The 56,508-nt window shown below is 74.3% G+C and carries 50 protein-coding genes and 3 riboswitches (1 of these 53 only partly in view); of the genes, 29 read left to right on the top strand and 21 right to left on the bottom strand.

Annotated features, from left to right (window positions below):
* The 6 genes in view from hpnC to hpnH are tightly spaced (each overlapping or abutting the next) and all read left to right on the top strand, a layout consistent with a single transcriptional unit that may run on beyond the window.
* A protein-coding gene (gene hpnC, locus FLW16_RS09425; RefSeq protein WP_142559615.1) for a squalene synthase HpnC crosses the window boundary here: on the top strand, positions 1 to 54 show its 3' portion. It extends 798 nt beyond the left edge of the window; 54 of the gene's 852 nt are visible here — the last part of the coding sequence; its start codon lies beyond the left edge, outside the window; it ends in the stop codon at positions 52 to 54.
* Positions 29 to 1,027, top strand: a complete 999-nt coding sequence (locus FLW16_RS09420; RefSeq protein WP_260615102.1) for a squalene/phytoene synthase family protein — start codon at positions 29 to 31, stop codon at positions 1,025 to 1,027. Before hpnC ends, FLW16_RS09420 begins: the two co-directional genes overlap by 26 nt.
* Positions 1,024 to 2,412, top strand: coding sequence for a hydroxysqualene dehydroxylase HpnE (gene hpnE / locus FLW16_RS09415; protein ID WP_142559614.1), 1,389 nt, complete (start codon positions 1,024 to 1,026; stop codon positions 2,410 to 2,412). The genes FLW16_RS09420 and hpnE overlap by 4 nt, the downstream gene beginning before the upstream one ends.
* Entirely contained in the window at positions 2,409 to 4,331 is a 1,923-nt protein-coding gene (gene shc / locus FLW16_RS09410; protein WP_142559613.1) for a squalene--hopene cyclase, read from the top strand. The genes hpnE and shc overlap by 4 nt, the downstream gene beginning before the upstream one ends.
* A complete protein-coding gene (gene ispH, locus FLW16_RS09405; RefSeq protein ID WP_142559612.1) occupies positions 4,328 to 5,866 on the top strand; it encodes a 4-hydroxy-3-methylbut-2-enyl diphosphate reductase in 1,539 nt (512 codons plus the stop codon). The genes shc and ispH overlap by 4 nt, the downstream gene beginning before the upstream one ends.
* Positions 5,866 to 6,870: an adenosyl-hopene transferase HpnH gene (gene hpnH / locus FLW16_RS09400; RefSeq protein WP_142559611.1), complete on the top strand. Its 1,005-nt coding sequence runs from the start codon at positions 5,866 to 5,868 to the stop codon at positions 6,868 to 6,870. The genes ispH and hpnH overlap by 1 nt, the downstream gene beginning before the upstream one ends.
* A 3-nt stretch (positions 6,871 to 6,873) precedes the next feature.
* Here the strand turns inward: hpnH and FLW16_RS09395 are convergent, their stop codons facing one another.
* On the bottom strand, positions 6,874 to 7,623 hold the full coding sequence (locus FLW16_RS09395) for an SDR family oxidoreductase (protein WP_142559610.1): 750 nt from the start codon (positions 7,621 to 7,623) through the stop codon (positions 6,874 to 6,876).
* 102 nt (positions 7,624 to 7,725) lie between these two features.
* Here FLW16_RS09395 and FLW16_RS09390 point away from each other — a divergent pair, with 102 nt between their 5' ends.
* Both FLW16_RS09390 and FLW16_RS09385 read left to right on the top strand, forming a co-directional pair.
* Positions 7,726 to 7,959, top strand: coding sequence for a hypothetical protein (locus FLW16_RS09390; protein ID WP_142559609.1), 234 nt, complete (start codon positions 7,726 to 7,728; stop codon positions 7,957 to 7,959).
* Positions 7,956 to 8,405, top strand: a complete 450-nt coding sequence (locus FLW16_RS09385; RefSeq protein ID WP_142559608.1) for a hypothetical protein — start codon at positions 7,956 to 7,958, stop codon at positions 8,403 to 8,405. Before FLW16_RS09390 ends, FLW16_RS09385 begins: the two co-directional genes overlap by 4 nt.
* Here FLW16_RS09385 and FLW16_RS09380 read toward each other — a convergent pair.
* Genes FLW16_RS09380 through FLW16_RS09365 form a run of 4 tightly spaced genes read right to left on the bottom strand, consistent with a single transcriptional unit; the run spans position 8,402 to position 11,512 of the window.
* Positions 8,402 to 8,998, bottom strand: coding sequence for a response regulator transcription factor (locus FLW16_RS09380; RefSeq protein WP_142559607.1), 597 nt, complete (start codon positions 8,996 to 8,998; stop codon positions 8,402 to 8,404). The two genes, FLW16_RS09385 and FLW16_RS09380, sit on opposite strands and share 4 nt — an antisense overlap.
* Positions 8,998 to 10,107, bottom strand: a complete 1,110-nt coding sequence (locus FLW16_RS09375) for a sensor histidine kinase (protein WP_142559606.1) — start codon at positions 10,105 to 10,107, stop codon at positions 8,998 to 9,000. Before FLW16_RS09375 ends, FLW16_RS09380 begins: the two co-directional genes overlap by 1 nt.
* Before the next feature lie 5 nt (positions 10,108 to 10,112).
* Positions 10,113 to 10,802: an ABC transporter permease gene (locus FLW16_RS09370; RefSeq protein WP_142559605.1), complete on the bottom strand. Its 690-nt coding sequence runs from the start codon at positions 10,800 to 10,802 to the stop codon at positions 10,113 to 10,115.
* Positions 10,799 to 11,512, bottom strand: coding sequence for an ABC transporter ATP-binding protein (locus FLW16_RS09365; RefSeq protein ID WP_142559604.1), 714 nt, complete (start codon positions 11,510 to 11,512; stop codon positions 10,799 to 10,801). Before FLW16_RS09365 ends, FLW16_RS09370 begins: the two co-directional genes overlap by 4 nt.
* Positions 11,513 to 11,648: 136 nt before the next feature.
* Here FLW16_RS09365 and ligD point away from each other — a divergent pair, with 136 nt between their 5' ends.
* Positions 11,649 to 12,617: a non-homologous end-joining DNA ligase gene (gene ligD, locus FLW16_RS09360; protein ID WP_142559603.1), complete on the top strand. Its 969-nt coding sequence runs from the start codon at positions 11,649 to 11,651 to the stop codon at positions 12,615 to 12,617.
* A 321-nt stretch (positions 12,618 to 12,938) separates the two neighbouring features.
* Positions 12,939 to 13,523, top strand: coding sequence for a DUF1062 domain-containing protein (locus FLW16_RS09355; RefSeq protein WP_142559602.1), 585 nt, complete (start codon positions 12,939 to 12,941; stop codon positions 13,521 to 13,523).
* Here the strand turns inward: FLW16_RS09355 and FLW16_RS09350 are convergent.
* Together FLW16_RS09350 and FLW16_RS09345 are read right to left on the bottom strand one after the other, a co-directional pair.
* Entirely contained in the window at positions 13,520 to 14,521 is a 1,002-nt protein-coding gene (locus FLW16_RS09350; protein WP_142559601.1) for a hypothetical protein, read from the bottom strand. The two genes, FLW16_RS09355 and FLW16_RS09350, sit on opposite strands and share 4 nt — an antisense overlap.
* Positions 14,508 to 14,741, bottom strand: a complete 234-nt coding sequence (locus FLW16_RS09345; RefSeq protein ID WP_142559600.1) for a hypothetical protein — start codon at positions 14,739 to 14,741, stop codon at positions 14,508 to 14,510. Before FLW16_RS09345 ends, FLW16_RS09350 begins: the two co-directional genes overlap by 14 nt.
* Before the next feature lie 180 nt (positions 14,742 to 14,921).
* Between FLW16_RS09345 and FLW16_RS09340 the strand changes: the two genes are divergently transcribed.
* The 3 genes from FLW16_RS09340 (at position 14,922) to FLW16_RS09330 (ending at position 17,824) form a co-directional block, all read left to right on the top strand.
* The gene (locus FLW16_RS09340; protein ID WP_142559599.1) at positions 14,922 to 16,130 is read left to right on the top strand and encodes a sensor histidine kinase; all 1,209 of its coding nucleotides are present in this window, start codon (positions 14,922 to 14,924) and stop codon (positions 16,128 to 16,130) included.
* The gene (locus tag FLW16_RS09335) at positions 16,127 to 16,819 is read left to right on the top strand and encodes a response regulator transcription factor (protein WP_142559598.1); all 693 of its coding nucleotides are present in this window, start codon (positions 16,127 to 16,129) and stop codon (positions 16,817 to 16,819) included. The genes FLW16_RS09340 and FLW16_RS09335 overlap by 4 nt, the downstream gene beginning before the upstream one ends.
* Positions 16,820 to 17,107: 288 nt before the next feature.
* Positions 17,108 to 17,824 (top strand): TNT domain-containing protein, encoded by a 717-nt coding sequence (locus tag FLW16_RS09330; RefSeq protein ID WP_185949336.1) that lies wholly within the window; start codon positions 17,108 to 17,110, stop codon positions 17,822 to 17,824.
* A 147-nt stretch (positions 17,825 to 17,971) separates the two neighbouring features.
* On the opposite strand, the gene FLW16_RS09325 is transcribed toward FLW16_RS09330, so the two are convergent.
* Entirely contained in the window at positions 17,972 to 19,060 is a 1,089-nt protein-coding gene (locus FLW16_RS09325; protein ID WP_260615095.1) for an enolase C-terminal domain-like protein, read from the bottom strand.
* A gap of 103 nt (positions 19,061 to 19,163) precedes the next feature.
* On the opposite strand from FLW16_RS09325, the gene FLW16_RS09320 reads away from it, so the two are divergent.
* The 3 genes from FLW16_RS09320 to FLW16_RS09310 are packed head-to-tail and all read left to right on the top strand — an operon-like array spanning position 19,164 to position 24,491.
* Complete coding sequence (locus FLW16_RS09320) at positions 19,164 to 20,930, top strand: thiamine pyrophosphate-dependent enzyme (RefSeq protein WP_142559595.1); 1,767 nt, start codon at positions 19,164 to 19,166, stop codon at positions 20,928 to 20,930.
* A 4-nt stretch (positions 20,931 to 20,934) separates the two neighbouring features.
* Entirely contained in the window at positions 20,935 to 23,961 is a 3,027-nt protein-coding gene (locus FLW16_RS09315) for an FAD-binding and (Fe-S)-binding domain-containing protein (protein ID WP_142559594.1), read from the top strand.
* Positions 23,962 to 23,987: 26 nt separating this feature from the next.
* The gene (locus FLW16_RS09310; RefSeq protein ID WP_185949335.1) at positions 23,988 to 24,491 is read left to right on the top strand and encodes a MarR family winged helix-turn-helix transcriptional regulator; all 504 of its coding nucleotides are present in this window, start codon (positions 23,988 to 23,990) and stop codon (positions 24,489 to 24,491) included.
* Here FLW16_RS09310 and FLW16_RS09305 read toward each other — a convergent pair.
* On the bottom strand, positions 24,488 to 25,528 hold the full coding sequence (locus FLW16_RS09305) for a family 2 encapsulin nanocompartment cargo protein polyprenyl transferase (protein ID WP_260615092.1): 1,041 nt from the start codon (positions 25,526 to 25,528) through the stop codon (positions 24,488 to 24,490). The genes FLW16_RS09310 and FLW16_RS09305 overlap by 4 nt on opposite strands.
* Positions 25,529 to 25,629: 101 nt before the next feature.
* On the opposite strand from FLW16_RS09305, the gene FLW16_RS09300 reads away from it, so the two are divergent.
* On the top strand, positions 25,630 to 26,565 hold the full coding sequence (locus tag FLW16_RS09300; RefSeq protein WP_142559592.1) for an aldo/keto reductase: 936 nt from the start codon (positions 25,630 to 25,632) through the stop codon (positions 26,563 to 26,565).
* Between the two features lie 2 nt (positions 26,566 to 26,567).
* Here the strand turns inward: FLW16_RS09300 and FLW16_RS09295 are convergent, their stop codons facing one another.
* The 4 genes from FLW16_RS09295 to FLW16_RS09280 are packed head-to-tail and all read right to left on the bottom strand — an operon-like array spanning position 26,568 to position 33,408.
* Positions 26,568 to 27,236 carry an ABC transporter ATP-binding protein gene (locus tag FLW16_RS09295; RefSeq protein WP_142559591.1) on the bottom strand — a complete coding sequence of 223 codons (669 nt, stop codon included), beginning with the start codon at positions 27,234 to 27,236 and terminating at the stop codon, positions 26,568 to 26,570.
* Positions 27,229 to 28,224, bottom strand: a complete 996-nt coding sequence (locus FLW16_RS09290) for an ABC transporter ATP-binding protein (protein WP_185949334.1) — start codon at positions 28,222 to 28,224, stop codon at positions 27,229 to 27,231. The genes FLW16_RS09295 and FLW16_RS09290 overlap by 8 nt, the downstream gene beginning before the upstream one ends.
* Positions 28,208 to 30,733 (bottom strand): FtsX-like permease family protein, encoded by a 2,526-nt coding sequence (locus FLW16_RS09285; RefSeq protein WP_142559589.1) that lies wholly within the window; start codon positions 30,731 to 30,733, stop codon positions 28,208 to 28,210. Before FLW16_RS09285 ends, FLW16_RS09290 begins: the two co-directional genes overlap by 17 nt.
* Entirely contained in the window at positions 30,730 to 33,408 is a 2,679-nt protein-coding gene (locus FLW16_RS09280) for an FtsX-like permease family protein (RefSeq protein WP_185949333.1), read from the bottom strand. Before FLW16_RS09280 ends, FLW16_RS09285 begins: the two co-directional genes overlap by 4 nt.
* Positions 33,409 to 33,530: 122 nt before the next feature.
* Between FLW16_RS09280 and FLW16_RS09275 the strand changes: the two genes are divergently transcribed.
* From FLW16_RS09275 to FLW16_RS09250, 6 genes are all read left to right on the top strand, one after another.
* Positions 33,531 to 34,973, top strand: coding sequence for a serine/threonine-protein kinase (locus FLW16_RS09275; RefSeq protein ID WP_142559587.1), 1,443 nt, complete (start codon positions 33,531 to 33,533; stop codon positions 34,971 to 34,973).
* A gap of 62 nt (positions 34,974 to 35,035) precedes the next feature.
* Positions 35,036 to 35,159: riboswitch (cobalamin riboswitch) on the top strand.
* A gap of 52 nt (positions 35,160 to 35,211) precedes the next feature.
* Positions 35,212 to 36,723 (top strand): cobyric acid synthase, encoded by a 1,512-nt coding sequence (locus FLW16_RS09270; protein WP_142559586.1) that lies wholly within the window; start codon positions 35,212 to 35,214, stop codon positions 36,721 to 36,723.
* Positions 36,717 to 37,289: a histidine phosphatase family protein gene (locus tag FLW16_RS09265; RefSeq protein WP_142559585.1), complete on the top strand. Its 573-nt coding sequence runs from the start codon at positions 36,717 to 36,719 to the stop codon at positions 37,287 to 37,289. The genes FLW16_RS09270 and FLW16_RS09265 overlap by 7 nt, the downstream gene beginning before the upstream one ends.
* Entirely contained in the window at positions 37,286 to 39,283 is a 1,998-nt protein-coding gene (locus FLW16_RS09260) for a VWA domain-containing protein (RefSeq protein WP_142559584.1), read from the top strand. Before FLW16_RS09265 ends, FLW16_RS09260 begins: the two co-directional genes overlap by 4 nt.
* Before the next feature lies 1 nt (position 39,284).
* A complete protein-coding gene (cobO, locus tag FLW16_RS09255; RefSeq protein WP_142559583.1) occupies positions 39,285 to 39,887 on the top strand; it encodes a cob(I)yrinic acid a,c-diamide adenosyltransferase in 603 nt (200 codons plus the stop codon).
* Complete coding sequence (locus FLW16_RS09250; RefSeq protein ID WP_221890969.1) at positions 39,884 to 41,230, top strand: cobyrinate a,c-diamide synthase; 1,347 nt, start codon at positions 39,884 to 39,886, stop codon at positions 41,228 to 41,230. The genes cobO and FLW16_RS09250 overlap by 4 nt, the downstream gene beginning before the upstream one ends.
* On the opposite strand, the gene cobN is transcribed toward FLW16_RS09250, so the two are convergent.
* A complete protein-coding gene (gene cobN, locus FLW16_RS09245) occupies positions 41,188 to 44,787 on the bottom strand; it encodes a cobaltochelatase subunit CobN (protein WP_142559581.1) in 3,600 nt (1,199 codons plus the stop codon). The genes FLW16_RS09250 and cobN overlap by 43 nt on opposite strands.
* Before the next feature lie 53 nt (positions 44,788 to 44,840).
* Positions 44,841 to 44,963, bottom strand: a riboswitch (cobalamin riboswitch).
* Positions 44,964 to 45,035: 72 nt separating this feature from the next.
* Between cobN and cobG the strand changes: the two genes are divergently transcribed.
* Genes cobG through FLW16_RS09230 form a run of 3 tightly spaced genes read left to right on the top strand, consistent with a single transcriptional unit; the run spans position 45,036 to position 48,336 of the window.
* Positions 45,036 to 46,190, top strand: coding sequence for a precorrin-3B synthase (gene cobG / locus FLW16_RS09240; protein ID WP_142559580.1), 1,155 nt, complete (start codon positions 45,036 to 45,038; stop codon positions 46,188 to 46,190).
* A 16-nt stretch (positions 46,191 to 46,206) separates the two neighbouring features.
* Positions 46,207 to 46,833 (top strand): precorrin-8X methylmutase, encoded by a 627-nt coding sequence (locus FLW16_RS09235; RefSeq protein ID WP_221890968.1) that lies wholly within the window; start codon positions 46,207 to 46,209, stop codon positions 46,831 to 46,833.
* 6 nt (positions 46,834 to 46,839) lie between these two features.
* The gene (locus FLW16_RS09230) at positions 46,840 to 48,336 is read left to right on the top strand and encodes a precorrin-2 C(20)-methyltransferase (RefSeq protein ID WP_142559578.1); all 1,497 of its coding nucleotides are present in this window, start codon (positions 46,840 to 46,842) and stop codon (positions 48,334 to 48,336) included.
* Here FLW16_RS09230 and FLW16_RS09225 read toward each other — a convergent pair.
* Genes FLW16_RS09225 through cobF form a run of 4 tightly spaced genes read right to left on the bottom strand, consistent with a single transcriptional unit; the run spans position 48,324 to position 51,788 of the window.
* Entirely contained in the window at positions 48,324 to 49,076 is a 753-nt protein-coding gene (locus FLW16_RS09225) for a cobalt-precorrin-6A reductase (protein ID WP_142559577.1), read from the bottom strand. The genes FLW16_RS09230 and FLW16_RS09225 overlap by 13 nt on opposite strands.
* Positions 49,064 to 49,816: a precorrin-4 C(11)-methyltransferase gene (gene cobM / locus FLW16_RS09220; protein ID WP_142559576.1), complete on the bottom strand. Its 753-nt coding sequence runs from the start codon at positions 49,814 to 49,816 to the stop codon at positions 49,064 to 49,066. The genes FLW16_RS09225 and cobM overlap by 13 nt, the downstream gene beginning before the upstream one ends.
* The gene (gene cbiE, locus FLW16_RS09215) at positions 49,813 to 51,033 is read right to left on the bottom strand and encodes a precorrin-6y C5,15-methyltransferase (decarboxylating) subunit CbiE (protein ID WP_142559575.1); all 1,221 of its coding nucleotides are present in this window, start codon (positions 51,031 to 51,033) and stop codon (positions 49,813 to 49,815) included. Before cbiE ends, cobM begins: the two co-directional genes overlap by 4 nt.
* A complete protein-coding gene (cobF, locus tag FLW16_RS09210) occupies positions 51,030 to 51,788 on the bottom strand; it encodes a precorrin-6A synthase (deacetylating) (protein ID WP_142559574.1) in 759 nt (252 codons plus the stop codon). Before cobF ends, cbiE begins: the two co-directional genes overlap by 4 nt.
* A 24-nt stretch (positions 51,789 to 51,812) precedes the next feature.
* Positions 51,813 to 52,017: riboswitch (cobalamin riboswitch) on the top strand.
* Positions 52,018 to 52,047: 30 nt separating this feature from the next.
* On the opposite strand from cobF, the gene FLW16_RS09205 reads away from it, so the two are divergent.
* Both FLW16_RS09205 and FLW16_RS09200 read left to right on the top strand, forming a co-directional pair.
* Positions 52,048 to 52,260, top strand: coding sequence for a CbtB domain-containing protein (locus tag FLW16_RS09205; protein ID WP_139572278.1), 213 nt, complete (start codon positions 52,048 to 52,050; stop codon positions 52,258 to 52,260).
* A 10-nt stretch (positions 52,261 to 52,270) separates the two neighbouring features.
* Complete coding sequence (locus tag FLW16_RS09200) at positions 52,271 to 53,017, top strand: CbtA family protein (RefSeq protein WP_260615085.1); 747 nt, start codon at positions 52,271 to 52,273, stop codon at positions 53,015 to 53,017.
* Here FLW16_RS09200 and FLW16_RS09195 read toward each other — a convergent pair.
* Positions 53,014 to 53,817: an NAD-dependent protein deacetylase gene (locus FLW16_RS09195; RefSeq protein WP_142559858.1), complete on the bottom strand. Its 804-nt coding sequence runs from the start codon at positions 53,815 to 53,817 to the stop codon at positions 53,014 to 53,016. The two genes, FLW16_RS09200 and FLW16_RS09195, sit on opposite strands and share 4 nt — an antisense overlap.
* 72 nt (positions 53,818 to 53,889) lie before the next feature.
* On the bottom strand, positions 53,890 to 54,498 hold the full coding sequence (locus FLW16_RS09190) for a YceI family protein (RefSeq protein ID WP_260615084.1): 609 nt from the start codon (positions 54,496 to 54,498) through the stop codon (positions 53,890 to 53,892).
* Positions 54,499 to 54,531: 33 nt separating this feature from the next.
* Here FLW16_RS09190 and tsaA point away from each other — a divergent pair, with 33 nt between their 5' ends.
* The gene (tsaA, locus tag FLW16_RS09185) at positions 54,532 to 54,975 is read left to right on the top strand and encodes a tRNA (N6-threonylcarbamoyladenosine(37)-N6)-methyltransferase TrmO (protein ID WP_142559573.1); all 444 of its coding nucleotides are present in this window, start codon (positions 54,532 to 54,534) and stop codon (positions 54,973 to 54,975) included.
* Between the two features lie 68 nt (positions 54,976 to 55,043).
* Here tsaA and FLW16_RS09180 read toward each other — a convergent pair.
* Positions 55,044 to 56,508 (bottom strand): DUF222 domain-containing protein (locus FLW16_RS09180; protein ID WP_142559572.1); only part of this gene is annotated, 1,465 nt, incomplete at its 5' end.

Here is a 56,508-nt window from a genome sequence, read left to right as displayed (position 1 = left end):
TGGGTGCGCGTGCTGAAGGAGGTGAACGGTGACGGTTCCCGGCGCGATTCCTGATCCCGTTCCCGATCGCCCGCCCGGCCCCGCCCCGCTTCGCATGGGCGACGACACGCCCGGCCCCGCGCTGCGCCCCGTCACGCCCATATCCGTGCCGGTGCCCGTGGCCTACCGGTACTGCGAGCGGATCGTCCGCACCCGGGCCCGCAACTTCGCCTACGGCATCCGCCTGCTCGCCCCGCCCAAGCGCCGTGCCCTCAGCGCGCTCTACGCCTTCGCCCGGCGGATCGACGACATCGGCGACGCGGCCGGGCCGGTGGACGCGCGCCTGTCGGCCCTGGAGGAGGCGCGGGCGGGACTGCGTGCTCCGCGGCCGAATCCCGCCGACCCCGTCCTCGTGGCCCTGCGCGACACCGCCACGCGTTTCCCCGTCCCGCTGGACGCGTTCGAGGAGCTCATCGACGGGTGCGCCGCCGACGTCGCGGGCGCGCGCTACCAGTCCTACGAGGACCTGGTCGGCTACTGCCGGGAGGTCGCCGGGTCGATCGGGCGGCTGTCGCTGGGCGTGTTCGGCCTCGCCGACGAGGCGGCGCGCGATGACGGGGCGCTGCGGCGGGCGGCGCGGCTCGCGGACTCCCTGGGGGTGGCGCTCCAGCTCACCAACGTGCTCAGGGACCTGCGCGAGGACCGGTGCGCGGGCCGCGTGTACCTGCCCGCCGACGACCTGCGCAGGTTCGGCTGCACGCTCGATCTGGACGCGTCGGGGGCGTTCACCGACCCGCCGGAGCGGCTGGCGCGGCTCATCCGGTACGAGGCCGGGCGGGCGCTCGGCTGGTACGCCGAGGGGGTGAGCCTGATCCCGCTGCTCGACCGGCGCAGCGCGGCCTGCACCGCGGCGATGGCGGGCATCTACCGCCGACTGCTCGCCCGCATCGCCGCCGACCCCGGCCGGGCGCTGGCCGAGCGCGTGTCGCTCACGCCGTGGGCGAAGGCGACGGTGGCGGCGCGGGCGATCATGGGAGCGGCCAGATGAACGGCCGGACGAACGGCACGCGGAGCGTCGGAGAGGGCGCGACGGTCCCGCCCGTGGCCGTGGTGGGCGGCGGCCTCGCCGGCATCACCGCGGCCCTCGCGCTCGCGGAGGCCGGGTGGCCGGTGACCCTGTACGAGGCCAGGCCCCGGCTCGGCGGGGCCACCCACTCCTTCGCCCGCGGCGGCCTGACGGCCGACAACGGGCAGCACGTCTTCCTGCGCTGCTGCACGGCCTACCGGGGGCTGCTGGACCGGCTCGGCGGCACCGGGCGGGTGCGCCTGCAGGAACGCTTCGACGTGTGCGTGCTCACCCCGCACGGCGGGCGGGGACGGCTGCGCCGGGCCGCGCTGCCCGGGCCGTTCCACCTGCTGCCCGCGCTCGCGGGCTATCGCCTGCTGTCCCCCGCCGACCGGCTGCGCGCGGTGCGCGGCGCGCTCGCGCTGCGCGGGCTCGACCCGGCGGAGCCCGCCCTCGACCGGGCCGCGCTCGGCGGCTGGCTGGCGGAAAACGGCCAGCGGGAGGCCGTGCGGCGGGCGCTGTGGGACCTGTTCGCGGTGGCCGCGCTCAACATCCCGTCCGACGAGGCGGCGCTGGGGCCGGCGGCGATGGTCTTCAGGACGGCCCTGCTCGGCCGCGCCGACGCCGCCGACATCGGCGTGCCGTCCGTCCCGCTCGGCGACCTGCACGGCGGCGCCGCGCTTTCCGCGATCGCCCGGCTGGGCGGCGAGGTGCGGCTGGCGGCGAAGGTCGACAGGGTGCTGCCGTGTCTGCCGGGCCTGAGCGGGCCTTCGATCCTCGTGGGCGGCGCGCGGGTCGGCGCGTCGGCCGTCGTCGTCGCCACCCCGCACGGCCAGGCCGCGCGGCTCGTGCCGGCGGAGGCCGCGCCGGACCGGGACGCCTGGGCGGGCCTCGGCGCGAGCCCGATCGTCAACGTGCACGTCGTCTACGACCGGCCCGTCACCCGGCTGCCGTTCGCCGCCGTCGTCGGCTCGCCGGTTCAGTGGATCTTCGACAGGACCGCCTCTGGCGGACTCACCCGGGGCCAGTACCTGACGGTCTCGGTGTCGGCGGCGCGGCACTGGATCGACGTGCCCACGGCCGTGCTGCGGGAGGTGTTCCTGCCCGAGCTGGAGCGGCTGCTCCCGGCCGCGCGGGCGGCACGGGTCGTGGACCTGTTCATCACCAGGGAACGGCGGGCGACCTTCCGGCAGGTCCCGGGCAGCGGGGGGTTGCGTCCCGGCGCGGCCACCCGGTGGCCCGGGCTGTTCCTCGCCGGCGCGTGGACCGACACGGGCTGGCCCGACACCATGGAGGGAGCCGTGCGCAGCGGACTCCAGGCGGCCCGCCTCGCCAGGCGGCATCTCGAACGGGAGCAGGCGCGGTGACCGGCGTCACCACCGGCGTCACCACCGGCGTCACCACTGGGGTCGCCACCAGCGCCGCCCGCGCCGCGACCGCCCTGAAGGCGGCCCGCGACCACCTGCTCGGCCTGCAGGCGCCCGAGGGGTGGTGGAAGGGCGAACTGCAGACCAACGTGACCATGGACGCCGAGGACCTCCTGCTGCGCGAGTTCCTGGGCGTGCGTACCGAGGAGGAGACCGCCGAGGCAGCCCGGTGGATCAGGTCCCAGCAACGCCCGGACGGCACGTGGGCCAACTTCCACGACGGGCCCGCCGACCTGTCCACGACGATCGAGGCGTACGCCGCGCTGCGGCTCGCGGGCGACCCGCCCTCGGCTCCGCACATGCGCGCCGCGGCGGCCTACGTGCGCGGGGCCGGCGGCATCGAGTCGGCCCGGGTCTTCACCCGCATCTGGCTCGCCCTGTTCGGCCAGTGGCGGTGGGAGGACCTGCCGGTCATCCCACCGGAGATCATGTTCCTGCCGCCGTGGTGCCCGCTGAACGTGTACGACTGGGCCTGCTGGGCGCGGCAGACGATCGTCCCGCTCACGATCGTGACCGCGCACCGGCCGGTCCGGCCCCTGCCGTTCGGCCTGCCCGAACTGCGCACAGGAAGGCCCGCGCGGCGGGCGCCGCGCACCGGCTGGGACGCGGCGTTCGCGGCCCTCGACCGCGCCCTGCACCGCTACGAACGGCGGCCGGTCGCCGGGCTGCGCCGCGCCGCGCTGAGGCGGGCCGCCGAGTGGGTCGTGGCCCGGCAGGAGGCCGACGGCTCGTGGGGCGGCATCCAGCCCCCCTGGGTCTACTCGCTGATCGCGTTGCACCTGACCGGGTACGGCATCGGCCATCCCGTCATGCGCGCCGGCCTGGCCGGACTGGACAGGTTCACCATCAGGGAGGACGGCACGCGCAGGCTGGAGGCGTGCCAGTCGCCGGTCTGGGACACCGCGCTCGCGATGACCGCCCTCCTGGACGCCGGACTGCCCCGCGACCATGCCGCCCTGGCGCGGGCGGGTGAGTGGCTGCTGCGCGAGGAGATCCGGGGACCGGGCGACTGGATGGTGCGGCGCCCCGGTCTCGCGCCGGGCGGCTGGGCGTTCGAGTTCGACAACGACGGCTATCCCGACGTCGACGACACGGCCGAGGTGATCCTCGCGCTGCGCCGGTTGGGCCGGCCCGAAGCCCGGCCTGCGCTGGAGCGAGGGCTGCGGTGGATGGCCGGGATGGCCTCCCGCGACGGCGGTTTCGCCGCCTTCGACGCCGACAACACCCGCGAGCTGTGCCTGCGGCTGCCGTTCTGCGACTTCGGCGCGGTCATCGCCCCGCCGTCGGCCGACGTGACCGCGCACGTGGTCGAGGCGCTCGCCGTCGAGGGCATGGCCCGCTCCCCCGCCGTACGGCGGGCCGTGGTGTGGCTGCTGCGGGCGCAGGAGCCCGACGGCTCGTGGTTCGGCCGGTGGGGGGCCAACCACGTGTACGGCACCGGGGCGGTGCTGCCCGCCCTCGCGGCGGCCGGGGTGCGGCCGGGAGCCCCCTGCGTACGGCGGGCCGTGGCGTGGCTGGAGGCGCACCAGCATCCCTGCGGCGGCTGGGGCGAGGACATGCGCTCCTACCGCGACCCCGCCTGGATCGGGCGGGGCGAGCCGACCGCCTCGCAGACGGCCTGGGCCCTCATCGGCCTGCTCGCGGCCGGGGAGCGAGGACCGTCGGTGGACAGGGGGGTGGCCTGGCTGGCCGACAGCCAGCGCCCCGACGGCACCTGGGACGAGCCGCACTACACCGGGACGGGCTTCCCCGGCGACTTCTTCATCAACTACCACCTCTACCGCCTCGTCTTCCCGCTCAGCGCGCTCGGCCGCTACCTGCGCCTGCACGAGACGGCCGGACCGGAGGCGACGCCATGACCGATCTGATCGTGTGCACCGCGCTGGGGATGGAGGCCCGGGCCGTCGCCCGCGGCCTGCGGACTCGGCCGGATCTCGGGAGCGGCCATCCGCGTGTCCGGGTCGTGCGGATCGGGATGGGGCCCGACCGGGCGGCGCGCGCGGCGGCCCTGCTCCCGCCCGCCGCCGCCCTCGCCGTCACCGGGTTCGGCGGGGCCCTCCACGACGGGCTGCGCCCCGGGGACGTGCTCGTCGCCACCGAGGTCCGCTCCGGCGACCGGGTCTGGCCGTGCCCGTCGGCCCCGCTGCTCGCCGGAGAACTGGTCCGCGCCGGACTGCCGGCCCGCTTGGGCCCGCTCGTCACCTCCCCTCGCGTCGTCACGGGCCGCGGCCGCCACGCGCCGGCCCGCGAGGGCGCGTACGCCGTCGACATGGAGAGCGCGCCGCTGGCCGAGGCCGCGGGAGCCCGGCCGTTCGCGGCCGTGCGGGTCATCGTGGACACCCCCGACGCGCCCCTGCTGAACCTCGCCACGATGGGCGGCGCGGTCGCCGCGCGGCGCACGCTCGCCCGGATAGGCCCGGTGCTGGCGCGGTGGGCGGCGGCCACGGGCCCGCGGCGGGTCCTGCTGGCCTCGCCCCGCTCGTTCTGCGCCGGGGTCGATCGGGCCATCGAGATCGTGGAGCGCGCGCTGGACCGGTTCGGCGCGCCCGTGTACGTGCGCAAGCAGATCGTGCACAACATCCACGTCGTACGCGACCTGGAGCGGCGCGGCGCGGTGTTCGTCGACGACCTGGCCGAGGTGCCGGAGGGCGCGCTCACGGTCTTCTCCGCGCACGGGGTCGCGCCCGCCGTGCGGGAGGAGGCGCGGCGGCGCGGGCTGCGCGTCGTCGACGCGACGTGCCCGCTGGTCGCGAAGGTCCACGCGGAGGCCCGCAGGTTCGCCGCGCGGGGCGACCTCGTCGTGCTGATCGGCCACGCCGGGCACGAGGAGGTCGAGGGCGTGCTCGGGGAGGTGCCCGGCGCGGGCGTGCTGGTCGAGGACGAGGCCGGGGTGGCGGACGTGGTGGAGAACGTGCCGCGGGGGCGCGGGGTCGCCTACCTGACCCAGACCACGCTGGCGGCCGACGAGGCCGGGCGGGTCGCGGCGGCGATACGGCGGCGCTTCCCGGACGCCGAGGGCCCGCGCGGCGACGACATCTGCTACGCGACGACCAACCGGCAGCACGCGGTGCGGGCCGTCGCCGCGGAGGCCGACCTGGTGCTGGTCGTCGGCTCGGCCAACTCCTCCAACGCCCTGCGCCTCACCGAGGTCGCCGCCCGCTCCGATCACGACGGCGCCCCGCTCGCCCGCCTGGTCGACGGCCCCGGCGACGTCGCGCTCGACTGGCTGCGGGGAGCGCGGACGGTCGGACTGACCGCCGGGGCGTCCACCCCCGGCGCGATGGTGGCCGCCGTCGTGGCCGCCCTCGGCGGGCTCGGCCCGCTGGAGGTGGAGGAACGGCGGGTGACCGAGGAGAACGTCGAGTTCACGTTGCCGAAGGAGGTGCGGCCCTGATGCCGATGCCCGTACGCCAGAGTCTGCGCGTCGGCGCGTACATCCTGGCCCAGCGGCTGCGCCGGCGGGAGAGGTTCCCGCTGCTGGTCGAGCTTGAGCCGTTGTTCGCGTGCAACCTGAAGTGCGCGGGCTGCGGGAAGATCCAGCACCCGGCCGGCGTGCTGAAGCAGCGCATGCCGGTCGAGCAGGCGGTGGCCGCCGTCGAGGAGTGCGGCGCCCCGATGGTGTCGATCGCCGGCGGGGAACCGCTCATGCACCCCCAGATCGGGGAGATGGTCGAGGAGCTGGTGGCGCGCAGGAAGTACGTCTTCCTGTGCACCAACGCGCTGCTGATCCCGCGCAAGATCGACCGGTTCGCGCCGTCGCCGTACTTCGCCTGGGCGGTCCACATCGACGGCCTGCGCGAGCGGCACGACGCGTCGGTGTGCAAGGAGGGCGTGTTCGACGAGGCGGTCGCGGCGGTGCGCGAGTGCCGGCGGCGCGGCTTCCGCGTCACCACCAACACCACGTTCTTCGCCGGGGACAGCCCGCGCACCGTGATCGAGGTGCTCGACTTCCTCAACGACGACCTGTGCGTCGACCAGATGATGATCTCGCCGGGGTACGCGTACGAGAAGGCGCCCGACCAGGACTGCTTCCTGGGGGTGCGGCAGACGCGGGAGCTGTTCCGCGCCGCGTTCGCGGGCGGCAACCGCAAGCGCTGGCGGTTCAACCACTCGCCGCTGTTCCTCGACTTCCTGGAGGGGAAGACCGACTTCCCCTGCACGGCCTGGGCGATCCCGTCCTACTCGGTGTTCGGCTGGCAGCGGCCCTGCTACCTGATGGCCGACGGGTACGCGCAGACCTACCGGGAGCTGGTCGAGGAGACCGACTGGAGCTCCTACGGCCGGGGGCGGGACCCGCGCTGCGCCAACTGCATGGCGCACTGCGGCTACGAGCCGACGGCGGTCTTCGCCACCCTCGGCTCGCTGCGCGAGTCCCTGCGCGCGCTGCGCGGCACCTGAGTCTCAGGGCCGGCCGAAGCGGCGGGCGAGGACGCGGAACGCACCGGGCGCGGCCCCGTGCAGGCGGGCGGGCAGCCGCAGCCAGGCCGGGACGTACACCTCGGCGCGGTCGCGCTCGACGGCGACCGCGATGGCCCGGGCCACCCGCTCCGGCGGGACGGGCGCCGGTCTGCGGCGCGTGTACGGCCTGCCGCGCCGGGCGAAGAACGGCGTGTCGACCACCCCGGGCACCACGGCCGTCACGCCGACCCCGTTTTCCTTGACGGCGCGCAGCTCGTACCGCAGGCTCTCGGCGAAGGCCAGCAGGCCCGCCTTGGTCGCGGCGTACACCGCCTCCTCCCGCACGCCCACCACGCCGGCGATCGACGCGACGTAGACGAGGTGACCCCGGCCACGCTCCAGCATCCCGGGCAGCAGCAGCCGGGTGAGCTGCACGTGCGCCGTCAGGTTGACCGCGATCATGCGTTCGGCCGTGCCGCCGGACATCCGCACGAGCGGCCCGCTCCAGCCCTCGCCCGCGCACGCCACCAGCATGTCCACCCGCCCGGCGCGTACGGCGAGGTCGGCCGAGGGGTCGGACAGGTCGGCGGGCACGACCTGTCCGCCGGTCCTGGCGGCGACGCCTGCGAGCGCCTCCTGGTCTCGCCCGGACAGCACCAGCCGCGCGCCGCGCGCCGACAGCTCCAGCGCCGTGGCCGCGCCGATGCCCGACGACGCCCCCGTGACGAGCACCCGCGCCCCCGCGAGCCGCATGGGCCCCACCCCCTCGCCCCGGGTTGTACCCCGTGGTCTGCCGCGAAGTGGTTTCCGCGAACCGGTGGACCGCCGACGGTATGACTGGGTAACCTCCTGAGTATGACCAAGAAGATTACGATCTCCTTGCCGGACGAACTCGCCGACGAGGCGCAGGCGTCCGGCAACGCCTCGGCGTACATCGCCGCGGCGCTGCGGGAGCGGCGGCGCATCCAGGGCGACCTGGCCATCATGGCCGATTTATGGGGGCCGGGCTGGCAGGACGGGATCACCGATGACGACAGCGCCCGCGCGGCGCGCCTTATGACCGGCGACGCCAAGGCGGACGCCGCGTGACCGACCCCGTCCCACCGGCCGGCGTCCTGTCCGGCCACGTGCTGGACCTCGACGCCGTCGTCCACCTGATCGAGGGCAAGAGCATGTACGGCAGGGCCGTCGTGCGGCAGTCCTCGGCCCACGGCGTCACCCTCCTCGTCCCCGCGCTCGCCGTCCAGGTGCTGTCGCTGGGCCCCATCCAGCCCCGGCTCGAACGCTTCCTGCGCATGTCGATGGTGGTCACCGGCGCGCTCTCCCCCGACGACGCCGTCGAAGGCGGGCCGTACGCGCAGGCGATCATGACGAGCCTGCGGCGCCACCGGCCGTCCGCCGCCGACGCGCTCCTGCCCGACGTCCTGGTGGCCGCCCACGCGGCCGTGCACGCCACCCGCCGCAACTGGCGGATCATCACCGCGACCCCCTACCTGTACGAGGGCCTCGACGTCCGCCTGGAGATCCTTCCTTAGATGAGCCCTCGCTCCATGGCCACGACGACGGCCGCGGCCCTGCTGTCGACACCGAGCTTGGCGAAGACGTGCTTGAGATGCGTCTTCACCGTCGTCTCGCTGATCAGCAGGGTCCTGGCGATCTCCTTGTTCGCCGAGCCCCGCGCCACCAGGCGGAGCACCTCCAGCTCGCGCGGGCTCGGCTCCTGGGCCGTGGGCCTGCTCATCAGAGCGGACGCGACCGACGGCGCCAGGACCGCTCCGCCGGCGGCGGCCGTACGGACCGCTCTGTGCAGTTCCTCGCGTGGCGCGTCCTTCAGCAGGTAGCCCGCCACCCCGGCGGCCATGGCCCGCGCCACGTCCGCATCCGTGTCGTACGTGGTCAGCACGACCACCTTGATCTCCGGGTGGTCGGCCCGGAGCCGCTGGATCGCCCCGACGCCGTCCAGGCCGGGCATGCGAAGGTCCATCAGCACCACATGCGGCCGCGCCCTCCTGGCCATCGCCAGCGCCTCGAACCCGTCGGACGCCTCCGCCACCACCTCGATGTCCGCCACGTGGTCGAACATGCCGCGCAGTCCGTCGCGGACCACCGGATGGTCGTCGACGATCATCAATTTGAGGGGATCCGCAGGCACAGCGCCGTCCCCTCTCCCGGAGCCGACTCCACGGTCAGCGTTCCCCCGACGCCGCCGGCCCGCTCCCGCATGGCCGCCAGCCCGTAACCCGCACCGCGCACGTCCGGATCGAAACCCGCCCCGTCGTCGAACACGTCGAGCGTCACCTCGTCGTCCATGTAGGTCAGCGTGATCGCGACCCTGCCCGCCCCGGCGTGCTTGGCCACGTTCGACAGCCCTTCCTGCGCCGCCCGCAGCAGCGTCGTTCCCACCTCACCGGACAGCGGCCGGGGCGTCCCCTCCACCGACACGGTCGCCGCCACCCCCGACGTCCGCGACCACCGGGCGGCCACCTCCGCGAGCGCCGCCCCGAGACCCGCGCCGGCGAGAGGACCCGGCCGCAGCGCGTCGACCGAGCGCCGCGCCTCCTGCAGGTTGTCGCGCGCCAGCTCCTTGGCCAGCGCGATCCTCTTCTGTACGGCGCTCAGGTCGGGCATCGCCTGCTCGGCCGCCTCCAGCTGGGTGACGATCCCGCTCAACCCCTGCGCGAGGGTGTCGTGGATCTCCCTGGCCAGCCGCGCCCGCTCCTCCAGCACCCCGACCGTCCGGTTCTGCGCGCTCTGCCGTGACACGTAGTCCACGAACAGTCCGATCGCCACGACGAGGCCGGAACTCCCGACGAGCCGCCACAGGGCGTTGGGATCGTCCAGATAGCCTCTGGCGGCGAACGTGCTGAGGACCGTCGCCACCGCCCCCACATAGGACCAGGGGCGCGGCAGCAGCAGATACGGCTGGGGCATCAGCCCGAAGACGACCACGTCGAAGGACCGGTCCCGCATCACCAGCGCGATGTAGAGCGCGCAGACGACCGCCAGGTGGAACGCCATCGGGTTCGCCCGCCCGAGCAGATGCGGCCGCCGTGCGACGAAGAAGCCGTGCCAGCCGGCCATGAGCGCGGCGATTCCCAGCGTCAGCGGGCCAGGAGCCGTGTGCTCGCCCGTGCCCTCGCCCGTGCCCTCGCCGGACGAGAGGATCAGCCCGAGCGCCAGGCAGGCGTAGTACAACATGTGGAAGGCGCGCAACCAGCGCGCCTCCCAGACATTCACCGTCCTCACTCCCATCGGAACAGCGCGGCGCCGGCGGCCGTGGCCGCCACGATTATCCCGGCCAGGATCAGCAGGGGGAAGACCGCCGCGGTGCCGGACCAGGCGTCCCCCAGGGCCTCCACGGCCGGGGTCAGGGGCAGGAAGTCGCCGATCTGACGCAGCGAGCCGGGCAGGGCCTTCCTGGGCACGGCCGCGCCCGACAGGAAGATCATGGGGAACATGACCAGCATGCCGATCAGGCTCGCGCCCCTGGTGTTGCGCACGACCGCGGCGATCACGAAGCCCAGCGTGCAGGTCATCACCGAGCAGAGCAGGAAGGCGGCGGCCAGCATGGGGACGTCGCCGGGCGCCCGCGCGCCGAACACCGCGATCGTCACGACCACCAGCAGCACGGAGCCCGCCAGGCCCGCGGCGACCTGTGCCACCAGCTGGGCGCCGAGCAGCAGAACCGGGGAGATCGGCGTGGTGGCCAGGCGCTTGAGCACCTTGCGCTCGCGGTATGAGGCCAGCAGGCCCGGCAGCGCGCCCATCCCGCCGATGGCGGCGATCATCGCGAGGTAGCCGGGGACCGCGCCGCCGTCGCCGCGTTTGAGCACCAGCAGCATGAGAGGGAAGGCCACCATGAAGAACAGCGAGGCGGGGTCGCGCGCCAGCAGCCTGAGCTCGGTGCCCGTCAGGGCTGTGAACGCCTTCATCGGTCCGCTCCTTCCAGGGCGAGGTAGGCCTCTTCCAGCGAGGCGGTCCCGGTCCTCGCGATGAGCTCGCCCGTGGTGCCCGTCGCCTCGACACGGCCGCGGGCGAAGACGGCGACCCTGTCGCAGAGCGCCTCCATCTCGTCGAAGTAGTGGCTGACCAGCACCACGGTGGTGCCCGCCGTCTTCAGGTCGTCGATCAGCCGCCAGGTCTCGCGGCGCGCGATCGGGTCCAGGCCCGTGGTCAGCTCGTCGAGCACGACCACCTCGGGGTTGCCGACCAGGGCGAGCGCGAGCATCAGCCGCTGCCTCTGCCCGCCCGACAGGTCGCCGAAGGCCTTCCTCGCCAGCGGCCGCAGGCCCCAGCGCTCCATCACCCGCCGCCAGTCGGCCGCGTCCCGGTAGAAGGAGCCGAACATGCGCAGCGCCTCGGCCACCTTGATCCGCTCGGGCAGGGAGCTGTCCTGCAGTTGCGCGCCGAGGCGGTGGGCCAGGGCGCGCCGTCTGCGCGCCGGATCCTCGCCGAGCACGCGGACCGTGCCCGCGTCGGCTCGCCTGAGCCCGATCAGGCACTCGACGGTCGTGGTCTTGCCGGCGCCGTTGTGGCCGATGATCCCGAACGTCTCACCGGCCCGGACCGTGAACGTCACCCCGTCCACGGCGCGGGTGTCCCCGTACGACTTGCGGAGGTCTGTCACCTCGATGGCTTCCATGCCTCAAGGTTCGCGGCGGCGCCGATCACGCGGCATCACCCGACCCGTCGCCCGGCATCCCCCTTTCGGAGGATGACGGTGAGCGTCGCCGCAGGTCAGAAGGTACGGGGCGGGCTTGCCGGGGTACCAGCAGGGCATGGCCGCCCTTCCGGCGTACACGCCGATGATGGCCCGGCTCGGGCGGCTGCCCGAGCCCGAGGGCGACTACGCGCACGAGATGAAGTGGGACGGTGTCCGCGCCCTCGGCTACGTCGAGGACGGCACGCTGCGGCTGGTCTCCAGGAACGGCAAGGACATCACCGCCGCCTATCCCGAACTCGCCGGCCTGGCCGGCGCCACCGGCGGGCACGCGGTGGTGCTCGACGGGGAGATCGTCGCCTTCGACCAGCAGGGCAGGCCGTCGTTCGAGGCGCTGCAGCCGCGCATGCACCAGCGCAACCCGCTCAAGATCAGGCAACTCCTGGTCACCACGCCCGTGACGTACCTGCTGTTCGACGTGCTGCACGTCGACGCCGCGACCGCGATCACGATGCCCTACACCGAACGGCGGCGCCGCCTGGAGGACCTCGTCCACGCCGCGCGCCACTGGGCCATCCCGCCCTACTACGCCGACGGCGGCGAGCACGCGCTGGCCGACTCCCGGCGGCTTGGGCTGGAGGGCGTCGTGGCCAAGCGGCTCGCCTCGCCCTACCGCCCCGGCCGCCGCTCCCCCGACTGGGTGAAGGTCAAGAACGTCCGTACACAGGAGGTCGTCGTCGGCGGCTGGCGGGCCGGGGAGGGCCGCCGGGCCGACACCGTCGGCTCGCTGCTCGTGGGCGTCAACGACGACACCGGGCGTCTGCGGTACGCCGGCAGCGTCGGCACCGGCTTCACCGACGAGGCGCTGCGGCGGCTGGGCGAACGCCTGGCGCCGCTGCGACGGGACACGTCCCCGTTCGACGGCATCACCCGGGAGGAGGCCAAGGGCGGCCGGTGGGTCGACCCGGTCCTGGTCGGCGAGGTGCAGTTCGCCGAGTGGACGGGCGAGGGGAGACTGCGCCACCCCTCCTGGCGGGGCCTGCGCGACGACAAGGACCCGGGCGAGGTCGTCCGCGGGGAAGGGTGAACATCCACCTGCGGACAGGGTTGGCCCGCTGGCCGCTGCGACTTGTTCAGGTGAATCTCAAGGCCCGGGCTGACGCGGAGCCTCGCCCGGTCGGAAAACCGTTTGAGCCCTCCTTCCGCGTTCCCGTAGCGTGCCCGCAACCCGTCGCAGTGAGGACAGAGGACAAAACCGCGTGACCCCGCCTGCTCTTCAGACCTGACACCTTCTTCCGCTCACCTGTAGCCGACGCTCCCGTCGGTTCTGCCGGGCTGCCCTTGTGCGCCCGGTCATACAGCGTTTGAGGTCGCGCGCAATCGACCTCGTGTCAGGTCTAGAGAGATCATGTCTTCACAACCTCATACCGCGCTGCCCTGGGTCGTTCGCCGGACCAGGCTGCCCCTGCTGTCGTTGCGCTGCGTGGACTGCCCGTCGGAGTCGGCCACCACCGGCGAGGGCAGGTTCCGCGTCAACGCCAACGGCAAGCTGCTGGACGTGTGGCTGCTGGTCCGCTGCGTGTCCTGCGACCGGACGAGCAAGCTCACCGTGCGCGAGCGAGCGCCGGTCAGGTCCTTCGATCCGGCCGAGCTCCACGGCTACCGCGTCAACGATCCGGAACTGGTGGCGTCCACGCTGTTGGATCCGCTGCTCGCCCGGCGCAACCGCTTCACCCTGGACTGGACGGGGGCCTGGCGGCTGGACACCCCGTCGGTATCGCTCGACGACGCCTGGCCGGTCCGGGTGGAGGTCGTCTTCGAGGATCCGGTGCCAGTGCGCCCGGAACGGCTCATCGCGCGAGGGCTCGGCCTCAGCAGGAACGAGGTACTGCGCCGGATCAAGTGCGACATCCCGCTGCGTCGTCCGACGAGCGCCGCGTTCACCTTCACCGTGACGGCCACCGCGACGGCCACCGCGACGGCCGGCGACTAGCGGGGGTGTGGCCGCCGCCGCGTCGCCAGGACGCCGAGCAGCACCGCGCCCGCGAGGAACGCGACGTTGTGCGCGTACTTGGCGACCGGCGCGACCTCACCCAGCGGGACCGCGAGGAACCCGACCGCCGCGCGCGCGGTCAGGGCTCCGGCGGCGAGCGCGGCGACGTGGCGGCCGCTCCACTCCGGCGAGCGGGCCAGACGGCCGACGGCCGCGGCGCACAGCGCGATCACCGCGAGCCCGGCCGCGACCCCGGCCCAGGTCGAGGGCAGGAAGTTGAAGGCCAGGCCCGCCACCAGGCCGGCCGCCGCCACGACGATCGGCCGCGGCGCGGCGCCTCCCTCCGGCGCCGGGAGTGCGGCCCGGCGCCGCCTTCTCACGGCGGAGATCAGCGCGACGAGCACGAGCAGCGCGACGACCGCCAGCGATCCCGTGATCTGCACGGCCGTGGCGTGGCCGGGCTCGGTCCGCAGGTGCTCGCGCAGGACGAACGCCGCCGCCGCGAGGTACAGCGCCGCGGCCGTGACCAGACCGGGCGTCCGCAGCCAGGGCGTACGCGACAGCCGGGGGCTCAGCGCCTCCGTCAGCGCGATCGGCACGCCGAAGCTCCAGATCGCGTGACCCGCGACGAAGGACAGCGTGGTGTAGGCCGCCAGTCCCAGTGGCGCGACGTACGTCGGGCGGATCATCTCCTCCCAGTACGGGATGTCCCGATAGCCCTCGCTGAACATCGACTGGTCGATGACGCCGGCCTGCAGCACGCCGAAGGCCGTCGTGAGGGCGAGGATGCCCGGCCAGCGCACGTCCAGGCGGCGGGCCGTCTCACGGATGAGCAGCGCGGGCGCGCCGTACAGCGGACTGAAGATCAGCAGGCTGACGGCGAGCACGAACGGGTCGCCCGTGCTGTCGTCGTAACCCGTGACGTACTCGGCGCACATCGGCGCCAGCACCAGGAGCCCGGCCGCCAGGGCGAGACGCCGCGGATCAGGCCTCTTCATCGCGCCTCCAGGCGGCGGCGAGGACCACGGCGCCGACGACCGCGACGAGAAGGTTGGCGTAGACCTCGTAGCCCGCCAGGAAACCCAGGCGCGGGATGACCTGCCGGTTGAAGACGTTGAGTAACGCCCCCCAGAACGGCTGCACGGCCAGGTGGTCGATGGTCCCGCTGATGCCCGCGGCGACCAGGTACGCCCCGGCGAGTTGGATGACGTTGCGCATGGCGCCGACGCTAGGGATGGGCGCGCCCGGCGGGGATCGGGCATGGGGATGCTTCCGTGCGGCCAAGGTCGCCGGCGTGCGGCATGCCGTCCGACCGAAGTCGGACGGCGCCCGACTTCGGTATGGTCTTCGCCGCTCGGCCGTGGGCCGGTCTCCCCCGGGTCGTACGCTGCGGGGGATATGGATTCCTCCGGCACCCCCCGGCACCGGCGAAGCCGGCGCGACTGGCTCGTGGACTCGGCGATGTTCGTGCTCGCCGCGGCCTTCGCCTTCCTCATGTCGGTGGACCGTCTCGGCACCGCGCCGCTGCCGCCCGCGTGGCTGTTCCCCCTCGACCAGGTCGCAGGCGCGCTCGGCTGCGCCGCGTTGTGGGTGCGCCGCCGGTGGCCGGTCGGGCTCGCGGTGACGCTCGTCGCGCTGTCGGCCGTCTTCGAGATGGTCGCGGGCCCGATGCTGGCCGCGCTCTTCTCGGTCGCGGTCCATCGCCGCCCGCGGACCTCCGGCACGGTGTTCGGCCTCAGTGTGCTGGCCTCGGTCCTTTTCACGTGGCTGCGCCCGGAACCGGCTACGCCGCCGCTCGTGATGCTCTCGCTGGGCCTGGCTCTGCAGGGCGCGGCGGCCGGCTGGGGGCTGTTCGTCCACCACCGGCGGCGGCTGGTGCTGGCGCAGCGCGACCGCGCGGCCCGGGTGGAGACCGAGGCGAGGCTGCGCGCCGAGCAGGCGCAGCACCAGGTACGCGAGGCCATCGCCAGGGAGATCCACGACGTGCTCGGCCACCGGCTGTCGCTGCTGAGCGTGCACGCGGGAGCGCTGGAGTTCAACCCCGGCGCCGACCCCGCCGACGTCGCCCGGGCGGCACGGGTGATCAGGGAGAGCGCCCACCAGGCTCTGCAGGATCTGCGCGAGGTGATCGGCGTGCTGCGCGCCCCCACCGGCGAACCGTCCGCGCCCACGCGGCCCGGCCTGCCCACCCTCGCCGACCTGCGCGAGCTCGTGGCGGAGTCGGGGCGGGCCGGCATGCGCGTGGAGCTGTGCGACGACCTCGGCTCGCGGGAGACGGTCCCGGACCGGACGGGCCGCACCGCCTACCGGGTCGTGCAGGAGGCCCTCACCAACGCGCGCAAGCACGCGCCGGGAGCCGGGGTCCGCGTACGGGTCACGGGTGCGCCCGGCGAAGGCCTGACGGTCGAGGTGGTCGACGACGCCCCTGCGCCCATCGGACAGGATGCCGGGAGCGGAGGCGGCCACGGCCTCGCCGGCCTGGCCGAGCGCGTCACGCTGGCCGGGGGACGGCTGGAGCACGGCCCCATGGACGGCCCCGTGGACGGGGGCGGCGACGAGGACCGGGGTGGCTGGCGCGTGCTGGCCTGGCTACCGTGGCCGGCATGACCATGCCCGACTCCGCCATCGGCGTGCTCATCGCCGACGACGACCCCCTGGTCAGGGCCGGCCTCGTGATGATGCTCGGCGGCGCCCCGGACATCCGCGTGCTCGCCCAGGCCGGGGACGGCGCCGAGGTGCTGCCGCTGGCCGGCCGGCACCGCCCCGACGTGGTGCTGATGGACATCCGGATGCCGGTGATGGACGGCCTGGCCGCCACCGAGGCGCTGCGCGCCCGCGACGGCGCGCCCGAGGTGATCGTGCTGACCACCTTCGACGCCGACGAGCACGTGCTGCGCGCCCTGCGCGCGGGGGCCGCCGGGTTCCTGCTGAAGGACACCCCGCCGGACGAGATCGTGGACGCCATCCGCCGGGTGGCCGCCGGCCGGCCGGTCCTGTCCCCGGCGGTCACCCGGCGGCTCATCGCCCGGGTCGCCGAGGACGGCCAGGACCGGCGCCGGGCCCGCGCCCGGGAGCGCCTGGCACGGCTGAACGACCGGGAACGTGAGGTCGCGGCGGCGGTCGGTCAGGGCAGGCCGAACGCCGAGATCGGCGCTCTGCTGCACCTCAGCGTTCCCACCGTCAAGACGCACGTGTCGAGCATCCTCGCCAAGCTCGGCCTCAACAATCGCGTCCAGATCGCCCTGCTCGTCCACGACGCCGGGCTGCTCGACGACCCGCTCGGCACGGACGGCTGAAAAGGGCGCTCGCCTCTTTCACGGAATTCCGGAAGGCCCTGCCGCCGCGAAATTCGATTCCTTATATCGCCTCATGTCGGCTTTGTTTCGCCTTGCCGTCCGAGGTTTTTGAACGCTGCGGCGATCTCCTTGCGATGCGCCTGAACAAGGGCCGGGTACGCACGAATTCATCGCGTCAGAGCGATCATGGCTATTTCTCGGCACCCTTCGCCGCGCAATTTCCATGGAAATCCTTCTGATGCGGATATGTCCAGATCGCATGCTGTGTGCGCAATCTCAGGAGAATTCGTGCGCGTTCATTCTCGCAAGCTGTTCGTGGCCGCCTGCACCCTCGCCACGGCGGCCCTGACCGGTGTCCCGGCCCAGGCCGCGACCGCGCCTGCCGGGCAGGGCCCGGCGACCTCCGACCCCCAGGCGCTGAGCGCGAAGACGGGCCAGGTCTGCGGGCCGCCGTTCGTCAACGGCGACCCGAACCTCGGCCCGGTGGTCCTGCCGCGCACCGGCCTGGTCGCCAAGATCCTGGACGGCTACGTGCGGTATGGCGGCCTCTCCCCGGAGCGGTTCCTGGAGCGCTACTACATCCCGTCGGCCAAGTCCTACCGCTTCCCCCAGGACTCCGGGTTCGCGCACTCCGGCGGGTACACCAACGGCCGCCCGCTCATCAGGACGGCGCAACTGCCGCTCGGCTACAAGGTGGACCGCTTCGGCGGGGAGGGCGGCGCGTTCCTCGCTCCGTTCGGCACGCCGTTCACCCAGCGGTCGCTGCGGCCGAACAACCTCAACAACGTCCAGGGCGACCCGCACCTGTGCAACTACCACGCCTACCGGGTGATCCGGCCGTTCCTCGTGGACGCGGGGCCGGCGGCCTCGGCGTTCCAGATGCCCGGCCAGGGCGAGCAGTTCCACACGCTCGCCAAGTACATCCCCGGCGCGCCCGCGAACCCGGACGGCGAGGTGTCGATCGGCTGGCTGGCCGACAACGGCTACCTCGAACGCCTCAACTGATCCCCTTGCGGTGACCGGGCGGGCGCACCGCGCCCGCCCGGTTCGGGCAGGATGATCACATGACGGCGGAGAACGGCCACTGGGAGCATCCGTCCCTGCTACTCCGCTACAGCGTCGTCCGGCGCGAACCCGAGGACCGAACGGCCCCTACGCGACCCGGTAGGGCTCGGCGGCGTCGGCGCGCAGCGTCAGGCCGTGGCCCGGCCCGTCCGGCGGGCGCACGGCGCCGCCCGTGGGATCGGCCGCGCCGTCGAACAGGTCGCCCTCGATCCGCACATGGTCGTGGAACCACTCCATGTGGCGCAGGTTCGGGGTCGCCGCGGCGACCGGCGCGTGCAGGTTCGGCGCGCAGTGCGCCGACACCTCCAGTCCGTGCCCGGCGGCGATCGCGGCCGCGCCGGACCAGCCCGTGTAGCCGCCGCAGCGGGTCGCGTCGATCTGCAGGCAGTCGACCGCGCCCGCCGCGCACATGCGGGTGAAGTAGACGAGGTCGCCGCCGTACTCCCCGGCCGCGACGTCGGCGTCGGCCCGCTCGCGCACCAGGCGCAGCCCGGCCAGGTCGTCGGAGGACACCGGCTCCTCGAACCATCGCACGTCGTGGTCGCGCATCCGGCGTTCCATCCGCACGGCCTGCTTCGCGCTGTAGCCGCCGTTGGCGTCCACGTACAGTTCGGCGGCGTCCCCGATGACGCGGCGGGCGAGCGCGACGCGGTGCAGGTCGCGGGCGGGCGCGGTGCCCGCGGACTCGCCGATCTTGATCTTGACGCGGGGAATGCCCTGCTCGTGCGCCCAGTGCGCGAGCTGCGCCGTCGTGACCTCGTCGTCGTACGTGGTGAACCCGCCCGAGCCGTACACGGGCACGGACTGCCGGGCGAGGCCGAACAGGCGGGCGAGCGGCACGGCGAGCAGCCGGGCCTTGAGGTCCCAGAGCGCGACGTCGACCGCGGAGATCGCATACCCCGCGACGCCCGTGCGGCTCGCGTTACGCACCCGGCGGACCATCGCGGTCCACAGGCCCGGCACGTCCATCGGATCGCCCCCGCGCACCACCGGCGCGAGCAGGTCCGTGACGACCGCCGCGGCGGCGGCCGGGGCGTAGGTCCAGCCGAGCCCGGCTTCCTCGCCGGCGTCCGCGCGGACCACCACCATCGTGGTCGCGTCCCAGCTCAGCGTGCCGTCGGCCTCCGGGCGGTCGGTCGGCACGCGGTAGGCCGACACGTGGAGGTCTCTGATCACGGGCGGCCCCCTACCCGGGCCTGCCCCCGGGACTCTGGATTGGAGGAAAGATTTTCCATGTGGTGAGTGTTCGGCTTCCCATTCCAGGGGCAGCGCGGCACGTATGACGGAAATCGCCTCCGAAGTACTCATCAGACGGCTCGCCGACTGGGGTGTCGACACTGTCTTCGGGCTTCCCGGTGACGGCATCAACGGCATCATGGAAGGGTTGCGCCGCCAATCCGATCGTGTCCGGTTCGTGCTGGTGCACCACGAGGAGGCGGCCGCGTTCATGGCGGCCGCGCACGCGAAGGCCACCGGCCGCATCGGGGTGTGCCTGGCCACCTCGGGCCCCGGCGGGATCCACCTGCTCAACGGCCTGTACGACGCCAAGCTCGACCACCAGCCGGTGCTGGCCATCACGGGCATGCAGGAGACCAGCGTGCTGGGCACCGGCTACCAGCAGGAGGTCCACCTCGACCGGCTGTACGAGGACGTGGCGGAGTACAACCTCGTGGTGGACAACCCGGCCCAACTGCCGGGAGTGGTGGACATCGCGATCCGCACGGCCTACGCGCGGCGCGGGGTGGCCCACCTGTGCCTGCCCAACGACGTCCAGGTGGCCCCCGCCGACGCCGACCCCTACCAGCACGTCGCCCCCGCGCGGCCCCCCGCGACCGCCCCCGTCTACCTGTCCCCGCCCGGCGTGCCGCGTCAGGAGGACCTGCGAGCCGCCGCCGAGGTGCTCAACGCGGCCCGGCGGCCGGCGATCCTGGCCGGGGCCGGCGCCCTGCACGCCCGCGAGGAGGTGCTGGCCGTCGCCGAGGCGCTGGGCGCCCCCGTGATCAAGACGCTGCCCGGCAAGGCGGTCATCCCCGACGACTCGCCGTACGCGGTGGGCGGGATCGGCCTGCTCGGCACCAAGCCGGGCGAGGACCTGGTCGAGGACTGCGACAGCCTGCTGATGGTCGGCACCAACTTCCCCTACACCAAGCATCTGCCGGAGCCCGGCAAGGTCCGCGTCGTGCAGATCGACGCCGACCCCGCCCGCGCGGGCGTGCGCATGCCGACCGAGGTGCCGATGGTCGGAGACGCCAAGGAGGGGCTGGCCGCGCTGCTGCCGCTGCTGCACCGGAACGACGACCGGGCGCACCTGGAGAAGTACCAGAAGGCCATGGCCGAATGGCGGGAGAACATGGCCGCCCTGGAGAACCCGCGGCGCGCCCCGATCGCCCCGCAGTACCTGATCGGCTGCGTGGACCGGGCCGCCTCCGACGACGCCATCCTCACCTGCGACTCCGGCACGATCGCGACCTGGGCGGCCCGGCACTGGACGATCCGCGGCGACCGGGAGTTCTACCTGTCGGGCAACCTCGCCACGATGGCCCCCGGCCTGCCGTACGCGATCGCGGCGCAGCTCGCCCACCCCGACCGGCAGGTGATCGCGTTCATCGGCGACGGCGGCTTCGCGATGCTCATGGCCGAGTTCCTCACCGCGGCCCGTCTGGGCCTGCCGATCACGGTGGTGGTGAACAACAACGGCTCGCTCGGCCAGATCCTGTGGGAGCAGATGGTGCTGGGGTACCCCGAGCACGGGGTCAGGTTCGGCGAGCCGTCCTCCGACTTCTCCGCCTGGGCCCGCTCCTGCGGCGGGTACGGCCGCAAGGTCACCGACCCCGCCGAGGTGGACGAGGCCGTACGGCAGGCCCTCGCCCATCCGGGGCCGGCGCTGGTGGACGTGGACGTCGACCCGAACGAGCCGCCGATGCCGGGCAAGGTCGCCCGCGACCAGGCGGTCAAGTTCGCCGAGGCGTTCCTGAAGGGGCAGCCGCACAAGGCGGCCATCGCGACGACGCTGTTCAAGGACAAGATCTCTCAACTGGGGCGGTGACGCCATGACGGACCAGGTGCTCGTTCCCCCGCCCGTGACGACCCGGCCGCGACGCCCGTACGTGCGGGTACGCGACCTGGAGCGGGACCTCACCGCCCGGGTGGACGGCGAGGTCAGGTTCGACCCGGGCAGCCGGGGGGCCTACTCCACCGACGGATCGAACTACCGGCAGGTGCCGCTCGGGGTGGTGGTGCCGCGCACGGTGGACGCGGCGGCCGAGGCGATCGCGGTCTGCCGCGAGCACGGCGCGCCCATCACCTCACGGGGCGGCGGGACGAGCCTGGGCGGTCAGACCTGCAACGCCGCCGTCGTCATCGACTGGTCCAAGTACTGCCACCGGCTGGTGTCGGTGGACGCCGCGGCCCGCACCTGCGTGGTCGAGCCCGGCATCGTGCTCGACGTGCTGAACCGGCTGCTGGCCGACACCGGCCTGATGTTCGGGCCGCGCCCGTCCACGCACTCGCAGTGCACGCTCGGCGGCATGATCGGCAACAACTCCTGCGGCTCGACCGCACAGGCGTACGGCAAGACCGCCGACAACATCGCGCGGCTGGAGATCCTCACCTACGACGGCCAGCGGATGTGGGTGGGGCCGACCGGCGACGAGGAGTTCGACCGGATCGTCGCCGAGGGCGGGCCGAGGGCGCGGATCTACCGCGAGCTGCGCGCGATCGTGGACGAGCACGCCGACGAGATCCGCCGCCGCTTCCCCGGCATCCCTCGCCGGGTGTCGGGCTACAACCTCGACCAGCTGCTGCCCGAGGCCGGGTTCGACCTGGCCAGGGCGCTGGTCGGGTCGGAGGGCACGCTGGTCACCGTGCTGCGTGCCGAGCTGCGCCTGGTGCCCGCGCCCAAGGCCGAGTGCCTCGTCCTGCTCGGCTACCACGACATCAACGTGGCCGCCGACGCCGTGCCGCGCATCGCCCGCTACGGCCCGCTCCAGCTGGAGGGGGTGGACGACAAGCTCGTGGACTTCGAGCGGCGCAAGCACATGCATCCCGACGCCCTCAAGCGGCTGCCGGAGGGCGGCGGCTGGCTCATGGTCTCCTTCGGCGCCGGCTCCCAGAAGGAGGCGGACGCCAAGGCCCACGACATGCTGAAGGAGCTGAAGGGCAGCGAGCACGCGCCGCACATCTCCTTCATCGACGACGCGAAGATCGAGAAGGAGCTGTGGGAGGTCCGCGAGTCCGGGCTCGGCGCCACCGCCCGCGTGCCCGGCATGCGCGAGACGTGGGAGGGCTTCGAGGACTCGGCCGTCCCGCCGGACAAGCTCGGCGCCTACCTGCGCGACCTGCGCCGCCTGTTCGCGGAGTTCGGCTACGACGACGCCTCCCTGTACGGGCACTTCGGGCAGGGCTGCGTGCACACCCGCATCCCGTTCGACCTGGTGACGGCCGACGGGGTGGCGGCCTTCCGGGCCTTCCTCGAACGGGCCGCCGATCTCGTCGTCTCCTACGGCGGCTCGCTGTCGGGCGAGCACGGCGACGGGCAGGCCAGGGGCGAGCTGCTGCCCAAGATGTTCGGCCCCAGGGTCATGACCGCCTTCGAGCAGGTCAAGGCCGTCTTCGATCCCGGCGACCGGATGAACCCGGGCAAGGTCGTCACGCCGTACCGGCTGGACGAGAACCTGCGGCTCGGCCCCGAGTGGACGCCCGCCGACCCGCCTGTGCACTTCGGCTACCCGGACGACGAGGGCAGCTTCCAGCGGGCCGTCATGCGGTGCGTGGGGGTCGGCCAATGCCGGAGGCAGGTCAGCGACACGGGCCGCGAGCACGCCGGCGGGGTGATGTGCCCGTCCTACCGGGCCACGGGTGAGGAGGAGCACTCCACCCGCGGGCGCTCCCGGTTGCTGTTCGAGATGCTGAACGGCCACGCCGACTCCGCGGTGCGGGACGGCTGGCGCTCCGCCGCCGTGCGCGACGCCCTCGACCTGTGCCTGGCCTGCAAGGGCTGCAAGCACGACTGCCCGATGCAGGTCGACATGGCGACGTACAAGGCCGAGTTCCTCGCCCACCACTACGCCCGCAGGGTGAGGCCGATGGACCACTACGCGATGGGGTGGCTGCCGGCGTGGGCCCGCGTGGCCGCACTCGCCCCGGGCGTGGTCAACGCGCTGGCGCACGCGCCCGTGCTGTCCGGGCTCGCCAAGCGCCTGGCGGGGCTCGAACCGGCCCGGCCGGTGCCGGACTTCGCGCGGGTGCGCTTCAGCGACTGGTATCGGCGGCGCGGGCCGCGCGGCGGGGGCGAGCGGGGATCGGTGGTGCTGTGGCCCGACACCTTCACCGACAACTTCCACCCTCACATCGGCCGCGCCGCCGTGAAGGTGCTGGAGTCGGCGGGCTATCGCGTGCTGATCCCGCCGCGCACACTGTGCTGCGGCCTGACGTGGATCTCGACGGGCCAGCTCGGCGTGGCGCGGCGGGTGCTGCGCCGCACCGTGCGGACCCTCGCCCCGGCGCTGCGCCGCGGCATCCCGATCGTCGGGCTGGAGCCGAGCTGCACGGCGGTGTTCCGCGCCGACGCGCCCGAGATGTTCGCGCACGACCGGGACTTCGCCCGGCTGCGCGAGCAGACCAGGACCCTCGCCGAGCTGCTGAACGCGACCGACGGCTGGGAACCGCCCCGGATCGACCGGGACGCCGTCGCCCAGCCGCACTGCCACCACCACTCGGTGCTCGGCTTCGAGACCGACCAGGCCCTGCTGTCGCGGGCCGGCGTGCGGGTGGAGGCGGTGGGCGGCTGCTGCGGCCTCGCCGGGAACTTCGGCTTCACCGCCGGCCACCTGGAGGTGTCGATGACCTGCGCGGAGCACGAGATCCTGCCGGCCATCCGCGCCGCCGACGCCCGCACGGTCGTCCTCGCCGACGGCTTCAGCTGCCGTACGCAGATCGAGCAGGCGGGGGTGGGACGCCAGGCGATCCACCTCGCGGAGTTGCTGGCGGCCGGGGTGCGGGGCACGCCGCTGGGCGACCACCCCGAGTGGCGCGCCTCGCGCAGGCCCGGCCCGGCGCGGGTCCTGGGGGCGCGATGAGCGCCGGAGCCCTGGATTTCGGAGCCTTGCATTCCGGCGCTTCGGAGGAGACGGACCCCGCGCTGGAGGAGGACGCGTGGTCGGTCGAGGCCGCCTCGCTCGCCCTGGTGGAGATGACCCTCAACGCGGTGGTCCGCGGCTCCGACCTGTCGGTCACCCAGTTGCGGGTGCTGCTCGCGGTCGACCGGCACGGCCCGCTGAACCTGAGCGGGCTCGCCGCCCTGCTGGGCATGTCGGTCTCGGCCACGGGCCGCCTGGTGGCCCGCCTGCACACCGCCGGGCTGCTGACGCGCCTGCTGTCCCCGCACAGCCGCCGTGAGGTCAGCATCGACGTCACCGACACCGGCAGGAGGTCGCTCGAACGGATCCGCGCGGCCCGCCGCGGGCACATCGCCGCCGCGCTGCGCCATCTGCCGCCGGACAGCCGCCGTACGCTCGCGCGGACACTGCGCGAGCTCACCGCGGCGGCCGCAGTCGACGGCGCTGACGGGGCTGAAGGGGCTGAAGGGGCTGAAGGGGCGGGCGGTTAGCGGTCGCGGTCGGCGCCCAGGCGGGCCAGGGCCTCCAGACCCGCTGCCGGCCCGGGCGTCAGCTCCGCCGACCGCAGCGCCTCCAGCGCCTCGGACAACAGGTCGTCCACCCTGGCGAGGCTCCACGCCCGTCCGCCCGCCTCGTCCACCAGCCGCGCCGCCCGTGCGAGGTCGGCCTGCGCGAGCGGGCGGCGGTACAGCATGGCGAGCGCGGCGCCGGCCGGCGTGCCCGACGTCAGCGCGGCGACGACCGGCAGGGACTTCTTCCGGTTGCGCAGGTCGGAGTGGACGGGTTTGCCGGTGACGGCCGGATCGCCCCAGATGCCCAGCAGGTCGTCGACGATCTGGAACGCCAGCCCCACGCGCTCGCCGAACACCCGCAGGAAGGCCACCTGCTCGGAGGTGGCGCCCCCCGGGAGACCGACGGCCTGCAGCGCGCCGAGGGCGCAGGCGCAGCCGAACAGCGCGCCCGTCTTGCCCTCCGCCATGCGCACGCACTCCCCCAGGCTCACGTCCGCGCGCTCCTCGAAGCCGAGGTCGGCGCTCTGGCCGTCCAGCAGCGACTGGACGCACCTGGCCAGCGTGCGCGCGCTGTCGGCAGGCCGGCCGCCCCCGGCGAGCACGGCAAAGGCCAGCGTCAAGAGGGAGTCACCGGCCAGGATCGCCTCGGAGCGCCCGAAGACGTTCCACACCGTGGGGCGGTGGCGGCGGACCGCGTCGCCGTCCATCACGTCGTCGTGGACGAGGGAGAAGTTGTGCACCAGCTCGACCGCGACCGCGGCCGGCAGCGCCGCGTCCGCGTCTCCCCCGACGCCCTCGGCCGCCAGGATCGTGAACGCGGGCCGAAGGGCCTTGCCTCCGCTCGCTCGCACCGGCCGCTCCCGCGCGTCCCACCATCCGAAGTGGTATCCCGCCATCCGGCGCATCGACGGAGGCAGGGTGTCGACCGCACGACGCAGGGCGGGCTCCACCAGGTCGCGCGCCCGGGCGAGCACGTCCGCCGCGGTCCGCACTCCCTCTGTAACCGGTTCCGTCACGCTCCCACCACCTCGGGCTCGAGTGGACCCACAGGCCGGCTGGACTTGTCGCCATACCCCGGCCGCCTCCTCACCACACGTGTCTCCTAACGTGGTGCCCCATGCGGAAATGGGTGCAGGAGATGGGTCTGGGGCTCGCGGCGCTCGGCCGCCCCGCGTACATCACGCTCGGCCGGGACGAGGACCTCGGCGGCGACCGCGACGTGGCGGCGATGCGGGCGCGCACCTGGGAGGTGCTGGACGCCGCCCGGGCGGCGGGCGTGCGCTACTACGACGCGGCCCGCTCCTACGGCCTGGCGGAGGAGTTCCTCGCGGGCTGGCTGGCCGACCGCGGCATCCGGCCCGGCGAGGTCGAGGTCGGGTCGAAGTGGGGGTACGAGTACGTCGGCGGCTGGCGCATGGACGCCGACCGCCACGAGGAGAAGGACCTGTCGGCCGCGCGGCTGCGCCGCCAGCTCGGCGAGACCCGGGAGCTGCTCGGCGCGCATCTGTCGCTTTACCAGATCCATTCCGCCACGATCGAGAGCGGCGTGCTCGACGACGAGGAGGTGCTCGGCGAACTGCGTGCCCTGCGCGCCGAGGGCGTCGCCGTGGGCCTGTCCACCACCGGCCCCCGCCAGGCCGCGACGATCGACAGGGCGGTCGCGACCGGGCTCTTCGACACCGTGCAGTCGACGTGGAACCTGCTGGAGCGCTCGGCGGGCGGGGCCCTGGCCCGGGCGCACGCGGCCGGCCTCGGCGTGATCGTCAAGGAGGGCGTGGCCAACGGCAGGCTGACCGCCCGCGGCGCGCCGCCGGCCCTGGCGCTCGCCGCGCGCGAACGCGGCGTCACCCCCGACGCCCTGGCGCTCGCCGCCGTGCTCGCCCGCCCGTGGGCGGGGGTCGTGCTGAGCGGCGCCGCCACGACCACCCAGCTCGCCGAGAACCTGGCGGCGCTCGCCGTCACCTGGGACGACGGGGCCGAGGAGGCGCTCGCCGATCTGGCGGAGGACGCCGAGACCTACTGGGCCCGCCGCGCCGCCCTCCCCTGGACCTGACTTCAGTTGAGGAACTCGCCGTCCTTGAGTTCCAAGACGCGGTCGGCCAGGCCGACGAGGCCCTCGTCGTGCGTGGCCACCAGCACGGTGACGCCCTCGCCCCGGACGAGCACCCGGAGCAGCTCCATGATCTGGCGGGCGGTCTGGGAGTCGAGCTGACCGGTCGGCTCGTCGGCGAGCAGCAGGCGGGGGCGGTTGGCCAGGGCCCTGGCGATGGCCACGCGCTGCTGCTGCCCGCCCGACAGCTCGTAGGGCCGCTGCTCGGCCTGATCGGACAGCCCGACCAGGGACAGCAGCACCTTGACCCGCTCCTCCCTGTCCTTGGCGGGAACCCGCGCCAGCCGCAGCGGCACGCCCACGTTCTCGGCGGCCGACAGCACCGGGATCAGCCGGAACGACTGGAAGACGAACCCGACGACGTCGCGGCGCAGCCGCAGCAGGCCCTCCTCGGGCAGCTCCGGCACCGGCTGCCCGGCCACCCGCACCCGCCCCTCGTCGGGCCGGTCCAGGCCGCCGACCAGGTTGAGCAGCGTCGTCTTGCCCGCGCCGGAACGCCCGCGGATCGCGACCAGCTCGCCGGGGTGAGCCTCGAAGGAGACCCCTCTCAGGGCGCGCACGCCCTTGGGATAGGTCTTGCGCAGGCCCTCGACGACGACCAGCGGCTCACTCATTCGTCTCTTCCCCTGTGTCGTTGCCGGTTCCCTCTGTGTCGTTGCCGGTGCCCTCTGTGTCGTTGCCGGCGGCCGAGGGCCAGACCCCGATGTGGTCGCGTTCGAGCTCCAGGCGCACCCGGTGCTCCATCGACAGGGCGTTGATGAACTCCCTCGGCAGCTGCAGGCGCCCGGCCCGGTCCAGCACCGCGTACTCCTCGGCGACCACCCTCCCGTCGGAGGACGTGCGGCGGAACGTCTCGCTGGAGGTGCGGCCGTCCCGGATGCCGATGGTCCTGTCGACCTGCTCCGACACCATCGGATCGTGCGTCACGACGACGGTCGTGACGCCGAGCTCGCGGTTGGCGTGGCGCAGCACGCCGAAGACCGTCCCGGCGCTCTCGCTGTCCAGCTCCCCGGTGGGCTCGTCGGCGAGCACCACCTCGGGCGCGTTGGCCAGGGCGACGGCGACGGCCACCCGCTGCTGCTCGCCGCCGGACATCTCCCCGGGCCGCCGGTCCGCGCGGTCCGCCATCCCCGTCAGCTCCAGCAGCTCGTCCGTACGGGACGACCTGGCCCGCCGGGACGTGCCGCCCGCCAGCCGCATGGGGAGCATGACGTTCTCCCGCGCGGTGAGGTACGGCAGCAGGTTGCGGGCGGTCTGCTGCCAGACGAAGCCCACGACCGACCGCCGGTAGCGGAGGCGGTCGCGTGGCGTCATGGACAGCAGGTCGGTCCCGGCGACCCGGGCCAGCCCGGCCGTGGGCACGTCGAGCCCCGACAGGATGTTGAGCAGCGTCGACTTGCCCGACCCCGAGGCTCCGACGATCGCCACCAGCTCACCGCGGCCGATGAGCAGGTCGAGGCCCTGCAGGGCGACCACCTCGACCGCGGCGGCCCCCTCGGTCTTGTAGATCCGCACGAGGTTGTCGCACAGGATGTGGGCGTCCGCGCCGAACGCGGGACCGCCCCGCGTGGCCCGGGCCTCCAGGTCAGCCAGCGTGTCCACGGCTTCCTCCCAGGTAGGCGCCCGCGAGGGCGACGGCGGCGACCCCGGCGGCCAGAGCACCGGCCACGACACAGGGCAGGACGGGCAGGAGCGCGGCGGCCGCGAGGGCGCCCTGGCGCCCGCCCGCGTACGCCGACAGGTCGATTCCCGGCCCGAGCAGCGCGGGCATGGCGAGACCGGCCGCCAGCCCGGCGACGGCGGTCAGGACGAGCAGCGGGGCCGCCTCCAGGACGGTGATCAGGCCGGCCTGCCTGCGGGTGAGGCCGAGGGCGCGCAGCAGGCCGAGGTCCTCCGCCCGCCGGGCCGCGCCTCCGGTCAGGGCGATCGCCACGGCCGCCAGCGCGTACGCGGCCAGCGCCGCGGCGGCGACCCGCAGCGCGGCGGTCAGCGCCGCCGTCAGCGGCGTGCCGGTGATGTCGGCGAGCGCGCCCGCCACCGTGGTCATGCGCGCGCCGGACGGCAGCAGCGGCCTGACCGCGCCAGCGTCTCCCGCGATCAGCAGCGTGTTGACGTGCTCGGGAGCCGCGGGGAGGACGATGAGAGCGCCGTCGCCCGCCCGCACCCCCGGCATCGCGTCGACGGTCCCCGCCGGGGTGACCGTCATCTGCGTGGGCCAGCCGATCTCGAAGCTCCGCATGGCGGACAGGTCGGGCGAGACCAGCGCACCGGTCCCCGGCGGTGGCAGGTGGAGCGGGCTGCCCGCGACCAGCCGGCGGTAGGCGCCGAGGTCGACGGCGACGACCGTGGCCGGCCGCCCGCCGAAGCCCACCTCGGCGATCGTCGTCCCGACCGCGGCCGGGACGACGGCCCTGACGCCCGGCGCGTGGACGATCTGCTCAAGCGTCTCCTGGGGGATGCCCTGCGCGCGCTCCACCCTGATCTCGGCGCCGGTCCGTTCCCACGCCGCCTGCCGCTGGGCCTCCTCCAGCCCTCCGGCGGTGACCATTCCGTACGCCGCCAGCGCCACGGCCGGCAGCAGCGTGAGCACCGGCAGCGCGGCGCCCGGCACGGCCCGGGCGGCGGCGAGCCCGAGGAACGGCACGGCGGCGGTGCGCCGGGCGGCGGCCCGGAAGGCCAGGTGGATCACGGCAGGACCGGCGCGCAGCACCGCCAGCGCGGCGGCCAGCGCCAGCAGCACGGGCGCCGTCGCGAGGAACGCGTCGCCGGTGCCGAGACCGCGGGTGCGCAGGAGATGGAGGCTCGCCACGGCGACGACGAGCACCAGGATCTCCATCACGATCCGGCGGGCCGCGCTCCCTGTCAGTCGTCCTTGGGTCAGCCGTCCTTGGGTCAGCCGTCGTGGGGACCGCCGTCTTTGGGACTGGCGCAGCGCCACGGCGGTGCATGCGATCGCGACGGTCCCCGCCGCCAGGGCGGCCGGTCCGAGCCGTGCGACCGCCGTCGGGGCACCAGGCACGAGGCCCGCGGCCACCTGGCCCGCCGCGGCCGCGGGCACCGCCGCGACCGCGACCGCTCCCCCGCAGGCGAGCACGACCTGGGCCAGGGACGCGCCGCGGGCGCGCATCAGCAGCAGGTCGCCGTGCACCCGCCGGACGAGCAGCAGCACGGCCAGGGCCGTGGTGCCCAGGCACACGACGGCCAGCCCGCTCAGGAACACCGTGATCAGCGAGCGCGTGACGGCCAGCCGGTCCAGGTACTCCTGCAGCATGCGGTCGAACCCGGTCGACAGGGTCAGTTCGAGGTCCTGCCTGCCCAGGCGGCGGCCGAACTCCTCCGTGGCGGCGAGCACGGCCGCCGAGTTGCCCGCGGTGATCCGGTCCGGCGCCGGGGTGACGAGCCAGCGGAAGACCATCGGGAGTTCCGCGCCCGCGAGGCTGTCGCCGTCGGTGAGCGCGGTGACGATCAGGTCGTCCTCCACGGCGAGCGGCACGCGCTGGTGAATGACGTAGGTGAGTTCCGGCTCGACGGCCCAGAACCGGTCGGCGGGACTCACCGGCTCGAACAGGCCGGTCACCTTCGCGTTCATCGGACCGAGGCGGAGCGTGTCACCCGTCTTGATCGACATCTCCGTGGCGGCGACGGCGGGGACGGCCACCTCGAGACGGGTGCCCGAGCCGGGACCCGGGGGGCCGCCTTCGACGTACCGCACCCGCCGGTCCGCCCCGGACACCCACTTCAACGTGAGATACCGGTGCGCCCGCTCGTTGATGAGCATCGACGGGGCTGTGATCTCGATGAGCGGGGCGGGGTCGGCGACCTCCCGCAGCGCCGGGGGGAGCAGCGCGCGCCAGGCGGTGTCCGCCCTGGCCGCCTCGGCCGTCGTCCGCATGGGCGTCAGGTCGAAGCGCCGGGTGAACTGGACCGCCAGCGAGGCCGTGGCGGGCGGGGCGGAGCCGATGACCGACCTGGCCGCCGCGTCGAGGGAGGACTCGACCATCCGGGGCAGGGCCGAGACGACCAGGGCGGCGCCGAACACCAGCGCGGCCAGCAGCGCGGCAACCCCCCTGTGTACTCCCAGAAGCCTGTGCACACTCAGAAGGCGGATCACGACGCCTCCCCCGCACGCAGCACGGCGGCCGGCTCACGGCGGTGCAGCGACCGCGCGAGCCCCGCCACGATCACGAGAAGCACCGCGAGGACCGCGACGGCCAGCACCGCCACCTGAGGCCACGGAACGTGGAGCAGCACCGGCAGCCCGCCTCCTGTCGCGTGTCCGGCGGTCACCATCGGCGGCACCACCGCGGCGGAGACGGCCACGGCGAGCGCCACTCCCCCGGCCAGCGACAGCCCGATCACGAACGACTGCTCGACGGCGAGCAGGCCGAGCGTCTGCCGGAAGCTGACTCCGAGCGCGCCGAGCACGGCGAACTCGCCTCTGCGCTCGCGCGCCGAGACCGCCGCGTTGACCAGGAATCCCAGCACGGCGAACGCCAGCGCCGCCGCGAAGCCGAGCAGCAGCGCGCCCTGCATGCCCGCCGCCGTGGGGTCGTCCCTGTAGCCGGCGGTGAGCGCGGCCACGTCGACGACGTCCCCGCGGCCTCGCCCGGTGGTGGCCAGCGCGGCGGCGGCCCGCGTGGTGTCGTGCCCCTCGGCGGCCAGCCACCACTCGGTCACGGGCCACTCCGCTCCCTTCGCGCCTGCCGCCCGCAGCGCCGACAGGTCGGCGAGCAGGGCCGGGGTGCCCTCCGGCGTGCCGGGCATCGCCGCGACGACGCCCACGACCTTGATCGGGATCGCCGCCGTGCCGGCCGTGATCCGTACGGTGTCCGCCAGGCCGGGGGTCACGACGACCGGAAGCGGCTGTCCGGCGGACCCGGCGATCCGGGAGGCCAGCGTGGCCGGCGACAGCTCCGACAGGTCGGGGCGCAGCAGCAGGGCGCGGCCCAGGTGCGCCGCGTCCGCGGCGATCAGCGTGGCGTCCGCGCCGTCCGCGACGACCCTGGCGCGGTGCGCGGGCACGGCCGCCGTGACCCCCGGCAGCGTGGTGAAGGTTCGCGCGTCGTCCCCCGGGAGGGCCGGGACGCGCAGGGCGGCACCGGCGAGGTGCCGGGCCCGGTCCTCCTGGGCGCCGCGCCAGGTCGCGGCGGTGGTCAGGGACAGCACGCCGATCGCCATCGCCATCGTCAGCAGCAGCGCCGGGCCCGAATAGCGGGCCGGGCGCCGGCTCACCTGCCGGGCGGCGACAGCCGGCCCGAACCCGGGGCGCCGCCGCGTCGCCCGTTCGGCGGCCCTGGCGACGGCGGGCACCAGCCGCAGGGCGGCCATTCCGCCGCAGAGCAGGGCGAGCGCCGGTCCCGCCCCGACGAGGGGGTCGAGCCCGAGCTCGCCGCCGAGGCGCGTCGTCTCCGGCGCGTCCTGGCCGCGCAGGCGCCAGACGGCGAGCGCCGCCAGGACGAGCAGCGCCACGTCGGCCCCGGCCCGCTGGACCAGGCCCGGCCGGTCGGCGCGTCCGCGCGCCGCCTGCTCCTCGACGTACGTGCGGCGGGCGGCGAGCAGGGGCGGGGCGGCCAGCATGGCGGCGCAGGCGAGCGCGACCGCCGCCGCGACCGCGAACGTGGATCCGTCCGGCGAGCGGGGCGGTTCCACGCCGGTGGCCTCGATCCAGGGGAACGCGCTCACCAGCCGCAGGAGGACGGGCGCGAGGAACGGCGCCGCGGGCGCGCAGGGCAGCGCGATCAGCAGCGCCTCCCCCGCCGCCATGGCGGCGAGCCGCGGCGATCCCCCGCCCCTCGATCGCAGCAGGGCCGTCTCCATCCGGCGGTGCTCGGCGAGCAGCCGCGCGGTCAGCGCCAGCGCGTACGCGCTCAGCACCAGCAGTTGGAGCACCGGCACCAGCATGGTCGAGCGGGCGACCAGGGCGCCGCGGTCGAGCCGCAGCAGCGTGCCGGACAGCGTCTCGGTGACCGTGCACCGGGGGCAACCGGCCCGCACGGCGGCCGAGGCCCCGGCGACCGACGCCGAGAACGGCCGCAGCCGGTCGGGGGAAAGCCGGCGCAGGTCGGGCTCGGCGAGCCAGCGGGCCGAGGCGCCGGTCGCGAACCGGTCGAGGAAGGTGCCGGCCGGCACGACCAGGGGACCGCGGGAGGTGAAGTCGCCGGTCCGCGTGCCGTAGCGCAGCAGTTCCTCCCCCTTCCAGCGCGGATCGTCGGGGTCGCGCAGCCGGAAGACGCCGGTGACGCGCACACGGGCCGATTTGCCGTCCAGGCGTCCGACGACGGTGAACTCGTCACCGGTCGCGACTCCCATCACCCGCGCGGCCGGCTCCGAGAGCGCCACTTCCACCATTGCCGTCTTCGTCTCGGCGGGCCAGCGCCCGCTCACCAGGTCCGCCTGACCGTCCAGCCCCTCGTAGGCGGCGAACCGGGTCAGGACGGGCTGATCATCGCCGCGATCCTGTCCCTTGAGCGCGTAGGAGGCGGACTCGACGCGCACGGTGACCCGTACGGGCACCTCTCCGTGGGCGTGGGCGATCCCCGCGCGGACGGCCCGGTCGGCCCCGGCGAAGTCCCCGGCCGCGACCGAGGAGGTGACGACGGTGGCGGTGGCGGCGAGCGGCGCCGTCTCCAGGGCCCGCCGCACACCCGCCTGGGTCGCCGACCCCGCGTGCAGCAGGAGAGCCGAGATCGCCGTGGTGGCGAGCAGGATGGAGCCGAACGCGGCGGCCAGCAGCAGGGGCTCGGCCAGCGCGCGCCGGACCACCAGCGGCAGCCGCGTGCGCACCATCCTTACCATCCGGACCATCCGGGCCCCACCACGTTCATCCCGGCATCATGACAAGCATGATCCAGAAGCACCAGCGTTCCGTTCATCTAAGGTGAGGGGAAAACGGGGCCGAGGAGGGCTGCATGCCTGCGGTGGGGCCGTTACTCACGGGAGATCCGGCCGAAATCGGCGGCTATCGGCTGGAGGGCCGCCTCGGCGCGGGCGGCCAGGGGGTGGTCTACCTCGGCCGTACGGCCGACGGCGCGCCGGTGGCGGTCAAGCTGCTGCACGAGCCGGCGGACGGGGGCCGGCCGGAGGACGAGGACGCCCGCCGCCGCTTCGCGCGGGAGATCGCCGCCGCGCGGCGGGTCGCGCCGTTCTGCGTGGCCTGGGTGCTCGACTTCGACCTGGACGGCCCCCGGCCCTACGTCGTGAGCGAGTACGTGGAGGGCCCCACGCTGCAGCGGGCGGGGCGGCGGTCCGGGCCCGCCCTGCACCGGCTGGCCGTGGCTACCGCGACCGCGCTCGCCGCCGTGCACCAGGCGGGGATCGTCCACCGCGACTTCAAGCCCGCCAACGTGCTGCTGGGGCCCGACGGTCCGAGGGTCGTCGACTTCGGGGTCGCCCGCCGTCTCGGCGCGACCACGGCGACGGGCGGCACCGTCGGCACGCCCGCCTACATGGCGCCCGAGCAGATCGCCGGCGAGCCGCCCGCGCCCGCCTGGGACGTGTTCGCGTGGGGCGGCGTGATGGTGTTCGCCGCCACCGGCAGGCCGCCGTTCGGCGACGACACGCTGCCCGCCGTGCTGAACCGCGTGCTCACCAAGGAGCCCGACCTCGGCGACCTGGAAGAGCCGTTGCGCTCCATCGTCGCGCTGGCCCTGCGCAAGAACCCGGCGGAGCGCCCGGGCATCCTCGACATCACGATGCGACTTCTCGCCGCGGTGCCGGAGGGGACCGCCGGGGACGTCCCGGGCGTGCTCACCGCCGCGGGACATGCCGTGTATCCGGAACCGGACACCGTTCCCTCACGGCGGAGCTCCGGCCGCCGCCGGGGGTTGCTCGCGGGGGCGGCGGTCACGCTCGCGGCCGCGACGACGGGGGCCGTACTGCTGTCCGTGCTCCCGTCCGAAGGCGTCGCCGACGGTGACGCGCGGCACGAGGCGGCCGCCGTCACGCCGGCTCCCTCACCCGGCACGACGCTCACGCAGACAACCACACAGGCGCCCGCCACGCGCGTGCCCCTGCGCTTCACGGCGCGCTTCGCGGGCGTGTGGCGCGGCAGGGTGGACTACGAGCCCGGCGCGTACGACACGCTCGTGCTGACCGTGCCGGAGGGCGGCGACACCGTCACCGAGCAGTTCGTCGACTATCGATGCACGGGCAGGTCCAAACTCCAGGTGGTCAGTGGGACGACCGTGCGGCTGAAGCGGGTGTCGATGCGGGGCAACTGCGTGCGCAACGGCACGATCTACCTCACCGTCCACGACAACGGGACGATGACCTTCGACTACAACGGGCACGGCGAGAACGAGGTCACGAAGAACGAGCCGTTCTACATGATCGCCACACTGAAACGCACATAGCGGCACACTTGCGGGACATCCGGCACGAAGGTGTATGTTGACCACCGCAAGCGACGGACGCGGAGGAAGCCGGTGTGAATCCGGCGCGGTCCCGCCACTGTCACCGGGGAGCGACCCTCACCCACGCCACTGCCCGGCACGGGCGGGAAGGCTGAGGGAAGCGCCGATCCGGGAGCCAGGATACTCCGGCCGTCGGACCTTCTACCGGGGGCGCGGACACCCCCAGGGGGGACATCCCATGGCCGGGGCGCCCGGCGGCGGCCTGCTTGTCGCGGGCACCACCTCCGATGCCGGGAAGAGCGTGCTGGTGGCCGGCCTGTGCCGGTGGCTGGCCCGCCGCGGCGTACGCGTCGCGCCGTTCAAGGCGCAGAACATGTCACTCAACTCCTACGTCACGGCCGACGGCGCGGAGATCGGGCGGGCCCAGGCCGTGCAGGCGGCAGCCTGCGGGCTGGAGCCGACGGCCGACATGAACCCGATCCTGCTCAAGCCGGGCAGCGACCGCCGGAGCCAGGTCGTCGTGCGCGGACGGCCGGTCGCGGACGTGGACGCACTGGAATACCGCGCGCGCCGCGACGAGCTGCGCGCGATCGCCGTGGAGTCGTACCGGCGGCTGGCCGGCGAGTTCGACGTGGTGATCTGCGAGGGGGCGGGCTCCCCGGCCGAGATCAACCTCCGGGCGGGGGACATCGCGAACATGGGGCTGGCCAGGGCCGTCGGACTGCCCGTGATCATCGTGGGCGACATCGACCGCGGCGGCGTCTTCGCGCACCTGTACGGCACGGTCGCCCTGCTCGACGCCGCCGACCAGGCACATATCTCCGGATTCATCGTGAACAAGTTCCGGGGGGCTCGGGAGCTGCTCGCGCCGGGGCTCGACATGATCGAAGGGCTGACCGGGCGCCGGGTCTACGGGGTCGTGCCGTGGCTCGACGGGCTGTGGATGGATGTCGAGGACTCGCTGTCACTCGACAACCGGCCGGGAGGAAACACGCGGAACACGGGGAGCGCGGCGGTCGACGGCGCGTTGCGGGTGGCCGTCGTGCGCTATCCGCGCATCTCCAACTTCACCGACGTGGACGCGCTGGCCGCCGAGCCGGGGGTCGCGGTCAGCTTCGTCACCTCACCCGCCGCCTGCGCCGACGCCGACCTGCTGGTTCTGCCGGGTTCGCGGGCCACGGTGCACGACCTGGCCTGGCTGCGCGACACCGGCATCGCCGACCTCGTCGTCCGCAGGACGGGTCCGGTCCTCGGGATCTGCGGCGGATACCAGATGCTCGCCCGCACCATCACCGACCACGTGGAGTCCGGCGCGGGCACCGTGCCCGGCCTGGGGCTGCTCCCCGCCGACGTCGCGTTCGCGACGGAGAAGACGCTCGGGCGTCCGGTCGGCGAGGGCTACGGGTATTCGGTACGCGCGTACGAGATCCACCACGGGGTCGTCACCCGCGACGGCGGTGAACCGTTCCTCGACGGGTGCCGCGCCGGAAACGTGTGGGGCACGACCTGGCACGGTGCGCTGGAGAACGACGGGTTCCGGCGAGCCTTCCTCGGGGAGGTGGCGCGGGCGGCGGGGCGGGAGTTCCGGGGCGATCCGTCGCTGTCGTTCGCGGGGCTGCGGGAGGCGCGGCTGGACGCGCTCGGGGACCTGGTCGAGCGGAACGTCGACACCGACGCGCTGATCTCGCTCATCGAGAGGGGGCCAACGCCGGGCCTGCGGACCCTGCCTCCCGGCGCCGTCTCATGCTGATCATCCGGCAGGCGGGGACGCCGGGCACGCGGCGCGCCTGTTTCCCCGCGCCCGAGGACGCCGATCCTTCGGGGCTGGCGCAGGCCGCCACCCTGCCCTTTTCCGGTCTGGGCCTTCCCGATGACGCGGTGGTCTTCGCCGCGCCCTGGCCCGCGGCCGTGGCGACCGCGCGGGCCGCGTCCGGGCGGGAGCCGGTCGTGGTCGGCGCGCTCGCCGAGGCCGATTACGGCACGTGGGCGGGACGGCCGTTCGCGGAGATCGCGGAGGCCGAGCCCGAGGGTCTCGGCGCCTGGCTGACCGACCCCGGCGCCGCCCCGCACGGCGGGGAGAGTCTCGCCGAGCTGGGCGCGCGGGTGGCCGCGTGGCTGGATTCGGTGCACGTGGACGCCGCCCGCGTGGTCGCGGTCTGCGACGCCGGGCCCGTCCGCGCCGCGCTCGCGCACGCGCTCGGCCTGACCGCGACGCGTGCCGCGTTGTTCGACATCGCCCCGCTGTCCCGCACCGAGCTGGCCGCCCGGCACGGCGGCTGGCGGATCGCCTACGTCAACAGGAAGGCCGCCCTGTGAACCCCGCCTATCCGTTCAGCGCCGTCGTCGGACTCGCCGATCTGAAGCTGGCCCTGGTGCTCAACGCGGTCTCCTCCCGGGTCGGCGGCGTTCTCGTCCGCGGGGAGAAGGGGACCGCGAAGTCCACGATCGTGCGCGCGCTGGCGGCGCAGTTGCCGCAGGTCGCAGTGGTGGCGGGGTGCCGGTTCCACTGCGACCCCGGGGCACCGGACCCCGGCTGCCCCGACGGGCCGCACGAGCCCGACGCGGCCGGCGCGCTGCGGGCGGCGTCCCTCGTCGAGCTTCCTGTGGGTGCCTCCGAGGATCGGCTGGTCGGTTCGCTCGATCTGGAACGGGCGCTGACCGAGGGCGTGAAGGCGTTCGAGCCGGGGCTGCTCGCGGCGGCCCATCGCGGCGTGCTCTACGTGGACGAGGTCAACCTCCTGCACGACCACCTCGTGGACCTGCTGCTCGACGCCGCCGCGCTCGGGGTCTGCTACGTCGAGCGGGAGACCGTTTCGATACGGCATGCCGCGCGGTTTCTGCTCGTGGGGACCATGAATCCCGAGGAGGGCGAGCTCCGGCCGCAGTTGCTCGACCGGTTCGGCCTGACCGTGGAGGTGCGCGCGACGCGGGAGCCGGACGAGCGGGCCGAGGTCGTACGGCGGCGCTTCGCGTTCGACGCCGATCCGGAGGGGTTCGCCGCGCGCTGGGCCGCGGAGGAGGCCGCCCTGGCCGCACGGATCGCGCGTGCCCGTGCCGTACTCGGATCGGTGCGGCTGCCCGACTCGCGGCTGCGGCAGATCACGGCTGTCTGCGCGGGGTTCGAGGTGGACGGGCTGCGAGCCGATCTCGTCACGGCGCATGCGGCGGTCGCGCACGCGGCCTGGCAGGGCCGGGACGTGGTGACCCGGGAGGACGTCCGGGTGGCGGCCCGGCTGGCACTGCCCCACCGGCGTCGCCGGGATCCGTTCGACGCGCCCGGCTTGGACGAGCGTCTTCTCGACGAGCTCCTGGACCAGACCGAGCCCCCCGAGGATCCCGAAAATCCCGAGGATCCCGATGGCTCCGGCGGGCCCGGCTCCGGCCCCGGCCGCCCCGGGGAGCCCGGGGGGTCCGGTGGATCGGATGGCTCCGGCGGCTCGGAGGCCGGCGACGGCGCCCCCGGAGACGCTGCGGGCGCCTCCGAAGGGTCCGCCAGCGGCTCCGGCGACCGCCCGCACGACGTGGCCGCGGCCGGTGTCCCCTTCCGCGTTCCCGTTCTCAAGGTCGCCGGAGTCGGGGCGGGCGTCGCGGGGCGGCGGTCGAGTGGCCGGGGACGGCACGGCCGGACGATCGGGGCCCGCGTCCCGGCCGGCGCCGGCCCCGCCGGCATCGACCTCCCCGCGACCCTCCTCGCCGCCGCCCCGCACCAGCTCCGCCGCGGCAGGCGCGGCCCCGGCCTGGTCCTCAAGCGGGACGACCTCCGCGAGCCCGTCCGTGAAGGCCGCGAAGGCAACCTCGTCCTGTTCGTCGTGGACGCCAGCGGCTCGATGGGCGCCCGCAGGCGGATGACGGCCGTCAAGACGGCGGTGCTGAGCCTGCTGCTGGACGCGTATCAGCGCAGGGACAAGGTCGGCCTCGTCGTCTTCCGGGGAGCGGGCGCGATGGTCGCGCTCCCCCCGACCTCGTCGGTCGAGGCCGGCGCGGCCCGCCTCCGGACGCTTCCGACGGGTGGCCGCACCCCGCTCGCCGAGGGCCTGGCCACCGCCGCCGACGTGCTCCGCGTGGAACGACTCCGCGACCCCGACCGCCGCCCCCTGCTGGTCGTCGTGACCGACGGCCGGGCGACCTCCGGAGGCGACGTGACCCGCGCGGCCGCCGCGCTCGCCGGTGTGACCTCGGTGGTCGTGGACTGCGAGAGCGGCCCGGTCCGCCTGGGCATGGCGCAGGCGCTCGCCGTGCGACTGGGCGCGCGCCTGCTTCCGCTGGAGTCGCTCGGTGATCTCGTACGCGATCGAAGGAAGGCGGGCTGACATGCCGCAGGGCAAGCCGGAGAACGTACCGGACGACGGCCTGACGACCCGGCAGCGCCGGACGAGGCCGCTGCTCATGGTCCACACGGGTCCGGGGAAGGGCAAGTCGACGGCCGCGTTCGGGATGGCGCTGCGCGCCTGGAACCAGGGCTGGCCGATCGGCGTGTTCCAGTTCGTGAAGTCGGCCAAGTGGCGGGTCGGCGAGGAGCGCGCGCTGACCGTGCTGGGCGCGAGCGGCGAGGGCGGCACGGTCGCCTGGCACAAGATGGGCGAGGGCTGGTCGTGGATCCAGCGGCCGGGCACCGAGGCCGACCACGCGGCCGACGCGCGTGAGGGCTGGGAGCAGATCAAGCGCGACCTCGCGGCGGAGACCTACCGGTTCTACGTGCTGGACGAGTTCACCTACCCGCTCAAGTGGGGGTGGATCGACCTCGACGACGTGATCTCGGCGCTCTCCGGCCGGCCGGGTTCGCAGCATGTCGTCATCACCGGCCGCGACGCCCCGGCCGGGCTCGTCGAGGCCGCGGACCTCGTCACGGAGATGGGCAAGGTCCGCCATCCCATGGACGCTGGCCAGAAGGGTCAGAAGGGCATCGAGTGGTGACGGGAGTGCCGCGTCTCGTGGTCGCGGCCCCGGCCTCGGGAAGCGGCAAGACGACCGTGGCCACCGGGCTGATGGCGGCGCTGGCGGCGCGCGGGCTGCGCGTCGCGCCGTTCAAGGTCGGGCCCGACTACATCGACCCCGGCTACCACACGCTGGCCGCCGGGCGACCCGGCCGCAACCTCGACCCCTGGCTGACCGGCGAGGACCGGGTGACGCCGCTGTTCCTGCACGGTTCCGCGGGCTGTGACATCGCGGTCGTCGAGGGCGTGATGGGGCTGTTCGACGGGCGCGGCGAGGGCGACTTCGCCTCGACCGCGCACGTGGCACGCCTGCTCGGCGCGCCCGTGGTGCTCGTGGTGGACGCCGGCAAGCAGAGCAGGTCGGTGGCGGCGCTGGTGCACGGATTCGCGACGTTCGACTCGCGGGTGCGGGTGGCGGGCGTGGTGCTGAACCGTCTCGGGTCGGCGCGCCACGAGGAGCTGTGCCGGGCCGCGCTGGAGGAGACCGGGGTCCCGGTGCTGGGGGCGGTCTACCGCGACGACGACGTGATGACGCCGTCGCGGCACCTCGGGCTGGTCCCGGCGGCCGAGCGGCTGCCCGCCGCCGTGTCGGCGGTGGACCGGCTCGGCGCGCTCGTGGCGGGCGCGTGCGACCTGGACGGTCTCGTACGCCTCGCCGCGACGGCGTCCCCCCTCGCCGGGGAACCGTGGGACCCGTCGGACGGGCACGAGCCCGGCGAACGACGGGTGGTGGCGGTCGCGGGCGGTGCGGCGTTCACGTTCGGCTACGCCGAGCACGTCGAGATGCTGGCCGCCGCCGGGGCCGAGGTCGCCGTGTTCGACCCGGTACGCGACGAGTCCCTGCCCGAGGGCGCGTCCGCGCTGGTCGTGGGCGGCGGTTTCCCCGAGGTGTACGCCGCGGAGCTGTCGGCCAACGAGCGGCTGCGCGCCGAAGTGGCGGCCTTTCCCGGCTCTGTGGCGGCCGAGTGCGCGGGGCTGCTCTATCTCTGCGAGGAGCTGGACGGCCGTCCGATGTGCGGCCGGGTGCCGGGCGTGGGGCGGATGACCGACCGGCTGACACTGGGCTACCGCGACGCCGTGGCCGTACGCGACACGCTGCTGACCCGGCAGGGCGAGCGCCTGCGCGGCCACGAGTTCCACCGGACCGAGATCACCGGCGGCGGGGAGCCCGTCTTCCGGTGGCGGGGCGGGGCCGACGGGGCCGGCGACGCCCGGCTCACCGCGTCCTACCTGCACCTGCACTGGGCGGGCGCGCCGCGACTCGCCCGGCGACTGCTCGCCTACGCCGAGCCCTCCTCCAGGTCGCCCTCGATCGCGAGGTAGGCCTCGCGCAGCCCGGCCAGCACATCGGGGTCGGGGTGCTCCCACATGCGCCGCTCGGCGGCCTCGAGCAGGCGCTGCGCGATGCCGTGCAGCGCCCACGGGTTGGACGTGGCCATGAAGTCGCGGTTGATCGGGTCGAGCACGTACGTCGAGGCGAGCGTGTCGTACATCCAGTCGGCGACGACGCCGGTGGTGGCGTCGTAGCCGAACAGGTAGTCCACGGTCGCGGCCAGCTCGAACGCGCCCTTGTAGCCGTGGCGGCGCATCGCGGCGAGCCAGTTGGGGTTGACGACACGGGCGCGGAAGACCCGCGCGGTCTCCTCCGATAGGGTCCGGGTGCGGACGGCGTCGGGACGGGTGCTGTCGCCCACGTACGCCGCGGGCGCGCGGCCCGTCAGCGCGCGGACGGTCGCGATCATGCCGCCGTGGTACTGGAAGTAGTCGTCGGAGTCCGCGATGTCGTGTTCGCGGGTGTCCACGTTCTTGGCCGCGACGGCGATCCGGCGGTAGGCGTTCTCCATGTCCTCCCGGGCGGGCGCGCCGTCGAGGTCGCGGCCGTAGGCGTAGCCGCCCCAGACGGCGTACACCTCGGCGAGGTCGGCGTCGTCGCGCCAGTTGCCGCTGTCGATGAGCGGCAGCAGGCCCGCCCCGTACGCGCCCGGACGTGAGCCGAACACGCGCAGCGTCGCACGCCTGTCGTCGCCGTGCGCGGCCCGGTCGGCGTCCACGTGGGCGCGCACGTAGTTGTCCTCGGGACTCTCGCCGAGCCCCGCGACGAGCCGGACGGCGTCGTCGAGCATCGCCACCACGTGCGGGAACGCGTCCCTGAAGAACCCGCTGATGCGCACCGTCACGTCCACGCGCGGGCGGCCCAGCTCGCTCAGCGGCACCGGTTCGAGCGTGGTGACGCGCCGCGACGCCTCGTCCCAGACGGGCCGTACGCCGAGCAGCGCGAGCACCTCGGCGATGTCGTCACCGGCGGTGCGCATGGCGCTGGTCCCCCACACCGACAGCCCGACCGAGCGCGGCCACTCGCCGGTCTCCTCGCGGTAGCGGGCCAGCAGGGAGTCCGCCATGGCCTGCCCGGTCTCCCAGGCGAGGCGGCTCGGCACGGCGCGCGGGTCGACGGAGTAGAAGTTGCGGCCGGTCGGCAGCACGTTGATCAGCCCGCGCAGCGGCGACCCGGACGGCCCGGCGGGCACATATCCCCCGGCGAGCGCGTGCAGCACGTGGTCGAGTTCGTCGGTGGTACGCGCGAGCCGCGGCACCACCTCGGTCGCCGCGAACGTCAGCACCCGCGCGACCGCCGGGTCGTCCGTGACGCCGGCGACGGCGGCCGGGTCCCAGCCGCGTTCCTCCATGGCGGTGACGAGCGCGCGGGCCTCGGCCTCGACGCGGTCCACGACGCCGGTCGCGGCGCTGCCGTCCTCGGCCAGGCCGAGTGCCTCGCGCAGGCCGGGCAGGGTCTCGCGGCCGGCCCACATCTGGCGGGCGCGCAGCATGGCCAGCACGAGGTTCACCCGGGCCTCGCCGGTCGGGGCCGCGCCGAGGACGTGCAGCCCGTCGCGGATCTGGGCGTCCTTGACCTCGCAGAGCCAGCCGTCCACGTGCAGGATGAACTCGTCGAACTCGGCGTCGTGCGGGCGCTCGCTCAGGCCGAGGTCGTGGTCGAGGCGGGCGGCCTGGATGAGGGTCCAGATCTGGGCCCGGATCGCTGGCAGCTTCGCCGGGTCCATCGCCGCGATCGTCGCGTGCTCGTCGAGGAGCTGCTCCAGGCGGGCGATGTCACCGTACGTCTCGGCCCTGGCCATCGGCGGCACCAGGTGGTCCACGAGCACGGCGTGCGCCCGGCGCTTGGCCTGGGTGCCCTCGCCGGGGTCGTTCACCAGGAACGGATAGACGAGCGGGAGGTCGCCGATCGCCGCGTCGGTGCCGCAGGACGCCGACAGGCCCGCCGACTTGCCCGGCAGCCACTCCAGGTTGCCGTGCTTGCCGACGTGGACCATGGCGTGCGCGCCGAACCCTGCGCCTTCCCCAGCCGACAGCCACCGGTAGGCCGCCAGGTAGTGATGGCTCGGCGGCAGGTCGGGGTCGTGGTAGATCGCGATCGGGTTCTCCCCGAAGCCGCGCGGGGGCTGGACCATCACCACGACGTTCCCGCTGCGCAGCGCCGCGAGCACGATGTCGCCCTCGTGGACGAACAGCTCGCCGGGCGGTGCGCCCCAGTGGCGTTCCACGTCGGCGCGCAGGTCGCCCGGCAGGGTGTCGTACCACGCGCGGTAGGTCTCGGCGGAGATGCGCACGGGGTTGGCCGCGAGCTGCTCCTCGGTGAGCCAGTCCTGGTCCTGGCCGCCCGCGGCGATGAGCGCGTGGATCAGGGCGTCGCCGTCCTGCGCGGCCTGGCCGGGGAAGCCGTCGCCGAGGTCGTAGCCCTCCTCGGCCAGGCGGGCCAGCAGTCTGACCGTGCTGGCCGGGGTGTCCAGGCCGACGGCGTTGCCGACCCGCGAGTTCTTCGTCGGGTATGCCGACAGCATCACGACGAGCTTCTTGTCCTGCGGGGGCACGTGGCGCAGCAGGCCGTGCCGGACGGCGATGCCCGCGACCCGGGCCGCGCGTTCGGCGTCGGCGACGTACACGGTCAGGCCGTCGTCGTCGATCTCCTTGAACGAGAACGGCACCGTGATGATGCGCCCGTCGAACTCGGGGATCGCGACCTGCGAGGCGGCGTCCAGCGGGGACAGGCCGTCGTCGTCGGCCTCCCACTCCGCGCGGCCGGTCGTGAGGCACAGGCCCTGCAGGATGGGCACGTCGAGGTCGGCGAGCGCGCCGACGTCCCAGGCCGCGTCGTCTCCGCCCGCCGACGCGGCAGCGGGCCGTGAGCCGCCCGCCGCGAGCACGGTGACGACGAGGGCGTCCGCACAGCGCAGCACGTCGAGCAGTTCGGGCTCGGCGGTGCGCAGCGAGGAGCAGAAGACCGGCAGCGCCCGGCCGCCCGCGTCCTCGATCGCGTCGCACAGCGCGGTCACGAAGCCGGTGTTGCCCGCCATGTGGTGCGCCCGGTAGTAGAGCACGCCGATCACCGGGCCGTCGCCGGGCCGGGCGTCGCGTTCGAGGACGCCCCAGGTCGGGGTGGCGGCCGGGGCCGCGAAGCCGCGGCCGGTCAGCAGGACCGTGTCCGACAGGAACGCGTGCAGTTCGGCGAGGTTGGCGGGGCCGCCGTGCGCGAGATAGGCGTGCGCCTCGGCGCACACGCCGCCGCTCACCCCGCCGCTCACCGTGGACAGCTCCATCAGCTCGGCGTCCGGGGCCTGCTCGCCGCCGAGGACGACCACCGGGCGCGGGCCCGCGAGCAGGGCGTCCAGCCCGTCCTCCCAGGCGCGGCGCCCGCCGAGCAGCCGGACGACCACGAGGCCGGCCCCCTCGACCAGCGCGGGCAGGTCGTCCACGGCGAGCCGGGCCGGGTTCCCCAGGCGGAACGCCGCCCCGCTGGCGCGCGCGCTCAGCAGATCGGTGTCCGACGTGGACAGCAGCACGATGAGCGGCTCGTCCGAGCGCATGGCAGGGTCCTCCCTCGGGGTCCTCGCCCCGGGTCGCGGCGGCACGACGGCAGGAGTCTCCTGGCTCCCGGATCGACGCTCACCCCGGCCTTCCCGTCTTGCGACAGTGGCCGTGTGGTGGGGTTCGCTCCCCGGTCACAGTGGCGGGACCGCGCCGGACTCGCACCGGCTTCCTCCGCTTGCCATCGTTCATCGCAGACCTTACGGGACGGAGGCCCTATCGAAAAACTGGCGTTAGCATCCTGCTTGTGGTCATAGGTGGCTTTTCCGGACGCGCGGCTCGGGACGCCTGCCCCGGCGCGCTCCAGGTGCACGTCGCCGCGGACGGGGCGCTGGCCCGCGTCCGCGTGCCCGGCGGCGCCCTGACCACCGACGCGCTGCGCGAGCTCGCCGCCTGCGCCGGGGAGCTGGGCACCGGGGTCGTCGAGCTCACGTCACGCGCCAACGTCCAGGTGCGCGGGCTCGCCGACCCGGCCGCGTTCGCCGCGCGGATGGCCGCCGCCGGGCTGCTGCCGTCGGCGACCCACGAACGCGTGCGCAACATCGTCGCCTCGCCCCTCAGCGGCCGGTCGGCCACGGGCGTCCTCGACGTCCGGCCGTTGGTGGCGGCGCTCGACGCGGGCCTGTGCGGGCGTCCGGCACTGGCCGGCCTGCCCGGCCGGTTCCTGTTCGCGCTCGACGACGGCACCGGCGACGTCCTCGGTCTCGGCGCGGACGTGACGCTCGCCGGCCACCCCGGCGGCGGACTGACGCTGCTGCTCGCGGGCGAACCGGTCAGCTCGGTGACCTCCGGCGACGCCGTCGCCGTCGCTCTCGCCGCCGCCGAGGTGTTCCAGTCGGTACGCGGGGACGCCTGGCGCGTGGCCGAGCTTCCCGGCGGCCCCGCGACGATCGCCGCCCGCCTTCCCGGCGCCGTGCCCGTGCCCGTGGCCGTGGCGGCTGCCGAGCCGCGTAAGGGCGGGGTGTTCTCGCAGGTGGACGGGCGGGTCGCGGTCGACGTCATCGTGCCGCTCGGCAGGCTCACCACCGCGCAGGCGGGCCTGCTCGCCGACCTGACCCCCGCCGAGGTGCGGCTGACGCCGTGGCGTACCGTCGTGCTGCCCGATCTCGTCCCCGAGGCGGCCGGGCCGGTGACCGCCGCGCTCACCCGGGCGGGGCTGGTGACCGATCCAGCCTCCCCGTACGCCGGACTGTCGGCCTGCACCGGGCGGCCCGGCTGCGCGAAGGCCCTGGCCGACGTCCAGGCCGACGCGCTGCGCTGGGCGGAGTCCGGCCTGCCCGAGCTGGGCGCGCAGCCCGGCGGGCCGGTCCACTGGGCCGGGTGCGAGCGCCGCTGCGGGCGTCCGCGCGGGCGGGTCACCGACGTGGTCGCCACACCCGGCGGCTACCGCGTGAGCCATTGAACGAACAGGGGTGTGCGTGCCCGAGCACGACTACGTCCGCGACGGCGCGGAGATCTACCGGCGGTCGTTCGCGACCATCAGGGCCGAGGCCGACCTGACGGGCCTGCCCGACGACGTGGCCAGGGTCGCCGTCCGCATGATCCACGCCTGCGGCATGACCGACCTGGTCGCCGACCTCGACTACTCCCCCGGCGTGGTCGCGAAGGCGCGCGCCGCGCTGCTGGCGGGCGCGCCCGTGCTGTGCGACGCGCAGATGGTCGCCTCCGGCGTCACCAGGAAACGCCTGCCGGCCGCCAACGAGATCATCTGCACACTCGGCGACCCCCGTGTGCCCGCCCTCGCCGAGCGGCTCGGCACCACGCGCAGCGCCGCCGCCCTCGACTTGTGGCTCGACCGTCTCCACGGCGCGGTCGTGGCCGTCGGCAACGCCCCGACCGCGCTGTTCCGGCTGCTCGAACTTGTCGCGGAGGGCGCGGGACGGCCCGCCGCCGTGCTGGGCGTCCCGGTCGGCTTCATCGGCGCGGCCGAGTCCAAGCGCGCCCTCGCGGCGTCCGGCCTGGAGTTTCTGGTTGTCCACGGCCGCCGGGGCGGCAGTGCCATGACGGCGGCGGCGATCAACGCCATCGCCAGCGAGCAGGAGTGACGTGACGTGACAGGTACCCTCTACGGCGTCGGCCTCGGCCCCGGCGACCCCGAACTGATGACGGTGAAGGCCGCCCGCCTCATCGGCGCGGCCGACGTCATCGCCTACCACGCCGCCCGGCACGGCCGCAGCATCGCGCGCTCGATCGCCGCCCACCACATGCGCGACGGCCAGGTGGAGGAGCTGCTCCAGTACCCCCTGACGACCGAGACGACCGACCACCCCGGCGGCTACCAGGGCGCGCTCGACGACTTCTACGCCGACTGCGCGGCCCGGCTGGCCGCCCACCTGGACGCCGGGCGCGACGTCGTCGTCCTGTGCGAGGGCGACCCGCTCTTCTACGGCTCCTACATGCACATGCACAAGCGGCTGGCGCACCGCTACCCGGCCGAGGTCGTCCCCGGCGTCACGTCGATCGCGGGCGCGTCGGCCGTGCTCGGCCGCCCGCTGGTCGAACGCGACGAGACGCTGACGGTCCTGCCCGGAACCCTGCCCGCCGACGTGCTGGCCGAGAAGCTGCGCGGCACGGATTCCGCGGCGGTGCTCAAGCTGGGCCGCACGTTCGAGAAGGTGCGCGACGCCCTCGCCGAGGCGGGCCGTCTCGACGAGGCCTGGTACGTCGAACGCGCCACCACCGACGCCCAGCGCGTCGCGCCGCTCAAGGACGTGGACCCCGGTCAGGTGCCGTACTTCTCGCTGGCGCTGATCCCGAGCCCGGCCCAGCTCACGTTCGTACCAGAGAGCGCGGAACGCACCGGACCCGGCGAGGTCGCGGTCGTCGGCCTCGGCCCCGCCGGACGGCCCTGGCTGACCCCGGAGGCGCAGGAGGTCCTCGCCGGGGCCACCGACCTGGTCGGTTACGGCCCCTACGTGGACCGCGTCGCGCCCAACCCGCGCCAGACCCGGCACCGCACCGACAACCGCGTCGAGGCGGAACGCGCGCGTCACGCGCTCGACCTCGCCCTCGCCGGGGCGCGGGTGGCGGTCGTGTCGTCGGGCGACCCGGGCGTGTTCGCGATGGCCAGCGCGGTGCTTGAGGCCGCCGCCGACCCGCGTTACGCGGACGTCCCGGTGCGGGTGGTGCCCGGCCTGACCGCCGCGCAGGCCGTGGCGAGCCGGGCCGGCGCCCCGCTCGGTCACGACTACTGCGTGCTGTCGCTGTCGGACCAGCTCAAGCCGTGGGAGGTGGTCGCGGGCCGGATCTCCGCCGCGGCCCGCGCCGACCTGGTGCTCGCGATCTACAACCCGGCGTCGAAGACCCGCACCTGGCAGGTCGCCGCGGCCCGTGACCTGCTGCTCGAACACCGCGACCCGGCCACGCCCGTGGTCGTCGGCCGCGACGTCGGCGGCGCGCGGGAGTCGGTCACGGTCACCACGCTCGGCGACCTCGACCCGGCCACCATCGACATGCGCTGCCTGCTGATCATCGGCTCGTCCACCACCCGCGCCGTCGATCGCGCCGGCCGGACGACCGTCTACACCCCGCGCCGCTATCCCGTGTGATTTTCTGTGTGATCGCGAACCCAGGTGACGGCGTCGGCGACGTCCGCCACCTGGGTGACACCGCCCGGCGCCGGGGGCCGGTCCACCATGACGACCGGCAGCCCGAGCTCGCGCGCCGCGACCAGCTTCGCGCGGGTCAGCTCCCCGCCGCTGTCCTTGGTGACCAGCACGTCGAGCCGGTGCTCGCCGATCAGAGCGCGCTCCCCCGCCACCGTGTAAGGCCCCCGGTCGAGGATCACGTGGACGTTCGCGGGCACCGGCGGCTCCGGCGGGTCCACCGACCTGGCCAGGAACCACAGCCCGGCCAGCGGCGCGAAGACCGGCAGGCTTCGGCGGCCCGTCGTGAGGAACACCCGGCCGCCGAGGCCGGGCAGCGCGTCCGCCGCGGCCTCCAGGGACGGCACCCGCAGCCACGCGTCCCCCGGCCCCTCCGACCAGCCGGGACGCCGCAGGCCGAGCAGCGGCACACCGGTCGCCGCGCACGCGCGCGCCGCCGATTCGCTCATCGTCCGCGCGAACGGGTGCGTGGCGTCCACCACGGCGTCGGGGCCATGCTCGGCGATCCACCGGGTGAGCCCCTCCGGGCCGCCGAAGCCGCCCGATATGACCTCGCCCACCGGCAGCCGGGGGTCGGCGACCCGCCCGGCCAGCGACGACACCACCCGGAGACCGGGCAGGGCGGCCAGCCCGGCCGCCAGTGCCCGCGCCTCCGCGGTGCCGCCGAGGATCAGGACGAGCACGCCCGTTCCCGCTCGGCCGAGTAGAGGTGGCTGTCGGGGAACTCGTGCGCCGCCAGGGCCCGGCCCACCACGATGACGGCGGTCCGCTTGATCCCCGCCGCGACCACCCGGTCGGCGATGTCATCCAGGGTGCCCCTGATGATCTCCTCGTCGTCCCGGCTGGCCCGCGCGACGACCGCCACCGGGCAGTCCGCCCCGTACGCGGGCAGCAGTTCGGCCACGACGGCGCCGATCCGCTGCACGGCCAGGTGGAGCACCATCGTGGCGCTGCTGGCCGACAGCGTCGCGAGGTCCTCGCCGGGTGGCATCGGGGTGGCGCGCGCCGACGTCCGGGTCAGGATGATGGTCTGGCTCACCTCGGGCACCGTCAGCTCCCGCCCCAGCGCCGCCGCGGCGGCCGCGAAGGCGGGCACTCCGGGGATCACCTCGTACGGCACACCGTGCGCGTCGAGCCTGCGCATCTGCTCGGCGACCGCGCTGAACAGCGAGGGATCGCCCGAGTGCAGCCGCGCCACGTCGAGCCCGGCGGCGTGCGCCGCCGTCATCTCGGCGATGATCTCGTCCAGGGTGAGGTTGGCGGTGTCGACGAGCCGCGCGCCGGGCGGGCAGTCGGCGAGCAGGTCACGCGGCACGAGCGACCCCGCGTACAGGCAGACCGGGGCCGCCTGCAGGGCGCGCAGCCCGCGCACCGTGATGAGGTCGGCCGCGCCGGGCCCCGCACCGATGAATCGAACCGTCACTGCTCGCGCTCCTTCCGCGCCGTCCAAATGGTCACCGGCATCAGGGGACGCCACCCGGTGAAGCCGCCCACCGGCGAGGCGCGCTGCACCGACAACCGCACGAGGTCCCCGCCGAGCCGCGCGTGCCATTTGGCGAGAACCGCCTCCGACTCCACGGTGACCGCGTTCGCCACCAGCCTTCCGCCCGGGGCGAGGGCGGCCCAGCAGGTCTCGACCACGCCGGCCCCCGTCACGCCGCCCCCCACGAAGACGGCCGCCGGGGCCGGCAGCCCGTGAAGCGCGTCCGGCGCGGAACCGGTGACGACCCGCAGGCGCGGCACGCCCAGCGCGTCCGCGTTGTGCCTGACGCGGTCCGCCCGTACGGGGTCGCGCTCGACGGCGACGGCCCGGCACGAGGCATGGACGCGCAGCCACTCGATGGCCACGCTCCCCGAACCCGCCCCCACGTCCCACAGCAACTCGCCCGGCAGGGGCGCCAGTTTGGCCAGGGTGACCGCGCGCACCTCCTGCTTGGTCAGCTGCCCGTCCGACTCGTACGCGTCGTCCGGAAGCCCGCAAGCCCACCCCAGTGGCGCGGCGTCGGGGACGTCGGCACAGGTCACCGCCACGATGTTCAGGGCCGGCATCGGCTCGGCGCCCGGCCAGCCGGCGGCCGTGCCGTCGTGGCGCGATTCGGTCGTCGCGCCAAGATCGCCGAGGACGGTGACGCGGCTCGCCCCGTACCCCCGCTCGGTCAGCAAGGCGGCGACCCGCGCGGGCGTGCCGGCGTCCGCGCTGAGGACGAGGACGCGACGACCCGGCGCGAGCGCGGCGGTCAGCGCGGCGAGCGGACGCCCGACCAGGCTGACGGTCTCGACGCCCTCGGCGGGCCAGCCGAGCCGCGCGCAGGCCAGCGTCACCGACGACACGTGCGGCACCACGCGCAGCCGCTCGGGTCCGAGCAGCCGGGCGAGCGTCGCGCCGACCCCGAAGAACATGGGATCGCCGCTCGCCAGCACCACGACCGCGCGTTCCGCATGCGCGTCGAGCAGCCCCGGCAACCCCGCGACCAGCGGCGACGGGTACGGCACCCGCTCGGGGGCCACCGACGCGGGCAGCAGCGCGAGCTGCCTGTCCGACCCGACCACGACGTCCGCGGCGATCAGCTCGGCGCGTGCCGTGTCGGTGAGACCGGGCCAGCCGTCCGCGCCGATCCCGACGACCGACACCGGTCTCATCGAGCGGGCTTCCTGAGCAGGTAGGTGTCCATGACCCAGCCGTGCGCCTCGCGCGCCTCCGCCCTGAGCCGCCGGATCTCGCCCGCGACCTCGCGAACCGGCCCGGCGAGGAGGATCTCGTCCTCGGTCCCGACGTACGCGCCCCAGTAGACGTCCGCGTCGGCGGCCTCCGGCAGGTCGGCGAACGCGCATCCCGCGTCGAGCATCACCACGATGTCGTCGGCGGCCTCGACGTCGGCGGGCAGGCGGCGGCCGGTCGTGATGTGCAGCGGCCTGGCCACCCTGGTCAGGCTGACGCGGTGCCGCGCGGCCAGCGCCGACACGCTGCTGATCCCCGGGATCACCTCGTAGTCGAACGGCTCCCCGCCCCTGGCCAGGACATCCTCGACGATGGCGATCGTGCTGTCGTACAGGGCGGGGTCGCCCCAGACGAGGAACGCGCCGACGCCGTCCTCGGGCACCTCGTCGGCGATGAGCCGCGCGTAGACGTCGGCCCGGCGGGCCCGCCAGTCGGCCACCGCCTCCACGTAGGCGCCGCTCGTCCGGTCACGTTCCGGGTCGCGCGCCTCCACCATCCGGTACGGCTCCCGCGCGTGGGCCGCGATCAGCTCGCGCCGCAGCCGCACCAGGCCGTCCTTCTCGGCGCCCTTGTCGAGCAGGAAGAACACGTCCGCCGACGCGATCGCCGCGGCGGCCTGGAAGGTGAGGTGGGCTGGGTCCCCGGCGCCGATGCCGATGATGAGGACGCGCTTCATAGGTCACGAGTATGGACCACGGCTTGACGTACTTATGCAGACGGTGCACGCTCTAGAGGACAAATGCAGACAGAGGCGACGGTGCGCAGGAACCTGGTGCGAATCCAGGACGGTCCCGCCACTGTGACCGGGGAGTGTCCCCGCTGATGACCACGGCCGAGACGGCTGGAAGGTCGGGCGACACGATGACCCGGGAGTCAGGACACTGACCCGTTGTCCTCCATCACCGGGGCGAGCGACCCCGTGAGGAGAAATTCACATGGCTCAGCCGGCCATTCCCGTATCCCGGCCCCTGCCGGTCACCATCCCCGTACGCGAGATCCTGCCTTGGGCGATCTTCGCAGCCGTGGTCGGGCTCATCCTGGTCTACTTCGTCGGCGCGGAGCAGGGCGCCACCCACCTCATCAGCGGGCACACCGTGCACGAGTTCGTGCACGACGGCCGCCACCTGCTCGGCTTCCCCTGCCACTGAGGCCCGCCCGATGCCCACCATGCGCTCCCTGCTGGTGCGCGGCATGCTCGTCGGCCTTGTGGCGGCGCTGCTCGCGTACGTCGTGGCCTGGTTCGCCGGTGAACCCCAGGTCGCCGCGGCCGTCTCCATCGAGGAGACCAAGGCCGTCGCGGCCGGGGAGGCGGCCGAGCCCGAACTCGTCAGCCGGACCGTCCAGGAGACCATCGGCCTGCTGACCGCCCTGCTCGTCTACGGCGCCGCGCTTGGCGGCTTCTTCTCCATCGCGTACGCCTTCGCCCACGGCCGCCTCGGCGCCCTCGGCGCCCGCGCCACGGCCCTCGTCGTCGCGTCCGCCGGATTCGTCGCCGTGTACGTGACCCCCATCCTGAAGTACCCGCCCAATCCTCCGGCCGTCGGCAACCCCGACACCATCGGCCGCCGGACCGCGCTGTACTTCACGATGATCCTTATCGCGCTGCTGGCCGCCGCGGTCGCGACGTACGCGGGCCGCGCCCTGTCGCCCCGGTTGGGCGGCTGGAACGCGACCCTCGCGGGCATCGTCGTCTACGCCGTCCTCGTAGGCGTCTCGTACGCCCTACTGCCCCGGGTCAACGAGGTCTCCGGCGACTTCCCCGCCGACACCCTCTGGTGGTTCAGGGTGTCGTCGTTCGGCGTCCAGTTCGTCCTGTGGGCCGCCATCGGACTGCTGTTCGGCGGCCTCACCGAGCGTTCCCTGCGCCAGGGCGTCCGCGCCGAGGCGCGACTGCTCACCAACTAGCGGAGGGCCTCCAGGAGAGAGGTGAGGGCCGGTCCGAGCGGGGCGTCGAAGGTCATCAGCGCCTCGCCGTCGCCCCGGGTCGGGCCCTGGTTGATGATCGCGACGGGGATCGAGCGGGCGGCGGCGCGCCGGACGAACCGGTATCCGGACATGACGGTCAGCGAGGATCCCAGGACAAGCAGCAGACCGGCCCGCTCGGTCAGCGTGTAGCACTCCTCGACCCGAGACGGCGGCACGTTCTCGCCGAAGAACACCACATCGGGCTTGAGCACGCCGCCGCAGCCCTCGCAGTCCACCGTGCGGAACGTCTCGATCTCGTCCACGGCCAGGACGGCGTCGCCGTCCGGGTTGATCACCTCCGAGCGGGCCCGCCAGCCGGAGTTGGCCGCGCGCAGGCGCCGGTCCAGCGCGTGCCGCGAGGTGCGGTGGCCGCAGGCCAGGCAGCGCACCCGATGCAGGCTGCCGTGCAGCTCGACGACCTCGTGCGCGCCCGCCGCCTGATGCAGGCCGTCCACGTTCTGCGTGATGATCCCCGCGACCAGGCCGCGGCGCTGCAGTTCTGCGACCGCGCGGTGCCCGGCATTCGGCGCGGCGTCCACGATGTGACGCCACCCCAGGTGGCTGCGCGCCCAGTAGCGCCTGCGAGCGGCGGCGCTGCTCACGAACGTCTGGTAGGTCATCGGCTCGGCCCTGCGCCTGCGGCCGGTCTCCCCTCGATAGTCGGGGATCCCGGACTCGGTCGACAGGCCGGCCCCGCTGAGGACCACCACCTCGCCGTCGGCCACGAGATCGGCCAGCATGCCCCACCGCTCGGCAATCCCCGCGTCGCGCACCACAGTCACGCATCCATGGTGCCCGAAGCATCACACATGTCAGCCCCGCCCCTCCCCCAGTCGTACGTCGAAGATGACCTCGACCTCGTCACGCAGCTTGAGCGCCCCGAAGAACGCGGAGTAGGGGCGGATGCCCCATTCGGACTGCACGACGGTCGCCCGGCCGCGGGCCCGCCCGTCCGCGAGCGCGCCGTCCACCGTGACCGGCCGCGTGACGCCCGCGATCGTCAGGTCGCCCTCGACGCGGAACGCCTCAGGATCGCCCTCGACCCGGGTCGACCGGAACGTGACCAGAGGGTGCTGATCCGCCTTGAGGACCTTGTCACGCATGTTCTTCTCGATATCGACCCGGTCGGAGTCGGTGAGCGGCTTGACCCCGCCCGTGCCTTCCCGGACCCGCATCGAGGCCACCTCGGCCTCCACCGTCACCCGGCAGCCCGCCGGGTCGTCCGGCGTCACCACCGCCTCGCCCCGCCACCGGGTGACCTCGATCGTCAGATCGTGCCCGGCCTTGGCGCCCAGCCCGGCGCGGCCGGTGAGGACCAGGAGCCGGCCGGACCTCGGCCCCAACGCGTACGTGCCCGCCTCGACGTCCATTTCGTGGGCATTCCCGCGGAACGGGCCGGAGATGTCGGCACCGGATGACATGGTGGTGATCCAATCGTCCGAAGGAGACGGATCATGAGTGAGCCCGAGACATTCACCGAGACATTCACCGAGACATTCACCGTGCGGCCCGTCGGCGTCGTGCGGTCCGTGCTGACCGATCGCACCGAGGCGCCACGACAGGGGCCCGAGGGCGCGCCGGACGCCTGGCTGGAGGTCGATCCGGCCGTCGCGGAGGCCCTCGACGGGGTGACGGCGGGCGACGAGGTGCTCGTCCTCACCTGGTTCCACGAGGCCGATCGCGAAACCCTGCGGGTCCACCCCCGCGGGGAGACGAGCAACCCGCTGACCGGCGTGTTCGCCACGCGTTCCCCGGACCGCCCCAACCCGATCGGCCTGCACCGGGTCACGGTCCTGGAGGCCGACCCGGCCCGGGGCCTGCGTGTGCACCCGTTGGAAGCCATCGACGGCACTCCTGTCATCGACATCAAACCTGTGCTGGACGCCGCTGAGCGGTGACAACCTACCGACCTCCTTTACGTCGTAGATTTCGTTGACATCCGAGCCCGCCGGTCACGGGAGTCCCCCTAGATCCGCAGTCGGCTGGTGTGGGGCGGCTGGTAGGTGAAGGTCCAGCGGTCGGTGCCGGTTTTGTGGCGGGTGTAGCGGTCGGGGTGCTGGTAGCGGTCGCGGTTGTGGAATTGGCAGGCGGGTCCGAGCAGTTTCAGGTTCGTGAGGCCGCCGGTGCTCCAGTTGTCGGCGTGGTCGATCTGGCACATGGTGGCGGGTAGTGGGCAGCCGTCGATCCAGCAGGTGGCGTAGCGGGTGTAGATGGCTCGTCGTTGGGCGGGGGTGGCCAGGCGGACCTTGCGGCCCATGTCGAGCACCTGCCCCTCGGCGTCCATGACCAGCCGTACCAGGGTGCTGGTGCGGGCAAGGCGGTGCACGCTGGAGACCGGCAGCATCTGCCCGGTCGCCAGCAACAACCCCGGCGCTGTCCCCAGCGCCGCTCCCGGTGACGCTTCCTGCGCCGTCCCGAGCGGCGTCTCCGGCGCTGTTCCCGGTGGCCTCCCCGGCGGTGTCCCCGGCTCCGATCCCGGCACGTCCGGCTCCGGCCCCGGCACTGTTCCCTGCATGCCCGGTGCCGTTCCCGGCGTCTCGGGTGTCCCCGTCGCGCATGAGCATCGTGCCTCGCCGCCGCACCCGCACACGTCACGGCCACCCGCCGCGTCCTGCTGAGCCTGGCCCTGCTCATCGCTGCCTTGCTCATCGCAGTCTTGCTCACCGCAGCCCGGCTCATGGCGGCACCGTCCACGGCGCATGTCGTTGTGGTCCTCAGGCGTGCTCTGCGCATGCCGGCAGTCCCCCGCAGGCCGATGCCCGGCGTGGGCGTGATGCGCAGCGGCGTCCTCGGGAGGCGGATCCGGCCGCGCTGTGTACGAAGGTGAACCGGCATCTGCCCCGGCCTCGCCGCAGTCGGCGGGGTCGGCGGGGTGGGCAGGAGGGCACAGGCCCTCTTCCTGGGCAGGTGCGGTGCCGGTGCTGCCCACGTCGCCGGGGTCGTCGGCGCCTTCGGTGTCGCCGGGGGCGCTGCCGTCCTCGGCGCCTTCAGTGCCTTCGGCGTCCTTCATGCCCTCAGTGCCCTCGGCGCCCTCGGCATCCTGGGCGTCTTCGGCGTCTTCGGGGTGGTCGTTGCCGGGGGCAGCGGGTTGGGGGTCGGTGGGGAGGGATTCGGCGTTGACCAGGACGAGGAGTTCGGTGGCGATCTTCTCCTCCAGCAGCGCGATGAACGCATCCGCGTTACGCACTCGCAGCGGCCGGTCGTCGCCCTCCGTGCGCGGTTTGGCATACGCATCCAACAGGGCCCGCAGCCGGGCGGCCGCCTCGCGCGGCAGGTAGAACTCCCCCTCCAGCCCTCCGCCCCGGGTGGGGCGGACCCGCAGGAACCGCCGCGCGTAGTCGGCCTGCTCGTCGCGGTCTTCCCCGTCGGGGTCGAGCACCGCGCGTAGGTAGCGGCCGGCTTTGGCCACCTCCGCCGCCCCGGCCTTGCCC

It is taken from the genome of Microbispora sp. KK1-11 (genome assembly GCF_006874435.1).
Classification (GTDB): Bacteria; Actinomycetota; Actinomycetes; order Streptosporangiales; family Streptosporangiaceae; genus Microbispora; species Microbispora catharanthi.
The sequence above is the reverse complement of the archived record's forward strand: the minus strand, read 5'-3'. Positions and strand labels throughout refer to the sequence as shown.

Excerpts from the sequence above, each read along its gene's own strand:
- FLW16_RS09205 (WP_139572278.1), top strand. The coding sequence starts at position 52,048 with ATGGCTCAGCCGGCCATTCCCGTATCCCGGCCCCTGCCGGTCACCATC.
- FLW16_RS09365 (WP_142559604.1), bottom strand. The coding sequence starts at position 11,512 with ATGGAAGCCATCGAGGTGACAGACCTCCGCAAGTCGTACGGGGACACC.
- FLW16_RS09320 (WP_142559595.1), top strand. The coding sequence starts at position 19,164 with ATGACGGAAATCGCCTCCGAAGTACTCATCAGACGGCTCGCCGACTGG.
- FLW16_RS09300 (WP_142559592.1), top strand. The coding sequence starts at position 25,630 with ATGCGGAAATGGGTGCAGGAGATGGGTCTGGGGCTCGCGGCGCTCGGC.
- FLW16_RS09390 (WP_142559609.1), top strand. The coding sequence starts at position 7,726 with ATGACCAAGAAGATTACGATCTCCTTGCCGGACGAACTCGCCGACGAG.
- FLW16_RS09370 (WP_142559605.1), bottom strand. The coding sequence starts at position 10,802 with ATGAAGGCGTTCACAGCCCTGACGGGCACCGAGCTCAGGCTGCTGGCG.
- FLW16_RS09340 (WP_142559599.1), top strand. The coding sequence starts at position 14,922 with ATGGATTCCTCCGGCACCCCCCGGCACCGGCGAAGCCGGCGCGACTGG.
- cobF (WP_142559574.1), bottom strand. The coding sequence starts at position 51,788 with ATGAAGCGCGTCCTCATCATCGGCATCGGCGCCGGGGACCCAGCCCAC.
- hpnE (WP_142559614.1), top strand. The coding sequence starts at position 1,024 with ATGAACGGCCGGACGAACGGCACGCGGAGCGTCGGAGAGGGCGCGACG.
- FLW16_RS09345 (WP_142559600.1), bottom strand. The coding sequence starts at position 14,741 with ATGCGCAACGTCATCCAACTCGCCGGGGCGTACCTGGTCGCCGCGGGC.
- FLW16_RS09190 (WP_260615084.1), bottom strand. The coding sequence starts at position 54,498 with ATGTCATCCGGTGCCGACATCTCCGGCCCGTTCCGCGGGAATGCCCAC.
- FLW16_RS09380 (WP_142559607.1), bottom strand. The coding sequence starts at position 8,998 with ATGATCGTCGACGACCATCCGGTGGTCCGCGACGGACTGCGCGGCATG.
- cobN (WP_142559581.1), bottom strand. The coding sequence starts at position 44,787 with ATGCGCTCGGACGAGCCGCTCATCGTGCTGCTGTCCACGTCGGACACC.
- FLW16_RS09355 (WP_142559602.1), top strand. The coding sequence starts at position 12,939 with ATGTCTTCACAACCTCATACCGCGCTGCCCTGGGTCGTTCGCCGGACC.
- cbiE (WP_142559575.1), bottom strand. The coding sequence starts at position 51,033 with ATGAGACCGGTGTCGGTCGTCGGGATCGGCGCGGACGGCTGGCCCGGT.
- FLW16_RS09270 (WP_142559586.1), top strand. The coding sequence starts at position 35,212 with ATGGCCGGGGCGCCCGGCGGCGGCCTGCTTGTCGCGGGCACCACCTCC.
- FLW16_RS09395 (WP_142559610.1), bottom strand. The coding sequence starts at position 7,623 with ATGCGGCTCGCGGGGGCGCGGGTGCTCGTCACGGGGGCGTCGTCGGGC.
- ispH (WP_142559612.1), top strand. The coding sequence starts at position 4,328 with ATGACCGATCTGATCGTGTGCACCGCGCTGGGGATGGAGGCCCGGGCC.
- cobO (WP_142559583.1), top strand. The coding sequence starts at position 39,285 with ATGCCGCAGGGCAAGCCGGAGAACGTACCGGACGACGGCCTGACGACC.
- FLW16_RS09275 (WP_142559587.1), top strand. The coding sequence starts at position 33,531 with ATGCCTGCGGTGGGGCCGTTACTCACGGGAGATCCGGCCGAAATCGGC.
- tsaA (WP_142559573.1), top strand. The coding sequence starts at position 54,532 with ATGAGTGAGCCCGAGACATTCACCGAGACATTCACCGAGACATTCACC.
- FLW16_RS09350 (WP_142559601.1), bottom strand. The coding sequence starts at position 14,521 with ATGAAGAGGCCTGATCCGCGGCGTCTCGCCCTGGCGGCCGGGCTCCTG.
- FLW16_RS09295 (WP_142559591.1), bottom strand. The coding sequence starts at position 27,236 with ATGAGTGAGCCGCTGGTCGTCGTCGAGGGCCTGCGCAAGACCTATCCC.
- FLW16_RS09200 (WP_260615085.1), top strand. The coding sequence starts at position 52,271 with ATGCCCACCATGCGCTCCCTGCTGGTGCGCGGCATGCTCGTCGGCCTT.
- FLW16_RS09195 (WP_142559858.1), bottom strand. The coding sequence starts at position 53,817 with ATGCTGGCCGATCTCGTGGCCGACGGCGAGGTGGTGGTCCTCAGCGGG.
- FLW16_RS09335 (WP_142559598.1), top strand. The coding sequence starts at position 16,127 with ATGACCATGCCCGACTCCGCCATCGGCGTGCTCATCGCCGACGACGAC.
- FLW16_RS09280 (WP_185949333.1), bottom strand. The coding sequence starts at position 33,408 with ATGGTGCGCACGCGGCTGCCGCTGGTGGTCCGGCGCGCGCTGGCCGAG.
- ligD (WP_142559603.1), top strand. The coding sequence starts at position 11,649 with ATGGCCGCCCTTCCGGCGTACACGCCGATGATGGCCCGGCTCGGGCGG.
- FLW16_RS09315 (WP_142559594.1), top strand. The coding sequence starts at position 20,935 with ATGACGGACCAGGTGCTCGTTCCCCCGCCCGTGACGACCCGGCCGCGA.
- FLW16_RS09265 (WP_142559585.1), top strand. The coding sequence starts at position 36,717 with ATGCTGATCATCCGGCAGGCGGGGACGCCGGGCACGCGGCGCGCCTGT.
- hpnH (WP_142559611.1), top strand. The coding sequence starts at position 5,866 with ATGCCGATGCCCGTACGCCAGAGTCTGCGCGTCGGCGCGTACATCCTG.